This window comes from Streptomyces sp. SM10, from assembly GCF_002910915.1.
In the GTDB taxonomy this organism is placed as follows: domain Bacteria; phylum Actinomycetota; class Actinomycetes; order Streptomycetales; family Streptomycetaceae; genus Streptomyces.
Genome location: NZ_NEUF01000047.1, coordinates 1 through 57080 on the forward strand (window position 1 = coordinate 1; position 57080 = coordinate 57080).

Genomic DNA, 57080 nt, shown 5'->3' on the forward strand with positions numbered 1-57080 from the left:
CCCGCCGGTGAAGGCGTCCCCCGCGCCCGTCGAATCGACCGGGGCACGGGCCGCCGCGGCGGGCACGCGCCCGGTCACCGTGCCGCCCGAGGCCATCAGGGCGCCCCGGTCCCCGAGGGTGACGACGACCCGCCGGGCGTGACGGCTCAGCTTGGCCGCGGCGTCGGCGGGGTCGGGCAGCCCGGTCAGCTCGCGGGCCTCGTCCGCGTTGGGCAGCAGGAGATCGACCCCGTCGACCAGGTCCAGGAACGCATCGGCGCCGAGGACGGCCAGGAACCCCGCCGAAGCAGGGTCCACGCTCACCGGGACGCCCCGTCGCCGTGCCTCCCTCAGCGCGAGTGCTGCGGTCGCCCGGCTCGTCGACGCGAAGAGGAGATAGCCGGAGAGGTGGAGCCGGTCCGCGCCGTCGAGCAGCGAGGGCGACCAGTCACCGGGGGAGAGGCGCAGGACCGCCCCGCTGTCGGTGAGGAAGGTGCGCTCGGCCGAGGGGTCGACCAGGGCCACCACCGTCCCGGTCGGCGCGTCCTCGTCCACGGACAGGAGCGGACGCACCTTTGCCCGCCGCAGCGCATCCCGGTGCCAGGCCGCGGAGTCGGCTCCCGCCCTGGCCAGCAGCCGCACGTCCGGGCATCCCGAACGCGCCGCCCAGCACGCCGCGTTGGCCCCGGCGCCGCCCGGCAGCGTGGTGATGCTCGCGGGCGTGTCCGTGCCGTGGAGCGGACCGGCCCCGTGCCGTACGACCACGTCGGTGACCACCTCCCCGACGACGAGCAGGCCGCCCCCGCTCACCGTGCCGCCTCCACGGCGATCCGCGCGGCGAGCCGCACATTCCCGCGTACGGCCGCCAGGTTGGCCTCCAGGGAAGCGCCGCCGGTCTCCCGCATCAGGTGCTCCAGCAGGAACGGGGTGACGGCCTGGCCGGTGATCCCCCGGGTCCGGCACGCTTCCAGAGCCGTGGCGAGCACCCGGTCGTGCACCACCGGGTCCAACTGCTCGTCCTGCGGTACGGGGTTGGCGATGATCAGTGCCGCGTCGGGCCCGCCCAGCTCCTTTCGGGCCCGCATCACCGCCGCCACCTCCCGCGGCGTACGGACCGTCCAGTCCACCGGCTCGCCCGAGCCGCTCAGATAGAAACCGGGGAACTCCTCCGTGCCGTAGCCGAGCACACCCACACCGAGGGTTTCGAGCCGCTGCAGCGTCGCGGGCACGTCCAGGATCGACTTCACGCCCGCGCACACCACCGTGATCCCGGTCCGGGCGAGCAGCCCGAGGTCCGCGGACTCGTCCTGTGTCCGGGTCCACTCGCGGTGCACGCCGCCGAGCCCGCCGGTGGCGAAGACGCTCAGACCGGCCCGTGCCGCGAGAAACGCCGTGGCGGACACGGTGGTGGCCCCGTCGGCGCCCAGGGCCAGGGCGGGCGCGAGGTCGCGGTGGCCGAGCTTGCGCACACCGGGGTCCCCGGCGATCCGCTCCAACTGGGCGTCCGACAGGCCCACATGGGGGTGACCGTCCAGCACGGCGACCGTGGCGGGGACCGCACCCGCCTTCCGCACGAGCTCCTCCAGCTCCTGGGCGACATGGAGGTTGCGGGGGCGTGGCAGTCCGTGCGCGATGATCGTCGACTCGAGCGCGACCACGGGCCGTTGTTCCTCGACGGCCTCCAGCACCTCCTCGGAGAGCACGGACGCGTGGTTGCCGGATTCCTGCGACAGGGGTGCCGATGGATTGAGAGGCATGCCCCATCTCTGTCGCGGGTGCCGCGGCCCCAAACCCGGACGGGACGGTACGCCACCGCGCGGTGGGGCGCCTGAGTCCCGTGGGGCGTGTGCGGCGCCGGTCAGGCCCCACGGCCCCCTGCGCCTTCGGTCAGGCGCGCTCGGTCAGGCGCCTTCGGTCAGGCGCCTTCGGGCTTCGGGGCCGGACGGGCGAGCGCACGGCGCAGGGCGAGCCCGGCCATGGGGAGGAGCAGGCAGGCGGCTGTCGCGTTGAGCCACCCGTACCCGAGGCGGGAGACGACGACTCCGGCGACCGCCCCGCCGATTCCGGCCGCGGCGTTCATCGTGAGGTCGGAGAGGCCCTGTGCTGCGGCCCGGGTGGCCTGCGGGACCGATTCGGTCAGCAGCGCCGAACCGCCGACCAGCCCGGCCGACCAGCCGAGGCCCAGCACGAACAGCCCCGCGGCCGTCCTGGCGTGCCCGCCGCCCGACGTGCCCGCGAGCGCCGCGGCACAGCACAGCAGCCCGGCGGCCAGCCCGATGACGGCGAGCCGGCCCACCTTGTCGGCGAGACGGCCCATCACGGGGGAGAAGGCGTACATGCCCGCGATGTGGCCGCTGATGACCAGGCCGATCAGCTGGATGTCCGCGCCGTGGTGCCCCAGGTGGACGGGGGTCATGACCATGATGGAGACCATCGTGGTGTGGGACACCGCGACGGTCACCAGCGCGAGGCGGGCCATCGGGGAGGCACCGACGGCCGCGATTCCCGCCCGCAGCGAGCGGTTGGCGGCGGAACCCGAGCCCTCCGGGGAGAGCGCCCGGGCGGTGAGCAGGGGGTCGGGGCGCAGCAGCACGGCGACGAGGACGCCCGTGAGCAGGAAGATGCCGGCTGCCCAGGCGAACGGGCCCGCGGTCTCCGGCACGGAGGTGCCCCGGAAGGCCCGGCCGGCCGGGGCCGCGATGTTCGGGCCGAGCACCGAACCGATGGTGGTGGCCCAGATGACCGTGGAGATCGCCCGGGCGCGCCGGTCCGGCGCCGCGAGGTCGGCCGCCGCGAACCTCGCCTGGAGGTTGGCCGACGAACCGGCGCCGAACCCGGCCATCCCGAGGAGGAGCAGCGGGAAGCTGCCCACGACCGTGGCGGTCACCACCAAGGAGGCCCCGAGCGCCCCGATCAGATAGGCCAGGACCAGCCCGGGGCGCCTGCCCCGGGACGTCATCAGTGCGGCCAGCGGCAGCGAGAGCAGCGCCGTACCCGTCACGGAGGCCGTCGGTGCCAGCCCGGACAGGGCTTCGGAGCCGCTCACCCCCGCCGCCAGGACCGGCGCGAGCGCGATGCCGATGGCCACACCGAGGCCGCCGAGTATCTGGCTGCCGATGAGGACGGCGGAGGTTCTGCGCTGGAGCTTCGGCAGGTCCGCGGTCGTGATCGGGGAGGCGGGGAAGGCAGTCGTCACCGCCGCAGTGTGCCAGCTCGCACGCATGTACGGAACGGAGCGGGGTGCTGCCCGGCCACGCGCATTCCACGCCTGAGCCGCGGGCGCGCGGGGCGGCCAAGGGGCGGCACGCGGCGGGAGAGGCGGGTGACCGACGCGGGGCGCCGCGGGCGGTGTGCGGCCGGGGCGGGGAGCGCCTCAGAACAGCGGCTGCGGAAGTATCCCCTCCAGCGCCAGCAACCGCCGCTTCGTCTCCGCTCCGCCGCCGAAGCCGCCCAGCCCTCCGTCGCTCTCCACGACCCGGTGGCACGGCACCACCACCGGCAGCGGGTTGGAGCCCATGGCCGCCCCCACGGCCTGGGCGCCGCCCGGCCGGCCGGCACGGCTCGCCAGATCCCCGTACCCGACGACCGTCCCGTAGGGCACCCCGGAGGCCAGCTCGCGGAGGACCTCGCGGTGGAAGCCGGAGCTCAGCGACCAGTCCAGATCGAGGGAGAACTCCCGCAGCTCTCCGGCGAAGTACGCCGAGAGCTGGCGCACCGGACCGGCCAGCAGCGCGGAGTCCGGTGCTTCCACGAGCTCCGCGCCCAGCCGTGTCCGCAGCTGTCCGAGCGCCTTGTCCCGGACCGCCGGGCGCGCGTGGAAGCCGACGGTCACCAGGCCCGCCCGGGTGGCGGCGAGCAGGAGCGGGCCGATGTCGCTCGGCACGACGGACCACTCCACGACCTGTTCGCTGCTCTCCATACGACCACGGTACGGCCGGCCACCGACAACGCCGTCCCGTCCGGCTACCGGCCGGTGGCGTCCCGGACGATGTCGGGGTTGTTGGTGATGATGCCGTCCACGCCGAACCCGGCCACCTCCGTCGCCTTCGCCGCGTCGTTCACCGTCCAGGTGTTGACCCGGAGCGGCTTCCCGTGGGCGCCCTTCAGCTTCTGCACCGCGGCGACGTACTCGGCGCCGATGGTCGTGTACGACGGGTTGATCTGGTCGGTGAACACCGCGTACGCCGGCAGTTCGGCCACCGTCGGGGTGCCGAGGAAGCCCGTGACGACGTCCGGACGCTGCGCGTGGACAGATTTCACACTCTCTGCACCGAAACTCTGGATGATCAGGCTGTGCCTGACGTGACGGCGGTCGAGCCAGCCCTCCTCGCGCAGGACCCGCAGGGTCTCCTTCTCGATCCCGGGGTAGATCTCCGGGCTCTTGATCTCCAGGAGCAGCTTCTGGCGGTTGCGCTCGAGGCGGTGCACGTACTGCGTGAGCGTCGGCACCCGGGCCCCCGCGAAGCGGGCGTCGAACCAGCGGCCCGCGTCCAGCTTCGCGATCTCCGCCGCGGTGAAGTCCTTGACGGCCCAGGGCGCGCGCCCGGGGAAGACCTCCTCGGCGTCGGTGGTCCGGCTCAGAGTGGTGTCGTGCACGACGACCAGCACACCGTCCTTGGTGAGCTGCACGTCGTTCTCGACCCAGTCGATGCCCAGGTCGTCGGCGGCGTCCACGGCGGCCAGGGTGTTCTCCGGGGCGTAGGCCGAGGCGCCCCGGTGGGCGTAGACGACCGGGCTGTCCTGGGCGGCCGAGGCCTGCGCCTGGCCGGCGGGCAGCAGGACGCAGGCGCCGAGCAGGGCGGCGACGGCGCCGGAAGCGGTGGCTGTGCGTGCGGACACGTGTACTCCTCGCGTCGGAATGCGGACATGCAGAGATTCGCATCCGATCCCCAACGGACGGGAGGACGACGATGGCCATGTTGTGAACGGAATGTCGGGCACCGGATCCACGGAGGACCCAGAGGTGCATAAAATGCCGCTCTTATGTTTGCTTGCCGGGCCTTGCCCCTTAGGGTCACCCCGAACCCGGGCACACCGCGAAGGGCGTACCAGCATGCAGGGCACAGTTGACGGATTCACCTACGGCCTCGTGACCCCCGTCACGGCCTTCCTCATGGCGTGTCTCGGCGCCGCGCTCGGTCTTCGCTGCACCACGCGGTCCCTGCGCACACGAGGGGTGTCCAGAGCCGGCTGGCTGGCCCTCGGCGCGACCTCCATAGGATCGGGCATCTGGACGATGCACTTCATCGCGATGCTGGGCTTCACCGTCCGGGAGGCGCCGGTCAGCTACGACAGGCCCCTGACCTATGCCAGCCTCGCCGTGGCGGTCGTCATGGTCGGCGTCGGCATCTTCCTCGTCGGCTACCGGGGCGCCACCCGCATGGCGCTGGTCACCGGCGGGACGATCACCGGCCTCGGGGTCGCGTCCATGCACTACCTCGGCATGGCCGGGATGAACTTCGAGGGACGGTTCGAGTACGACACGCTCACCGTCGCCTTCTCCGTCGTCATCGCCGTGGTGGCCGCGACCGCCGCGCTGTGGGCGGCCGTCTCCGTCCACGGCTTCCTCCCGAGCCTCTGCGCCAGCGTGGTCATGGGCGTGGCCGTGAGCGGGATGCACTACACGGGCATGGCCGCGCTCCAGGTGCACCTCCACCCCGACGCCGCACCGTCACCCCCCGGCGAGGACCCCACCTCGCTGCTCCTGCCGATGATGATCGGTCCCGGCTGCTTCCTGCTGCTCGCCGCGGTGGTCGTGATGATCGACCCCCTGATGGTGACCGGAACCCCGCAGGGTGCGGGCCGGCCGCTCGGCCACCACCCCGGGAACGGCGCGCCCATGACCTCGATCCCCGTCCAGCGCCGCCACACTCCGCCCTACGAGACCGCCTCGCGCAGGGCGTACAGGCAGCCGCCGGACCACTGACAGCCCGCCGTTGTCAGTGGAGGGCCGTACCGTGGTTGCATGCGGCCAGTCTCGAAGATCGAACGTTCGGTGGCGCCTTTCGAGGTCGTCAGTCCCTACCAGCCCAGCGGTGACCAGCCCGCGGCCATCGCCGAGCTGGACCGGCGCGTGCGCGCAGGTGAGAAGGATGTCGTCCTGCTCGGCGCGACCGGCACGGGCAAGTCGGCGACGACCGCCTGGATGATCGAGAAGCTGCAGCGCCCCACCCTCGTGATGGCGCCGAACAAGACGCTGGCCGCCCAGCTGGCCAACGAGTTCCGCGAGCTCCTCCCGAACAACGCCGTGGAGTACTTCGTCTCGTACTACGACTACTACCAGCCCGAGGCGTACGTCCCGCAGTCGGACACCTACATCGAGAAGGACTCCTCGATCAACGAGGAGGTCGAGCGGCTGCGGCACTCCGCCACGAATTCGCTGCTCACCCGGCGCGACGTCGTCGTGGTCGCCTCCGTCTCCTGCATCTACGGTCTGGGCACCCCGCAGGAGTACGTGGACCGCATGGTCCAGCTCAAGGTCGGCGACGAGATCGACCGCGACCAGCTGCTCCGCCGCTTCGTCGAGATGCAGTACACCCGCAACGACCTGGCCTTCACCCGCGGTACCTTCCGGGTGCGCGGCGACACCATCGAGATCTTCCCGGTGTACGAGGAGCTGGCCGTCCGGATCGAGATGTTCGGCGACGAGATCGAGGCCCTCTCCACGCTCCACCCGCTCACCGGCGAGATCATCAGCGAGGACCGGTCGCTCCACGTCTTCCCCGCCAGCCACTACGTCGCGGGCCCCGAGCGTATGGAGAAGGCGGTCGGCCGCATCGAGAAGGAGCTGGAACAGCGCCTCGCCGAGCTGGAGAAGCAGGGCAAGATGCTGGAGGCCCAGCGGCTGCGCATGCGCACGACGTACGACATCGAGATGCTCCGCCAGATCGGCACCTGCTCCGGCGTCGAGAACTACTCGATGCACTTCGACGACCGGGACCCCGGAACGGCCCCCCACACCCTCCTCGACTACTTCCCCGAGGACTTCCTCCTCGTCCTGGACGAGTCGCACGTCACCGTGCCGCAGATCGGCGCGATGTACGAGGGCGACGCCTCCCGGAAGCGGACCCTCGTCGACCACGGCTTCCGCCTGCCCTCGGCCCTGGACAACCGACCGCTGAAGTGGGAGGAGTTCCTGGGCCGGATCAACCAGACGGTCTACCTCTCCGCCACGCCCGGGAAGTACGAGCTGTCCCGGGGCGACGGATTCGTCGAGCAGATCATCCGGCCCACCGGCCTCGTCGACCCGGAGGTCGTCGTCAAGCCCACCGAGGGCCAGATCGACGACCTGGTCCACGAGATCCGCGAGCGGACGGAGAAGGACGAGCGCGTCCTGGTCACCACCCTCACCAAGAAGATGTCCGAGGACCTCACGGACTACTTCCTCGAGCTGGGCATCCAGGTCCGCTACCTGCACAGCGACGTCGACACGCTGCGCCGCATCGAGCTGCTGCGCGAGCTGCGATCCGGCGAGTACGACGTCCTGGTCGGCATCAACCTCCTGCGTGAGGGCCTCGACCTGCCCGAGGTGTCGCTCGTGGCCATCCTCGACGCGGACAAGCAGGGTTTCCTGCGCTCCGGCACCTCGCTGATCCAGACCATCGGACGTGCCGCCCGTAACGTCTCGGGGCAGGTCCACATGTACGCCGACAAGGTGACCCCCGCGATGGCGCAGGCCATCGACGAGACCAACCGCCGCCGCGAGAAGCAGATCGCCTACAACACCGAGCGCGGGGTCGACCCGCAGCCGCTCCGCAAGAAGATCAACGACATCGTCGCGTCCATCGCCCGCGAGGAGGTCGACACCGAGCAGCTGCTCGGGACCGGCTACCGGCAGGCCAAGGACACCAAGGCGCCCGTCCCCTCGCTGGGAGGCAAGGCCGCCGGTGGCGGCAAGACGAAGAAGGACGGCGCGGTGGTCACGGACCGGCCCGCCACGGAGCTCGCGGGGATCATCGAGGAGATGACCGACCGCATGCGGGCGGCCGCCGCCGACCTGCAGTTCGAGGTCGCCGCCCGGCTGCGTGACGAGGTGGGGGAGCTGAAGAAGGAGCTGCGCCAGATGAGGGAAGCGGGGCTGGCCTGACCCATGGGGCCCGCAGTGTTGCAGGACCGACACGAAAACGGCCCTTCACTCCTTCCCGCCCGGAGGGACTGCGTAGGGTGCGGGGAAACCGCACACCGACGGTTGCGGGGCAAGCGGAGAGGGGACAGCGCGTGACGGTCAACATGACCAAGGGCCAGGCCATCAGCCTGCAGAAGAGCGACGGGGGGACCCTGACCGCGGTACGGATGGGGCTCGGCTGGCAGGCGGCCCCGCGCCGTGGGCTGTTCGGCTCGCGTACCAGGGAGATCGACCTGGACGCCTCGGCGGTGCTCTTCGCCGACAAGCAGCCCGTGGACGTCGTGTTCTTCCGCCACCTGGTCAGCGACGACGGTTCGGTCAAGCACACCGGCGACAACCTGGTCGGCGGCGCCGGCTCCGGCGGCGACGACGAGGCGATCCTCGTCGACCTGCAGCGGGTCCCGGTCCACATCGACCAGATCGTCTTCACGGTGAACTCGTTCACCGGCCAGACGTTCCAGGAGGTGCGACACGCCTTCTGCCGCATCGTCGACGAGACCAACGGCCAGGAGCTCGCCCGCTACACGCTGGACGGCGGCGGCCAGTACACGGCGCAGATCATGGCGAAGGTCCACCGCGCGGGCAACGCATGGCAGATGACCGCCCTCGGCAACCCGGCCAACGGGCGGACCTTCCAGGACCTGATGCCGGCGATCCTGCCGCACCTGTAGACGCGACGGGACACGGGCGACACCCGGTCCCCGGACCCGTACGAGCAGCTCCCGGAGGCACGGCCGCCGGGGGCTGCGCCCATGGGCAGCACCACACCGAACGTCGAGGGGACAGGGCTATGACGGCCGAGCTGGTCCGGGGGCAGAACCACACCTTGCCCCAGACCCGTCTGGAGATCAGGGTGTCGGCGGGCTCACCCGTCGTGGCCGGGGCAACGCTCGGGGACGAGCGGGGCACGGTCCACGGCGCCGAGTGGATCGCCCATCCCGGATCGCACCGGCTGCCCGGCCTGGAAGTCTCCCGGCAGGCGGCCGCCGACCACCGGCTGGCCGTGGACCTGGACGCGCTCCCCGACGCGGTCCACCGCGTGACCGTGCTCCTGGCCCTGCCCACGGGGGCCGGCCGGCCGGCCAGATTCGGAGCGGTGGCCGCCCCCTTCGTCGCCGTCACCGGACTCGACGGGGCCGAGATCGCCACCTTCACGCTCACCGGGCTGGACTCCGAGTCCGCCGTGGCGGCCCTGGAGCTCTACCGCCGCCAGGGCGCCTGGAAGGTCCGTGCCGTCGGCCAGGGCTACGCCGCCGGGCTCGCCGGGATGCTCGCCGACCAGGGCGTGGCCGAGGCGGCGGAGCTGGCCGCCTCGATACAGGAGGCCGTCGCCGCCGGGCTCGCCCGCTCCGTGACGCCCCCGCCCCGCGCCCCGGACAGCGAGCGGGTGCACCAGGCCGCGGGCCCCGCGGCGTCCGGTGACGGCAGCGGCCCGCCCGCCGGCCCCCAGGTCCCCGAGCCCGTGAGCGGTCCCACTCCACCGCACACGGAGACCCCGGGCGGACCCGTCGACTACGCGCACCCGCGGCGTCAGACCTCGGCTCCGCCCCCGCCCCCGCCGGCGGCCCCGGCCGCCGAGCCCGGCCGGCCGGCACAGCCCGTCGCCGGTGACGCCACCGGCTGGTCCATGGACGAGCGGCTCTACAACCAGATCTGGGGCATGTTCGAGGACCTCGCCCGCGCCGTCGCCGCGTACCGCAGCGCCGTCGACTTCGCCGAGTCCCGGATGGACCAGGAGCTCGAACGGACGCTCTCCGACCCGCGCAGCCGCATCGGCGGTACGGGCGACCGTGCCCGGGAGGAGGCCAGGGCCAAGCGCGACGAGCTCACCGGCCGGGCACGCGAGGCCCTCGAACGCGATCTCGCCCAGCTCGCCGCCGAGTCCGCCGTGGTGGAGCCCGCCCTGCCCGCCTCGTACGCGGGCTGGGGCAACCCCGTCTGGCACGGTTACCGCGTGCCGATGGAGATCCCGATGGCCCTGCGCATCGGCGACCTCGGTCTGCCCGAGAGCGCGGACCTGCGTATCCCGCTGCTGGTGCGGCTGCCCCTGGAGCGCGGGATCTGGGTGGACAGCGGCCGGACGGCCTCCGAAGAGGCTGCGACGGTGTCCGGGGACCAGCTGCGAGGGCAGGCCATGGAGACCGCGGTCGCCCTGGCGGCGCGGCTGCTCGCCGTCTATCCGGCGGACGAGTTCTCCGTGCACGTCATCGACCCGGCCGGTGCCGCCGTCCGCGCCCTCGCCCCCCTCGTGCGCTCCGGGGTCCTCGCCGGGCCGCCCGCCGCGGGGGCGGAAGGCGTGTCCTCGGTCCTCGCCCGCCTCACCCGGCGCGTCGACCTGGTGCAGATGGCGATCAGGGCCGGTGCCGCGGATGCCCTGCCTCCGGATCTCGACACCGGCGAGCAGCTGCTGATCGTCAACGACTTCCCGCACGGCTTCGACGACAGGGCCGTGACCCAGCTGCGCTATCTGGCCGACGAGGGGCCCTCGGTCGGCGTGCACCTGCTGATGGTGGCCGACCGCGAGGACGCCCGGGCCTACGGTCCCGTGCTCGACCCGCTGTGGCGCTCGCTGCTGCGGATCACCCCCGTGGCGGACGACCACCTCGCCGACCCGTGGGTGGGCCACGCGTGGACGTACGAGCCGCTGAGGCCTCCTCGGGGCAGCAACGTCCTGGAGCAGGTCCTCGCCCTGGTGGCGGCGGCTCGGCGCGGGGGCCTCCGCTGAATCTGCTGAATCCGCTGAACGGATGACGGCGGATCAGGTACTGCTCCCATAGTTCCTGAACAGGTATTTTGATCGCACCTTGGGACGGACTTTACCATTTCTTGGTGCTTCATGTACTGTTCCTGGTGCGGAGGGGAGTACTCCCGATCGCGGCGTTCCCGTCAGTACGGACTGTGACCGGTCCCGGGGCGTCGGCCCGGCGCGCATCCCGCGCTCCCGGGTGGAAGAGACCTCCGGCAGCGACGACGCTGATCTATAGCCGTAGCGAACTGCCGGAGGCGCAGTGGACGTTTCATGGACTCTCTGGACGCTGACCATTCTCGGTCTTGTCGCCCTCATCTCCGTCGACTTCTTCATCGGGCGCAAGCCTCATGACGTGTCGACCAAGGAAGCCGGCATCTGGACCGTCGTCTGGATCGCCCTCGCCGTGCTCTTCGGGCTCGGCCTGCTGGTCTTCGGCGAGAGCCAGGCCTCGGGCGAGTTCTTCGCCGGTTACATCACCGAGAAATCGCTGAGCGTCGACAATCTCTTCGTCTTCGTCCTGATCATGGCGAAGTTCTCGGTGCCCTCACACCTCCAGCAGCGGGTGCTGCTCGTCGGTGTGGTGATCGCCCTGGTGCTCCGAACGATCTTCATCGCCGCCGGTGCCGCGGTCATCGCCAACTTCTCGTGGGTCTTCTACATCTTCGGCGCGTTCCTGATCTACACCGCCTGGAAGCTGATCCAGGAGGCGCGGGCAGACGAGGACGAGGAGGAGTTCGAGGAGAACCGTCTCCTGAAGTCGATCGAGCACCGCTTCGGTGTCGCCGACCGCTACCACGGGACCAAGCTCTTCATCCGGAACAACGGCAAGCGCGTCATGACCCCCCTCATGGTGGTCATGCTCGCCATCGGTACCACCGATGTGCTGTTCGCCCTGGACTCCATCCCGGCGATCTTCGGCCTGACCCAGGACCCGTACATCGTCTTCACCGCCAACGCCTTCGCCCTGATGGGCCTGCGTCAGCTGTACTTCCTCATCGGCGGTCTGCTGAAGAAGCTGGTCCACCTCAGCTATGGGCTCTCGGTGATCCTCGGGTTCATCGGCGTCAAGCTGGTGCTGCACGCCCTGCACGAGTCCGGGGTGCACGTCCCGGAGATCTCCATCCCGTTCTCCCTCACCGTCATCTGCGGTGTCCTGGTGATCACCACGATCACCAGCCTGATGGCCACCAGGAAGCAGACGGCACAGGAGAAGGGCGTGGAGAGCGGCGAGCAGAAGGACGACAGCGAGAACGTCGGCGCGGAGAAGTAGCGCAGGACCGACACACCGACGGCCGGGACCCCTCAGGGGCACCCGGCCGTCGGCCGTTCACGGGCTCACCAGCCGCGCTCGCGCCACTCCGGAAGGTGAGGGCGCTCGGCTCCCAGCGTGGTGTCGTGGCCGTGCCCCGGGTAGACCCACGTCTCGTCCGGGAGCCGGTCGAAGAGCTTCGTCTCCACGTCGTGGAGCAGGCTCGCGAAGGCCTTCGGGTCCTTGCGCGTATTGCCTACGCCGCCGGGGAAGAGGCAGTCCCCGGTGAACAGGTGCGGCGCCCCGTGCGGGTCGTCGTAGACCAGGGCGACGGACCCCGGCGTGTGGCCGGTCAGGTGCCTGGCGGTCAGCGTGACGCGGCCCACCCGGACCGTGCCGCCGTCCTCGACGAGCTCGTCGGTGGGGACCGGGATGCCCTCGGCGTCGTACCTCCCGGCGTACGTCCGCGCCCCCGTGGCCGCCACGACCTCGCCGAGCGCCTGCCAGTGGTCACCGTGCCGGTGCGTCGTGACGACGGACGCGATGCCGTCGTCACCGATCAGCCGCAGCAGGGTCCCTGCCTCGTCGGCCGCGTCGATCAGGAGCTGCTCACCGGTGGCCCGGCAGCGCAACAGGTAGGCGTTGTTGTTCATCGGCCCGACGGCGACCTTGGAGATCATCAGATCCGTCAGCTCGTGCACGTCCGCAGGGCCGCCGACCCTGACCGTTCCGCTGTACGTCATGTGACGCAGCCTATAGCGGGGGCAGCGAGGGAAGGCTGCCGCCTTCGACGGTGAGAGCGGTGCCGTCGCGGCGTCCGCAGAGCCAGCCGAGGATCTCGGGTGCCGTGCCCCGGACGGTCACCGGAGTGCCGTCGGCGCCGCCGCCCGTGGTCCACAGGCGGCCGTCCTGCGTCACCGCGGTCGTGGGGACGACATCAGGATGCCCGGCGAACCGCTCGGCGAGGAAGTCGTTCTCCCTGGTCACGAACTCCTCGGGCAGGTCCTCGAGCTCGTACCCCACCCCCAGGTCGACATGGTGCAGCTCGACCTCGGCCAGGCGGCGGAAGGGGATCCGGGAGGCGGGGTCCGTCACGCCGTTGCGCAGCGTGACCGTGCGCGACCAGTCGGCCGGCTCGTCGGCCGCGGACAGGAAGGCGGCTCCGCTCGCGCGCACGTCGGCGAGTTGCTCGGCCAGGGGGCGCGGTGCGTCGCGGTCGATGTCGGCGTCCCGGGTTTCGCTGTTCGCGTACATCGGCTGTCCCCGGAGAACATTTACGAGGGCGTCGGCGTTACGTGACAGGTGGGCAAGAACATGGCCGCGGCTCCAGCCCGGCAGACGCGACGGCTCGGCAAGGGCGCCGTCGTCCAGCTTGCCCGTGGCACCGAGCAGTCGATCGGTCGCTTCGCGTACAGCTTCCAGGTCGTGCGCATGATCAGTCATGGGCCGAGCCTAGACCTCGCCACTCATTCGGGTGATGGAGTCTTCGGTCGACCGTAAATCGAATGCGCGTGCTATAAGCTCGGAGTCGAAAGCTTCGTACATCGCTGTGGCGCCCCCCATACCCTTGGGACAAGGGCTCATTTCCCCCACTTCTCTCCAGAAAGGTGCGGACCGGCGTGGCCGACCGTCTCATCGTCCGTGGCGCGCGCGAGCACAACCTGAAGAACGTCTCGCTCGATCTCCCCCGTGACTCCCTCATCGTCTTCACCGGGCTCTCCGGATCGGGCAAGTCCTCGCTCGCGTTCGACACGATCTTCGCCGAGGGGCAGCGGCGCTACGTGGAGTCGCTCTCCTCGTACGCCCGGCAGTTCCTCGGCCAGATGGACAAGCCGGACGTGGACTTCATCGAAGGCCTCTCGCCCGCCGTCTCCATCGACCAGAAGTCGACCTCGCGCAACCCGCGCTCGACGGTCGGCACCATCACCGAGGTCTACGACTACCTCCGGCTGCTCTTCGCCAGGATCGGCAAGCCGCACTGCCCCGAGTGCTCCAGGCCCATCGCGCGCCAGTCGCCGCAGGCCATCGTCGACAAGGTGCTCGGCCTGCCCGAAGGCAGCCGCTTCCAGGTCCTCTCCCCGCTGGTGCGCGAGCGCAAGGGAGAGTTCGTCGACCTCTTCGCCGATCTCCAGACCAAGGGCTACAGCAGGGCACGGGTCGACGGCGAGACGATCCAGCTGTCCGAGCCCCCCAAGCTGAAGAAGCAGGAGAAGCACACCATCGAGGTGGTCATCGACCGCCTCACCGTGAAGGACAGTGCCAAGCGCCGTCTGACCGACTCCGTCGAGACGGCGCTCGGCCTCTCCGGCGGGATGGTCGTGCTCGACTTCGTCGACCTCGACGCGGACGACCCCGAGCGTGAGCGGATGTACTCCGAGCACCTCTACTGCCCGTACGACGACCTCTCCTTCGAGGAGCTGGAGCCCCGCTCCTTCTCCTTCAACTCCCCGTTCGGTGCCTGCCCCGACTGCACGGGCATCGGCACGCGGATGGAGGTCGACCCGGAGCTGATCGTCCCGGACGAGGACAAGTCCCTGGACGAAGGGGCGATCCACCCCTGGTCGCACGGTCACACCAAGGAGTACTTCGGCCGCCAGATCACCGCGCTGGCCGAGGCCCTCGGATTCCGTACGGACATCCCCTGGGCCGGACTGCCGCAGCGCGCCAAGAAGGCGCTGCTCCACGGCCACAAGATCCAGACCGAGGTCCGCTACCGCAACCGGTACGGGCGCGAGCGCGCCTACACCACCCCCCGCTTCGAGGGTGCCGTCCAGTACGTCAAGCGGCGGCACTCCGAGGCCGAGAGCGACTCCAGCAGGGAGCGCTTCGAGGGCTACATGCGCGAGGTCGCCTGCCCGACCTGTGAGGGCACCCGGCTCAAGCCGCTGGTCCTCGCGGTGACGGTGATGGAGAAGTCCATCGCCGAGGTCGCCGCGATGTCGATCAGCGAGTGCGCCGAATTCCTCGGCCGCCTCAAGCTGAACGCCCGCGACAAGAAGATCGCCGAGCGGGTCCTCAAGGAGGTCAACGAACGGCTGAAGTTCCTGGTGGACGTCGGTCTCGACTACCTCTCACTGAACCGAGCCGCGGGCACCCTCTCCGGCGGCGAGGCCCAGCGCATCCGGCTCGCCACCCAGATCGGCTCCGGACTCGTCGGTGTGCTGTACGTGCTGGACGAGCCGTCCATCGGCCTGCACCAGCGCGACAACCACCGGCTGATCGAGACGCTGGTCCGGCTCCGGGACATGGGCAACACGCTCATCGTCGTCGAGCACGACGAGGACACCATCAAGGTCGCCGACTGGGTCGTCGACATCGGCCCCGGCGCGGGTGAGCACGGTGGCAAGGTCGTCCACTCCGGCTCGCTCAAGGAACTGCTGGCCAACGAGGAGTCCGTCACCGGGCAGTACCTCGCGGGCAAGCGGGCGATCGCGATGCCGGACGTCCGGCGTCCCGTGGACCCGAAGCGCCGGCTCACGGTGCACGGTGCCCGGGAGAACAACCTCCAGGACATCGACGTCTCCTTCCCGCTCGGCGTGCTCACGGCTGTGACCGGTGTCTCCGGCTCCGGGAAGTCGACCCTGGTCAACGACATCCTCTACACCCACCTCGCGCGCGAGCTCAACGGCGCCAAGTCGGTTCCCGGGCGGCACACCCGGGTCGACGGCGACGACCTCGTCGACAAGGTCGTCCACGTCGACCAGTCGCCGATCGGCCGTACGCCCCGGTCCAACCCGGCGACCTACACCGGGGTCTTCGACCACGTCCGCAGGCTGTTCGCCGAGACGATGGAGGCGAAGGTGCGCGGCTACCTGCCGGGCCGCTTCTCCTTCAACGTCAAGGGCGGCCGCTGCGAGAACTGCTCCGGCGACGGCACGATCAAGATCGAGATGAACTTCCTGCCCGACGTGTACGTCCCGTGCGAGGTCTGTCACGGTGCTCGCTACAACCGGGAGACGCTGGAGGTCCACTACAAGGGCAAGTCCATCGCCGAGGTGCTGGACATGCCGATCGAGGAGGGGCTCGAGTTCTTCGAGGCCGTCCCGACGATCGCCCGCCACCTCCGCACGCTCAACGAGGTGGGCCTCGGATACGTCAGGCTCGGCCAGTCCGCGCCGACCCTCTCCGGCGGTGAGGCACAGCGCGTGAAGCTGGCGAGCGAACTGCAGAAGCGCTCCACGGGCCGCACGGTCTACGTCCTGGACGAGCCGACGACCGGTCTGCACTTCGAGGACATCAGCAAGCTCATCTCGGTGCTGTCCGGCCTCGTCGACAAGGGCAACACCGTGATCGTCATCGAGCACAACCTCGATGTCGTCAAGACCGCGGACTGGGTCGTCGACATGGGTCCCGAGGGCGGTAGCGGCGGCGGTCTGGTCGTCGCCGAGGGCACCCCGGAACACATCGCCTCGGTGCCCGCCAGCCACACCGGGAAGTTCCTGCAGGAGATCCTGGGGGCCGACCGGATCGGTGAGGCGGCGGTGCCCGCCGCCCGCAAGGCCCGTAAGGCGCCGGCGAAGAAGGCCGTCGCCGCCAAGGCCGCCACGGCCCGCAGGACGGCCACGGCCAGGACCGCCGGAAAGGCCGCGGCCGAGCCCGCGCCGAAGAAGGCCGCCCGCGCTCGGAAGGTCTGACACCGGGCGGACGGGCAGGCCTTCCCGCCCGCCCGGCGTTCACGGCACGGGCCCGCCGGGCCTCTGCCTGCCGCCGGGTTCTCTCCGGGGCCGGTCGACGGCACGGCGTTCTTCGTCGGTATCGTCGGTTCTGTCGCCCCTGCCTTCGGGTGCGTTCCGTGCCCCACGGTCCGTGCCCCACGTCCGTGGCACCCGGTGCCCCGGGCGGCGACGGCGGCCCTCTGTCCCCCAGATCAGTGGAGTCCGTATGTCCGCCCTGCCCGCCGCCCGTCGTACCGTCCTGAAGGGCGCCGCTCTTGCCGGTGCCGCAGGGCTGGGAGCCGCCGCCTGCTCCACCGAGTCGAAGCTCGGTCACGCGCAGACACCGACGCCCACCGCGCCCGTGGAGCTCGGCGCCGCGGACGAGGTCCCGGTCGGCGGGGCGAAGCTCTACCGGGAGCAGCGGGTCGTCGTGAGCTGCCCGGCCGCGGGTCGGTACAAGGCGTTCAGCGCCCAGTGCACCCACGCCGGCTGCCTCCTCGACAAGGTCGAGGGGACCGAGGGCAACTGCCCCTGCCACGGCAGCCGCTTCGACGTGACCACGGGCAAGGCCGTGCGGGGACCGGCCACGGTGCCGCTGCCCCCGGTCCCGCTGAAGCTCGAGAACGGGAAGCTCGTCGCAGGTCCCGGGGCCTGACCTCCGGCGGCGCCCTCCGGGGCCTGCTCCCGCCACCTCCGGGGGCTCCGGCACGGGTCCCCGTCGCAGGTCTCCCGAGCCCGGGCGATCCCGCTCTGTCACAGCCCGCCAGTAGGGTGTGAGACATGGCAGACCCCTCCAGCTACCGCCCCAAGCCGGGACAGATCCCCGACTCCCCGGGGGTCTACAAATTCCGCGACGAGCACCGCCGGGTGATCTACGTCGGGAAGGCCAAGAATCTCCGCCAGCGCCTGGCGAACTACTTCCAGGACCTCGCCGGGCTGCACCCGCGCACCCGCACGATGGTCACCACGGCCGCCTCCGTGGAATGGACCGTGGTCTCCACCGAGGTCGAGGCGCTTCAGCTGGAGTACTCCTGGATCAAGGAGTTCGACCCCCGGTTCAACGTCAAGTACCGCGACGACAAGAGCTATCCCTACCTCGCGGTCACGCTCAACGAGGAGTTCCCGCGCGTCCAGGTCATGCGTGGGGCCAAGAAGAAGGGCGTGCGCTACTTCGGTCCGTACGGGCACGCCTGGGCGATCCGCGAGACGGTCGACCTGATGCTCCGGGTCTTCCCCGTGCGGACCTGCTCCGCGGGGGTCTTCAAGAACGCCGAGCGGAGCGGCCGGCCCTGCCTCCTCGGCTACATCGGCAAGTGCTCCGCGCCGTGCGTCGGCCGGGTCACCCCCGAGGAGCACCGTGATCTCGCCGAGGACTTCTGCGACTTCATGGCGGGCCGTACCGGGACGTACATCCGCCGCCTGGAGAAGGACATGATGCAGGCGGCCGAGGAGATGGAGTACGAGCGGGCGGCGCGGCTGCGCGACGACGCCGAGGCTCTCAAGCGGGCCATGGAGAAGAGCGCGGTCGTCCTCGCCGACGCCACCGACGCCGACCTGATCGCCGTGGCCGAGGACGAGCTGGAGGCGGCGGTCCAGATCTTCCACGTCCGCGGCGGGCGGGTGAGGGGCCAGCGCGGCTGGGTGACCGACAAGGTCGAGGCCGTCGACACGGCGGGTCTCGTCGAACACGCCCTCCAGCAGCTGTACGGGGAGGAGTCGGGCGACTCCGTCCCCAAGGAGGTGCTGGTCCCGGCACTCCCCGAGGACCCCGACGCCGTGTCCCAGTGGCTCGCGGACCGCAGAGGGTCCCAGGTCAGCCTCCGCATCCCGCAGCGGGGCGACAAGAAGGACCTGATGGTCACGGTCCAGCGCAACGCCCAGCAGGCGCTGGGTCTCCACAAGACCAAGCGCGCCTCCGACCTCACGACGCGCTCCCGCGCCCTGGAGGAGATCGCCGAGGCGCTCGGTCTCGACACCGCGCCGCTGCGCGTCGAGTGCTTCGACATCTCGCACCTCCAGGGTGACGACGTCGTCGCGTCCATGGTGGTCTTCGAGGACGGCCTCGCGCGCAAGAGCGAGTACCGCCGCTTCCAGATCAAGGGCTTCGAGGGCCAGGACGACGTCCGGTCGATGCACGAGGTCATCGGACGGCGCTTCAAGCGCTATCTGCAGGAGAAGGAACGGACGGGGGAGTGGGAGGAGACCCCGGCGCCCACGGGCCCCGTCCCGGCCCCCACCGCACCCGCGGCCGGGGTCCCTGCCTCCACCGTGGAGCCCGTGGCCGCCGCGGTCGCATCCGGGGCGCAGCACCCCGCACCCGCGCGGGAGGAGCCCCGCGAGGACGACGGCCGTCCCAAGCGCTTCGCCTATCCGCCGCAGCTCGTCGTCGTCGACGGAGGGCAGCCGCAGGTCGCCGCCGCCAAGCGGGCCCTGGACGAGCTGGGGATCGACGACATCGCCGTCTGCGGCCTCGCCAAGCGCCTCGAAGAGGTCTGGCTGCCCGACGACGACGACCCGGTGGTCCTGCCCCGCTCCAGCGAAGGCCTCTATCTCCTGCAGCGCATCCGGGACGAGGCCCACCGCTTCGCCATCACCTACCAGCGGGCCAAGCGGGCCAAGCGGATCCGGAGCAGCCCGCTGGACGACGTCGCGGGGCTCGGAGAGACCCGGAAGCAGGCACTGATCAAGCATTTCGGCTCCGTCAGGAAGCTCCGGCAGGCGACAATCGACGAGATCTGCGAGGTGCCGGGGATAGGGCGCAGGACCGCGGAGTCGGTCGCCGCCGCGTTCGCCGCGGCCGCCCCGGCCGGCCCCGCCGTGAACACGGCCACAGGAGAGATCATCGAAGAGGACGACGGGGGCAGCAGGACATGACCGAACACGCGCACGAACACCAGGAACACCACGACGAGCGCGGCCGAGCAGACGGAGCAGCACACGTGAGTACGGGAAGCACCACGGAGGAGGCCGAGGCCACCACGCCCGCCATCCCCGAGCTGGTGATCATCTCCGGAATGTCCGGCGCCGGGCGGAGCACGGCAGCCAAGTGCCTGGAGGACCTCGGCTGGTTCGTCGTGGACAACCTGCCGCCCGCGCTGATCCCCACCATGGTGGAGCTCGGCGCCCGGTCCCAGGGCAACGTCGCCCGTATCGCCGTCGTCGTCGACGTGCGGGGCCGCCGTTTCTTCGACAACCTCCGGGAGTCGCTCGCCGACCTCGAGGCCAAGCACGTCACCCGGCGGATCGTCTTCCTGGAGTCCTCCGACGACGCCCTCGTACGCCGTTTCGAGTCGGTCCGCCGCCCGCACCCGCTCCAGGGCGACGGCCGCATCGTGGACGGCATCGCGGCCGAGCGTGATCTGCTGCGCGAGCTGCGGGGCGACGCCGACCTGGTCATCGACACCTCCAGCCTCAACGTGCACGAGCTCCGGGCCAAGATGGACGCCCAGTTCGCCGGGGACGAGGAGCCGGAGCTGCGGGCGACGGTGATGTCCTTCGGCTTCAAGTACGGGCTGCCGGTCGACGCCGACCTCGTCGTCGACTGCCGCTTCCTGCCCAACCCGCACTGGGTCCCGGAGCTCCGCCCCTTCACCGGGCTCAACGAGGAGGTGTCCGACTACGTCTTCGACCAGCCGGGCGCCAAGGAGTTCCTCAACCAGTACACGGAGCTGCTCCAGCTGATCGCCACCGGCTACCGGCGCGAGGGCAAGCGGTACGTGACCATCGCCGTCGGCTGCACGGGCGGCAAGCACCGCTCCGTCGCGATGTCGGAGAAACTCGCCGCCCGGCTGGCCACCGAAGGGATCGAGACCGTCCTCGTCCACCGGGACATGGGGCGCGAGTGACCAGTCGCCAACTGCGTCAGCGCCGGCTGAGCAGGGCCACGGCCGCGCTCTCCGGCCGCAAACGCGGGGCGCAGCCCAAGGTCGTCGCCCTCGGCGGCGGCATGGGGCTGTCCGCCTCGCTCACGGCGCTGCGCCGGATCACCGGCGACCTCACGGCGGTGGTCACCGTCGCCGACGACGGCGGTTCCAGCGGCCGCCTCCGTGAGGAGCTCGGTGTCCTCCCGCCGGGCGACCTGCGCAAGGCGCTCGCCGCGCTGTGCGGGGACGACGCATGGGGCCAGACCTGGGCCCAGGTGATCCAGCACCGCTTCGAGTCCAAGGGCGACCTGCACGATCACGCGGTGGGCAATCTGCTCATCGTCGCGCTCTGGGAACAGCTGGGGGACCACGTCCAGGCCCTGGACCTCGTCGGCAAGCTGCTCGGAGCACACGGCAGGGTGCTGCCGATGTCCGCGGTCCCCCTGGAGCTCCAGGCGCTCGTACGAGGACACGACCCCGGGCGCCCCGACGACCTCGTCACCGTGCGGGGGCAGGCGACGGTGGCCCTGACCCCCGGCGAGGTCCAGTCCGTCCACGTCGTCCCGGCCGACCCGCCGGCCGTTCCCGAAGCGGTGGCCGCGGTGCTCGACGCGGACTGGGTGGTGCTCGGCCCGGGGTCGTGGTTCTCCTCCGTGATTCCGCACCTGCTGGTGCCCGAACTGCTCGACGCGCTCGTGACCACGAAGGCCCGTAAGGTCCTCTCGCTGAACCTCGCACCGCAGCCCGGTGAAACAGAAGGCTTCTCACCGCAGCGTCATTTGGAGGTTTTGGGACGACACGCCCCTAAACTCGCCATGGACGTGGTGCTGGCCGACGAGGCCGCCGTGCCCGACCGCGAGTCCCTCGCCGACGCCGCACAGCGGCTCGGAGCCGCGGTCGAGCTGGCCCCCGTGGCCTCACCCGACGGCGTTCCGATTCATGATCCGGAGCTGTTGGCCGCCGCGTACGACCGTATTTTTCGGATGCATGGAAGGATCGGCCCATGGCGATGACGCCAGCGGTGAAGGACGAAGTCTCTCGGCTTCCCGTGACCCGGACCTGCTGCAGAAAGGCAGAGGTCTCGGCGATTCTTCGGTTCGCGGGCGGGCTGCACCTGGTGAGCGGCCGGATCGTGATCGAGGCCGAGCTGGACACGGCGATGGCCGCCCGCCGGCTCAAGCGGGACATCCTCGAGATCTTCGGGCACAGCTCCGAGCTGATCGTGATGGCGCCGGGCGGACTGCGCCGGGGCTCCCGCTACGTCGTGCGGGTGGTGGCGGGCGGCGACCAGCTGGCGCGCCAGACCGGCCTGGTGGACGGCCGCGGCCGTCCGATCCGCGGCCTTCCCCCGCAGGTGGTCTCGGGGGCCACCTGCGACGCGGAGGCGGCATGGCGCGGTGCCTTCCTGGCGCACGGCTCGCTCACCGAGCCCGGCCGCTCCTCCTCGCTCGAGGTGACGTGTCCGGGTCCGGAGGCCGCCCTCGCCCTGGTCGGCGCCGCCCGCAGGCTCTCCATCGCCGCCAAGGCCAGGGAGGTGCGCGGGGTCGACCGTGTCGTCGTCCGCGACGGCGACGCGATCGGCGCCCTGCTGACCCGCCTCGGCGCCCACGAGTCGGTGCTGGCGTGGGAGGAGCGCCGGATGCGGCGCGAGGTCCGGGCCACGGCCAACCGGCTCGCCAACTTCGACGACGCCAACCTCCGCCGTTCCGCCCGCGCCGCGGTGGCGGCGGGCGCCCGGGTGGGGCGCGCGCTGGAGATCCTGGGCGAGGAGGTCCCGGAGCACCTCGCGGCGGCCGGACGGCTGCGCATGGAGCACAAGCAGGCCTCCCTGGAGGAGCTGGGAGCGCTCGCCGACCCGCCGCTGACCAAGGACGCGGTCGCCGGCCGGATCAGGCGCCTGCTGGCCATGGCGGACAAGCGTGCCCAGGATCTCGGCATCCCCGGCACGGAGTCGACCCTCAGCGAGGAGCTGGCCGACGGCCTCGTCGGCTGAGGACGACGGCAGAGCCCCGGCCCGCCTCCCGGCGTGGCCGGGGCTCCGCCGTCTCCGCCGTGCGCCGTCCGGCGACGGGGCGCCGGACGGCCGTGGTCACCGGGCTCCGCGAGGGCTCCGGGCGGCGTCATTTTTGCGCCAGGGGGAGGGCGCCATTCCTCGAATTCCGCCGAGAGGTTTTTCTGCATATCCGAGTGCGGCCCCGCACGAATGAGCGGCCGGTGCTTCTGCAGTTCCGCCGTCCGCGCGCCCTTGGAATAAGCGGACGGCCAGGCACTTTTTATCGATTGAGTGCCGCTCCGCACAATTGAGCATGCTTGCTCACCGCGTACTTCGCGCGCGCCCGGCGGCGGCGTCCGCCCTGACGGTCCATGGCCGGAACCATGAGGGTCGGGCCTGCGTCGGTGACTCCCGGTGACATCGCACCGTCGGATGCCTCCCTCCGTCCGCCTCTCGCAAGGGGTGTGGTTCCGGAGGGTGTTGACGTTCGGTGACCGCTCCGTGCGCGGCGGACGCCCCCGCCGCACGCCTCGGTGCACCCCGAGGCCGGAATCCGGCACTCCTACTCGGCGGTAAGGGGATCCCCCTTCGCGCCGCCCCTCTCGATGTCACTCCGGGGCCTTCGGAGAGGTAGGGTCGTAGGCGGTCGGGGACATCCCTAATAAAACTCGCCGGCATCGAAACCGGCGTTCCTAACGAGGAGATCGGTTCGTGACGATCCGCGTAGGCATCAACGGCTTTGGCCGCATCGGTCGTAACTACTTCCGCGCGCTGCTGGAGCAGGGTGCGGACATCGAGATCGTGGCTGTCAACGACCTGGGTGACACTGCGACCACGGCTCACCTGCTGAAGTACGACACCATTCTGGGTCGTCTCAAGGCAGAGGTCAGCCACACCGCCGACACCATCACCGTCGACGGTCACACCATCAAGGTGCTCTCCGAGCGCAACCCGGCCGACATCCCCTGGGGTGAGCTGGGCGTCGACATCGTCATCGAGTCGACCGGCATCTTCACCAAGAAGGCCGACGCCGAGAAGCACATCGCCGGTGGCGCCAAGAAGGTCCTCATCTCGGCTCCGGCCAAGGACGAGGACATCACCATCGTGATGGGCGTCAACCAGGACAAGTACGACACGGCCCACCACCACGTCATCTCCAACGCCTCCTGCACCACCAACTGTGTGGCGCCGATGGCCAAGGTTCTCGACGAGAACTTCGGCATCGTCAAGGGCCTGATGACGACGGTCCACGCGTACACCAACGACCAGCGCATCCTGGACTTCCCGCACTCGGACCTGCGCCGCGCCCGCGCCGCCGCCGAGAACATCATCCCGACCACGACGGGCGCCGCCAAGGCGACCGCCCTGGTCCTCCCGCAGCTCGAGGGCAAGCTCGACGGCATCGCGATGCGCGTCCCGGTCCCGACCGGTTCCGCCACCGACCTCGTCGTGACGCTGCAGCGCGAGGTCACCAAGGACGAGGTCAACGCCGCGTTCAAGAAGGCGTCCGACGACGGCGACCTCAAGGGCTTCCTGACCTACACCGAGGACCCGATCGTCTCCTCGGACATCGTCGGTGACCCGTCGTCCTGCACCTTCGACTCCTCCCTGACCATGGTCCAGGAGGGCAACTCGGTGAAGATCCTCGGCTGGTACGACAACGAGTGGGGCTACTCCAACCGCCTCGTCGACCTGACCGTCTTCGTCGGCGACCAGCTCTGATCCTAGGATCGGCAGGCAACCAGGTGTGATGTGAGGGGCTCGGACGGCGCGATGTGGCGCCGTTCGAGCCCCCTCGCATGCTCATCAGTCCTTCCAAGGAGTAGAGGAACAGATGAAGACGATCGACGAACTTCTCGCCGAAGGGGTCGCGGGGAAGCGGGTATTCGTCCGCGCCGACCTCAACGTGCCGCTCGACGGCACCACGATCACCGACGACGGCCGCATCCGCGCCGTCCTGCCGACGGTCTCCCAGCTCGCCGCCGCCGGCGCCCGGGTCATCGTCGCCTCGCACCTCGGCCGCCCCAAGGGCGCCCCGGACCCGGCCTTCTCGCTGGCACCGGCCGCCGCCCGCCTGGGTGAGCTGCTCGGCTCCGGGACCGCCTTCGCGACGGACACCGTCGGCGAGTCCGCCCGCGCCACGGTCGCCGCCCTCACCGACGGCCAGGTGGCCGTCATCGAGAACCTCCGCTTCAACGCGGGCGAGACGTCCAAGGACGACGCCGAGCGCGGAGCCTTCGCCGACCGGCTCGCCGAGCTCGCCGACGTGTACGTGGGTGACGGCTTCGGCGCCGTCCACCGCAGGCACGCCTCGGTCTTCGACCTCCCCGCCCGGCTCCCGCACTACGCGGGCCACCTCATCGCCACCGAGGTCGGCGTCCTGAAGAAGCTCACCACCGACGTCAAGCGGCCCTACGCGGTCGTCCTCGGCGGGGCCAAGGTCTCCGACAAGCTCGGAGTGATCGACCACCTGCTGGAGCGCGCGGACCGCATCCTCATCGGCGGCGGCATGGCGTACACCTTCCTCAAGGCCCAGGGCCACGAGGTCGGCAGCTCGCTGCTCCAGGAGGACCAGATCCCGGCCGTGCAGGAGTACCTGCGGCGCGCCGAGGAGAAGGGCGTCGAATTCGTCCTGCCGGTCGACGTCGTGGTGGCCCCCGCCTTCCCCGACCTCAAGACCAAGGCCCCGACCCACCCCACCACCGTCGCCGCCGACGCCATGCCGGCCGGCCAGATGGGGCTGGACAACGGACCGGAGACCAACAAGCTCTACGCATCGAAGCTCGCCGACGCGGCCACCGTCTTCTGGAACGGCCCGATGGGCGTCTTCGAGCATCCCGACTTCGCCGACGGCACCCGCGCGGTCGCCCAGGCGCTCGTCGACTCGTCGGCCTTCAGCGTCGTGGGCGGCGGGGACTCCGCAGCCGCCGTCCGCATCCTCGGCTTCGACGAGAATGCTTTCGGCCACATCTCGACCGGTGGCGGCGCCAGCCTCGAATACCTCGAAGGCAAGACGCTTCCCGGACTCGCCGCACTGGAGGACTGACCCTCAATGACTGCTCCCGCACAAGGCCGTACCCCGCTCATGGCGGGCAACTGGAAGATGAACCTCAACCACCTCGAGGCCATCGCGCACGTCCAGAAGCTCGCTTTCGCCCTGGCCGACAAGGACTACGACGCGGTCGAGGTCGCCGTCCTGCCGCCCTTCACGGACCTGCGTTCCGTGCAGACGCTGGTCGACGGCGACAAGCTGAAGATCAAGTACGGGGCCCAGGACATCTCGGCGCACGACTCCGGCGCGTACACCGGTGAGATCTCCGGCCCGATGCTCGCCAAGCTGAAGTGCACCTTCGTCGCAGTCGGTCACAGCGAGCGCCGCCAGTACCACGGCGAGAACGACGAGATCTGCAACGCCAAGGTGAAGGCCGCGTACAAGCACGGTCTGACCCCGATCCTCTGCGTCGGTGAGGGCCTGGACATCCGCAAGGCCGGTGACCAGGTCTCCTACACGCTGGCGCAGCTCGACGGCGCGCTGAAGGACATCCCGGCGGAGCAGGCCGAGTCCATCGTGATCGCCTACGAGCCGGTGTGGGCCATCGGCACCGGTGAGGTCGCGACCCCCGAGGACGCCCAGGAGGTCTGCGGTGCGATCCGCCGCCGGCTCGCCGAGCTCTACTCGCAGGAGTTGGCCGACGCCGTCCGTATCCAGTACGGCGGCTCGGTGAAGTCCGGCAACGTCGCGGCCATCATGGCGCAGCCCGACGTGGACGGTGCCCTCATCGGCGGTGCCGCGCTCGACGCCGACGAGTTCGTCAAGATCGTCCGCTTCCGCGACCAGTAGGATCGTCCGCTTCCGCGACCAGTAGGATCGTCCGCTTCCGCGGCCGGTGAGTATGCGGTGGAGCGGATCCGTCGTACCCTTGCGGGGGCCAGGGGGGTGTATCCCCCGGGCCCCCGCTGTTCGTACATGCAGTCCTAGGAATTCCGGAAAGTAGGGACCAGCCGTGGTTTTGGCGTTCGAGATCGCCCTGATCGTCTTCAGCCTGCTGCTGATGCTGCTGGTGCTGATGCACAAGGGAAAGGGCGGCGGCCTCTCCGACATGTTCGGTGGCGGGATGCAGTCCTCCGTGGGTGGCTCGTCGGTCGCCGAGCGGAACCTCGACCGCATCACCGTCGTGGTCGGTCTGGGTTGGTTCGCATGCATCGTCGTCCTTGCTCTGCTGATCAAGCTGGACAGCTGACCCTTCGTCCGTGAATCCCGGTGAGGGTGTAACTCCTTTCACTGGACGCGCGTTGGGCCTTACGTAGACTGGGGCATCTTCGAGCACCATCACGCAGGGAGTTACGACCGTGGCAAGTGGCAACGCGATCCGGGGAAGCCGGGTCGGAGCGGGGCCGATGGGGGAGGCGGAGCGAGGCGAGTCCGCGCCGCGCCTCCGCATCTCCTTCTGGTGCTCGAACGGGCACGAGACGCAGCCGAGCTTCGCCCATGACGCGCAGGTACCGGAGACCTGGGACTGCCCGCGCTGCGGCTTCCCGGCCGGACAGGACCGGGACAGCCCGCCGGCCCCGCCGCGCACCGAGCCGTACAAGACGCACCTGGCGTACGTACGTGAGCGGCGCAGCGACGCGGACGGCGAGGCGATCCTCGCCGAAGCCCTCGCGAAGCTCCGCGGCGAGATCTGACGCCTCTCGTCCGGACCACGCGGTCCGTACACGAAGGACCCCTGACCCAGTTGTTCACCGGCCGGTCACCCCCTGGGTGCCCGGCCGGAAGCCTTGTTGCCCCAGGCAGCCCGCCGTTGCCCCGGGGCACCCTTCAGATCAATTAGGTTGGAGGGGCAGCGGGGAAGGTTGCAGTACGAGAAGAAGTGGGCGATTTCCGGGATGAACGCACAAGGCCGAACCAAGCTCAACCAGACGCCCGAGTGGGCGGCTCTCGGCAAGCACCGTGAGGAGTTCGGCGACACCCAACTGCGCCGGCTGTTCGCGGACGCGCCGGACCGCGGGACCGCGTACACCCTCCGGGTCGGCGACCTGCACATCGACTACTCGAAGAACCTGGTCACCGACGAGACGCTCCGTCTGCTCCGTGACCTCGCCGAGGCCACCGGGGTCGCCGGCCTGCGGGACGCGATGTTCCGCGGCGAGAAGATCAACACCACCGAGGACCGTGCCGTCCTGCACACCGCGCTGCGGGCCCCGCGCGGCGCCGTCGTCGAGGTCGACGGCGAGAACGTGGTCCCCGCCGTGCACGCCGTCCTGGACAGGATGGCGGCCTTCGCCGACCGGGTCAGGGCCGGAGAGTGGACCGGGCACACCGGCAAGCCGGTCAAGAACATCGTGAACATCGGCATCGGCGGTTCCGATCTCGGACCGGCCATGGCCTACGAGGTGCTGCGCTCCTTCACGGACCGCTCCCTCACTCTCCGCTTCGTGTCCAACGTCGACGGCGCCGACCTCCACGAGGCCGTCCGTGACCTGGACCCGGCCGAGACGCTGTTCATCGTGGCGTCCAAGACCTTCACCACGATCGAGACCATCACCAACGCCACGTCCGCCCGCGACTGGCTCCTCACCGGACTGAGGGCCGGTCAGGAGGCCGTCGCCAAGCACTTCGTGGCGCTCTCGACCAACGCCGGGAAGGTCGAGGACTTCGGCATCGACACGGCCAACATGTTCGAGTTCTGGGACTGGGTCGGCGGCCGCTACTCCTACGACTCGGCCATCGGCCTCTCGCTGATGATCGCCATCGGCCCCGAGCGCTTCCGCGAGATGCTGGACGGCTTCCACCTCGTCGACGAGCACTTCCGCACCGCCCCCGCCGAGGAGAACGCCCCGCTGCTCCTGGGCCTCCTGGGCGTCTGGTACGGCCAGTTCTTCGGCGCACAGTCCCACGCTGTGCTGCCCTACAGCCACTATCTCTCCAAGTTCACCGCGTACTTGCAGCAGCTGGACATGGAGTCCAACGGCAAGTCCGTGGACCGGGACGGCAATCCGGTCGAGTGGGAGACGGGACCGGTCGTCTGGGGCACCCCCGGCACCAACGGCCAGCACGCGTACTACCAGCTGATCCACCAGGGCACGAAGGTCATCCCGGCCGACTTCATCGGCTTCGCCACGCCGGTCCAGGACCTGCTGCCCGGTCTGATCGCCCAGCACGATCTGCTGATGGCCAACTTCTTCGCCCAGACCCAGGCCCTCGCCTTCGGCAAGACGCCCGACGAGGTCCGCGCGGAAGGCGTCGCGGAGGAGTTGGTGCCGCACAAGACGTTCCTCGGCAACCACCCGACGACCACGGTCCTCGCCGAGCGGCTCACCCCCTCGGTGCTCGGCCAGCTCGTCGCGCTGTACGAGCACAAGGTCTTCGTCCAAGGCGCAGTCTGGAACATCGACTCCTTCGACCAGTGGGGCGTCGAGCTGGGCAAGGTCCTCGCCAAGAAGATCGAGCCGGTCCTGACCGAGGGCACCGGGGGCGACCAGCTGGACAGCTCCACCGCCGCTCTCGTCTCGACGTACCGGTCCCTGCGGGGCCGCTGAGCGATGACCGCGGGGGAGGGGACGATACGGCTGCGGCCGCCGCGCCACGCGCCGGACCGCAGGGCGGCCGTCTGGTGGCGGGCCCGGTGCCTGCTGCTGACAGCGGCACCGGTGGCCGTCCTGGGCGTGCTGGGAGCGTTCATCGCTCCTGCGCGGTTCTGGCTGCTGACCGCGGCCGCCGCGCTCGGGGCCGTCGGCCTGCTCTGCAGCGTCCTCCTCCCCCTCTGGTGGTTCCGCACCCACCGCTGGGAGGTCACCGGGGACGCGGTCTACGTGAGCACCGGGGTCGTCCTCCGGGAGTGGCGGATCGCCCCGATGTCCCGCATCCAGACCGTCGACACCGTGCGCGGACCCCTCGAGCAGCTCTTCGGGCTGGCCACGGTCACCGTCACCACGGCGTCCGCCAAGGGGGCCCTGCGGATCGGGGGACTGGCCCACGGGACGGCCGCCGAACTCGCCGAGCGGCTGACCCGCATCACCCAGGACACCCCCGGGGACGCGACGTGAGCACCGCCGCCGGCGACGCCCCCGGCTGGCGGCGGCTGCACCCCCGCACGGTCCTGGTCACCGCGCTGGTCACGGCCGGAGTCGCGGCGGGCGGCGCCGTGCCGGTCGTGGTGGGCCTGTCCGGCCGCCTCGGATACGCGAGGGCGATCGGCTGGGTGCTGGCCGGAGCGGTCCTGCTGACCGGCTGCGCGGCGGTCGGCGACCACGTCCGGTGGCGGCGCACCCGCTACCGCGTCGGCGCGGAGCGCGTCGATCTCCACACCGGGCTCCTCCTGGTGAAGCGCCGCTCGCTTGCCCGCGACAGGATCCGCAGCGTCGACCTCACCGCGCACCTCCTGCTGCGCCTCCTCGGCCTGGTCACCGTCCGCATCGGCACCGGTGAGCAGACGGGCGGGGACTCCACCCTGGAGCTCGACCCCGTCTCCCGTGCGGAGGGGGAGCGGCTGCGCCGCGAGCTCCTCGACCGCGGAGCCGCGGCGACCCCCGGAAGGCACCGTGAGGGCGAACTGGCCACCCTCGACCCCCGCTGGATCCGCTACGCACCGGTCTCCTTCGTCACGCCCGCGCTGGGCGCGGCGGCGGCCGGCGGTGTGATGCAGATCAGCGAATGGGCGGGCGCGCAGGGAGAGGTGATCGACTGGGTCGCCGACCGCTTCCGGGAGACGCCTCTGGTGTGGGCGATCGCCGCCCTGGTCCTGGCCGCGCTGGTCTCCGGTGTCGTCGGAGCGCTCGGCCTCTGGATCGAGATGTGGTGGAACTACCGGCTGGAGCGCGAACCGGGCGGCACCCTGCGGGTCAGGCGCGGACTGCTGACCTCGCGCTCCCTCTCCGTCGAGGAACGGCGGCTGCGCGGCGTGGACCTGGTGGAGCCCCTGGGCGTACGGCTGCTGGGCGCCGCCCGGGTGGACGCGATCACGACGGGCCTCGCCACGGACGAGGAGTCCCAGGGCGCCGAGCACCACACGCTGCTGCCGGTCGCTCCCCGGCCGCTGGCCGACAGCATCGCCGCAGAGGTGCTCCGTGAGACCGTCACCCCGACCGGCGCGCCGCTGACGGCTCACCCTCCTGCCGCCCGGGGCCGGCGGCTGCGCCGCGCCCTCGTCGTGACCCTGGCGCCCGTCCTGGTCCAGGTCGTCCTGGGAATCCTGTTCACACCGGTGCTGCTGTGGACGGCGCTGGTCTGCGCGGCGCTCTCCGTGCCCGTCGCCGTCCTGCTGGCACTCGACGCGTACCGCTCGCTGGGGCACACGCTCAGCGGCCGCTACTTGGTGACCCGCTCCGGCAGCGTCCGGCGCTCCACGGCGGCCCTGCAGCGGGCGGGGGTCATCGGCTGGACGGTGCGGCAGTCCTTCTTCCAGCGGCGGGCCGGGCTGCTGAGCGTCACCGCCACGACGGCCGCCGGCGGAGGCGCGTACACGGCGCACGACACGGACGCCTCCGAGGGGCTCGCCTTCGCCGCGGAGGCGGTCCCGGGCCTGCTGGAGCCCTTTCTCGAGCGGGGCTGAGCCCGGTGCGTCAGCCGCGCGTCGTGTCGATGACGCAGAATCGGTTGCCCTCGGTGTCCGCCAGCACCACGAAGTCGGGATCCGGCGGATAAAGATGCCACTCCACCTGCCGCGCACCGAGCGCGGTCAGCCGTTCCACCTCGGCCTCCTGGTCGCCGGAGTACAGGTCCAGGTGGACCCGCGGCACCTCTTGGACGGGCGTGTCGCTCAGCCCCAAGGACAGCCCGACCCCGGGCCCGTCGGCCGGAACCAGGACCACCCAGTCCTCCTTGAGCGACTCGCGCTCGACGTAGTGCAGCGCGGCCTTCCAGAAAGCGGCCGCGCGCCGGACGTCCGACGCTCCCATCACCACGGTTCCGATACTCACCATGGCACCACCCTGGCACAGCGGAGACCCGGCCACGCCCAAGGAGGGCGGGCCGGGTCTCCGTGGTGATCCGGCTACGCCGACGCCGGCGGATACAGTGCACGCGGCAGTTTCGACGCCGCCGCGGCGTCCAGGAGCCAGAGCGTGCGGCTGCGGCCGTACGCCCCCGCCGCCGGGGCCTGGATCTCCCCGGCCCCGGACAGCGCGATCTCCGCGGCTACCGCCTTGTCCTCGCCCGCGGCCAGCAGCCACACCTCACGCGCCGCCCGGATGGCGGGCAGTGTGAGCGAGACGCGGGTGGGCGGCGGCTTGGGCGCACCGTGCACACCGACGACGGTGCGTTCGGTCTCCCGCACCGCGGCCAGCTCCGGGAAGAGCGACGCGACGTGGGTGTCAGGACCGACACCCAGCATCAGCACGTCGAACGTCGGTACGGACCCGTGGTCCTCCGGGCCCGCGGCAGCGGCGAGTTCCGCCGCGTACCCAGCGGCCGCGGAGTCCGCGTCGCCCCCGTACGGGCCGTCCGACGCGGGCATCGCGTGGACCCGGGAAGGGTCCAGCCGCACCGCGTCCAGCAGGGCCTCGCGGGCCTGCGTGACATTGCGTTCCGGGTCGCCCTCGGGCAGGAACCGCTCGTCGCCCCACCACAGGTCGAGCCGCGACCAGTCGATCGCGTCGCGTGCGGGTGAGGCGGCGAGCGCGGCCAGCAGGCCGTTGCCGTTGCGCCCGCCGGTGAGGACCACCGAGGCGGAACCGCGCGCGGCCTGGGCGTCCACGATCTTCGTGATCAGCCGGGCCGCCGCGGCCTGAGCCATCAGCTCCTTGTCACGGTGCACGACGAGCTGAGGTGCGCTCACTTCGACGCCGCCTTCTTGGCCGCCGCCTTCTTCGCGGCAGGGGCGGCGGACCCCGTGGGCCCCGGCCGCTTCTGCCCCGTACCGACCGACGACGCCTCGGCGGGGCCGCCGAGGCGTTCCACGCCGAACTTCACCGTGGCCTCGTAGATGTTGTCCGGGTCCAGACGGCGCAGCTCCTCCGCGAGGAGCTCGGCGGTCTCCCGCCGCTTCAGCGCGACCGCGCGGTCCGGCTGGCCGGCCATGGAGAGCGTCGCCAGCGAGCCGTCGGGGCGGTCCAGGACGATCACGCCGTTCTTGGTCTCCAGCCGTACGGCCGTCAGACCGGGACCACCGGACAGCGTGCGCTCCACGGGGACCCCGAGCCGGCCCGCGAGCCACATGGCCAGCAGTTCGCAGCTCGGGTTGTCGGACTCGCCCTCGACCGTCGCCGAGACGACCTGCGCGGGCTGCTGGTCGAGCGCCGCCGCCAGCATCGAGCGCCACGGTGTGATGCGCGTCCAGGCCAGGTCCGTGTCACCGGGCCGGTACGTCGCCGCGCGCACCGACAGCTCGTCGAGCGGGTGCTCGGCGGAGTAGGTGTCGGTGATGCGGCGCTGGGCGAGCGCGCCCAGAGGATCCCTGGCCGGGTCCGCCGGAGCGTCCTCGGGCCACCACACGACGACCGGGGCGTCCGGCAGCAGCAGCGGCAGGACGACCGACTGGGCGTGGTTGGCCAGCTCACCGTGGAGGCGCAGCACGACGGTCTCGCCGGAGCCCGCGTCGGAACCGACCCGGATCTCCGCGTCGAGCCGTGCGTCGCGCCGGGCGCGCGGCGACTTGCTGACCCGCTTGATCACCGCGATGATCCGCGACGGGTGCTCGCGGGACGAGTCGCTCGCCGCCCGGAGCGCGTCGTAGGCGTTCTCCTCGTCGGTGACGATGACGAGAGTGAGCACCATGCCGATGGCCGGCGTGCCGATGGAACGGCGCGCCGAGACCAGAGCCTGGTTGATCTTGCTGGACGTGGTTTCCGTGAGATCGATCTTCATGGCCGGCGCCAGCTCCGTCCGTCGCGTGCGAGCATCTCGTCGGCCTCGGCCGGGCCCCATGTACCGGCCTGGTACTGGGCGGGCTTGCCGTGCTTGTCCCAGTACTCCTCGATCGGGTCGAGGATGTTCCAGGAGAGCTCGACCTCCTGGTGGCGCGGGAAGAGGTTGGCGTCGCCGAGCAGGACGTCGAGGATGAGCCGCTCGTACGCCTCCGGGCTGGACTCCGTGAAGGACTCGCCGTAGGCGAAGTCCATCGTGACGTCCCGTACCTCCATGGAGGTGCCGGGCACCTTGGAGCCGAACCGGACCGTGACCCCCTCGTCCGGCTGCACCCGGATGACCAGGGCGTTGCCGCCGAGTTCCTCCGTCGCACCGGACTCGAAGGGCAGGTAGGGGGCGCGCTTGAAGACCACCGCGATCTCCGTGACCCGGCGGCCGAGACGCTTGCCGGTACGGAGGTAGAACGGCACGCCCGCCCAGCGGCGGTTGTTGATCGTCAGCTTGATCGCGGCGAAGGTGTCGGTCTTCGACTTGGGGTCGATACCGTCCTCCTCCAGATAGCCGAGCGCTTCCTCGCCGCCCTGCCAGGCGTGCGCGTACTGTCCGCGCACGGTGTGCCTGCCCAGGTCCTCGGGCAGCTCCACCGCGGTGAGCACCTTCAGCTTCTCGGCGACCAGGGCCTTGGGGTGGAAGGAGCCGGGCTCCTCCATCGCCGTCAGCGCCAGCAGCTGGAGCAGGTGGTTCTGGATGACGTCACGGGCGGCACCGATGCCGTCGTAGTAGCCGGCACGGCCGCCGATGCCGATGTCCTCGGCCATCGTGATCTGGACGTGGTCGACGTACGACCTGTTCCAGATCGGCTCCCACATCGTGTTGGCGAAGCGGAGGGCCAGGATGTTCTGGACCGTCTCCTTGCCGAGGTAGTGGTCGATGCGGAAGACCTCGTTCGGCGGGAAGACGTCGTGCACGAGCTGGTTCAGCGCCTGCGCGCTCTCCAGGTCGTGACCGAACGGCTTCTCGATGACGGCGCGTCGCCAGCTGCCTTCCTTCTGGTCGGCCAGCCCGTGCTTCTTGAGCTGCTCGACGACCTTGGGGAAGAACTTCGGCGGCACGGAGAGGTAGAAGGCGAAGTTGCCGCCCGTCCCCTGCGCCTTGTCGAGCTCCTCGATCGTGCCCTTGAGGGTCTCGAACGCGGCGTCGTCGTCGAAGGTGCCCTGGACGAACCGCATGCCCTGGCTGAGCTGCTGCCAGACCTCTTCGCGGAACGGGGTGCGGGAGTGCTCTTTGACGGCGTCGTGGACGACCTGGGCGAAGTCCTCGTCCTCCCAGTCGCGGCGCGCGAAGCCGATGAGCGAGAAGCCCGGCGGCAGCAGGCCGCGATTGGCCAGGTCGTAGACGGCGGGCATCAGCTTTTTACGGGACAAATCGCCCGTGACGCCAAAGATCACCAGGCCCGACGGCCCCGCGATGCGCGGGAGCCGTCGGTCCTGTGCGTCACGGAGCGGGTTGGCTCCGGGAACACCAGACAAGGTGGTCAGCCCTCCGAAGGAGCGAGGCGCTTGAGCTCCGCCTCGGTGGAGTTGAGCAGGTCGATCCAGGCGGCTTCGAACTTCTCGACGCCCTCGTCCTCCAGGAGCTGGACGACGTCGTCGTAGCTGACCCCGAGGTTCTTGATCGCTTCGAGGTCGGCACGAGCCTGGTCGTAACGTCCGGCGACGGTGTTGCCGGTGATCTCACCATGATCGGCCACGGCGTCCAGCGTCGCCTCCGGCATGGTGTTGACCGTGTTGGGGGCGACGAGGTCGTCGACGTACAGGGTGTCCTTGAGGGACGGGTCCTTCACGCCGGTCGAGGCCCACAGCGGGCGCTGCTTGTTGGCCTGCGCCTTGTCCAGGGCGGCCCAGCGGTCGCCGCCGAACACCTCCTCGTAGGCCTCGTAGGCCAGACGGGCGTTGGCGAGGGCGGACTTGCCCTTCGCGGCCTTCGCCTCGTCGCTGCCGACCGCGTCCAGGCGCTTGTCGATCTCGGTGTCCACACGGGACACGAAGAAGGACGCCACGGAGTGGATCTTGGAGAGGTCCAGGCCCGCGGCCTTCGCCTTCTCCAGGCCTGCCAGGTAGGCGTCCATGACCTCGCGGTAGCGCTCCAGCGAGAAGATCAGCGTGACGTTGACGCTGATGCCCTTGCCGATGACCTCGGTGATCGCCGGCAGACCGGCCTTGGTCGCCGGGATCTTGATGAGCGTGTTCGGCCGGTCCACCAGCCAGGCCAGCTGCTTGGCCTCGGCGACGGTGGCGTCGGTCCTGTGGGCCAGGCGCGGGTCGACCTCGATGGAGACCCGGCCGTCCTGGCCGCCCGTGGCGTCGAAGACCGGACGCAGGATGTCGGCGGCGTCGCGGACGTCGGCCGTCGTGATCATGCGGAGGGCCTCTTCGACCGTGACCTTGCGGGTGGCGAGGTCCGTGAGCTGCTGGTCGTAACCGTGGCCCTGGGAGATCGCCTTCTGGAAGATCGACGGGTTGGTCGTGACACCCACGACGTGGCTCTGGTCGATCAGCTCGGCGAGGTTGCCGGAGGTGATCCGCGTGCGGGACAGATCGTCGAGCCAGATCGCCACGCCCTCGTCGGAGAGGCGCTTGAGTGCGTCTGTCATGAGAATTGCATCTCCTACTAGTCGTGTAACCGCGTCAGCGCGCAGCGGAGGCGAGAGATTCCCGGGCGGCTTCCGCCACGTGCGCGGCGGTGAAGCCGAACTCGCGGAAGAGGACCTTGGCGTCGGCCGACGCACCGAAGTGCTCCAGCGAGACGATCCGGCCGGCGTCGCCCACGTACCGGTGCCACGTGAGTCCGATGCCCGCCTCGACGGCGACCCGGGCCTTCACGGACGGCGGCAGCACGCTGTCCTTGTACGCCTGGTCCTGCTCCTCGAACCACTCGACACACGGCATCGAGACCACCCGGGTCGGCACACCGGCCGCCTGGAGCTCGTCGCGGGCCTCGACGGCCAGCTGGACCTCGGAGCCCGTGGCGATCAGAACGGCCTGCGCCTCGCCGCCCTCGGCGTCGAAGAGGACGTAACCGCCCTTGGCCGCGCTCTCGTTCGCCGGGTAGGTGGGTACGCCCTGGCGGGTCAGCGCCAGACCGTGCGGGGCGCCCTTGCCGAACACCTTGGTGTAACGGCGCAGGATCTCGCGCCAGGCGATGACCGTCTCGTTGGCGTCGGCCGGGCGCACGACGTTCAGGCCCGGGATGGCGCGCAGCGAGGCGATGTGCTCGACCGGCTGGTGGGTCGGGCCGTCCTCGCCGAGACCGATCGAGTCGTGCGTCCACACGTAGGTGACCGGGAGGTGCATCAGCGCGGAGAGGCGCACGGCGTTGCGCATGTAGTCGGAGAACACCAGGAAGGTGCCGCCGTAGATGCGGGTGTTGCCGTGGAGCGCGATGCCGTTCATGGCCGCGGCCATGGAGTGCTCGCGGATGCCGAAGTGGATCGTCCGGCCGTACGGGTCGGCCTCGGGCAGCGGGTTGCCCGCCGGGAGGAACGACGACGTCTTGTCGATCGTGGTGTTGTTCGAGCCGGCGAGGTCGGCGGAGCCGCCCCACAGCTCGGGGATGACACCGCCGAGCGCCTGCAGGACCTTGCCGGAGGCGGCACGCGTGGCGACGCCGTGGCCCGCCTCGAAGACGGGGAGTTCGTCCTCCCAGCCGGCCGGCAGCTCACCCGCGGCGATCCGGTCGAACTCCGCGGCGCGCTCCGGGTTGGCGGTGCGCCAGGCGGCGAACGTCTTCTCCCACTCGGCCTTGGCCTCACGGCCCCGGTCCAGCGCCTCACGGGTGTGCCCGATGACCTCGTCGGAGACCTCGAAGGTCTTCTCCGGGTCGAAGCCGAGCACGCGCTTGGTGGCCGCGATCTCGTCGTCGCCGAGCGCCGAGCCGTGCGCGGCCTCGGTGTTCTGGGCGTTCGGGGCGGGCCAGGCGATGATCGAGCGGGCCGCGATGAAGGACGGACGCTCCGTCTCGGCCTTGGCGGCCAGGAGCGCGAGGTGCAGGCCCTCGGGGTCCAGGTCGCCGCTGGGCAGCTGGTCCACGCGCTGGACGTGCCATCCGTAGGACTCGTAGCGCTTCAGGGTGTCCTCGGAGACCGCGGTCTCCGTGTCGCCCTCGATCGAGATGTGGTTGTCGTCCCACAGCAGCACCAGGTTGCCGAGCTTCTGGTGGCCGGCCAGCGAGGACGCCTCGGCCGAGATGCCCTCCTGGAGGCAGCCGTCACCGGCGACGACCCAGACCATGTGGTCGAACGGGGAGGTGCCGGGGGCCGCCTGCGGGTCGAAGAGACCGCGCTCGTAGCGGGCGGCCATCGCCATGCCCACGGCGTTGGCGACGCCCTGGCCCAGCGGGCCGGTCGTCGTCTCGACACCCGTGGTGTGGCCGTACTCCGGGTGGCCCGGCGTCTTGGAGCCCCAGGTGCGGAATGCCTTGAGGTCGTCCAGCTCCAGGCCGTATCCGGCGAGGTAGAGCTGGATGTACAGCGTCAGGCTGGAGTGGCCCGCGGACAGTACGAACCGGTCGCGTCCGGTCCACTCCGCGTCCGCCGGGTCGTGACGCATCACCTTCTGGAAGAGGGTGTACGCGGCAGGAGCGAGGCTCATCGCCGTGCCCGGGTGGCCGTTTCCGACTTTCTGTACGGCATCCGCAGCGAGGACGCGGACGGTGTCCACGGCCCGCTGGTCCAATTCGGTCCACTGGAAGTCTGTGGTGGTCGGCTTGGTGCTCACCCTGAGTCAGGGCTCCTCTCCACTGTTCGTAAACCGGTGGCTGTTACCGCACCGGGCATTGTCGAGCCTACCCCCGTCACAAGGCCGTACTTCTGCCCTTTCCACAGTGCGGGCGACCTGCGGAGTTCGCCTCCCGTATGAGCGCTCCCGTTCACTTCTGCGCCACCCCAACACGACCCCACCCCCGCGAAGAGCGGCGTATGCCCAACGTCTACAGTGGTCTGGTTCGCGCAAGTCTTTACCGGGCCTTCATGCCCGGAGCTTGCTGGGATTTCTCTGTCAGGGGTGTGCGTGACGGCCGTCGAGTCCCGACCCGCAGGGGTCGCCTTGACTCCGAGCCCAGTGGGCCATCGCCCGTTCGGGGCCCGCATCAAGGCATTCGTGGCTCTTACCAAGCCGCGCATCATCGAGCTGCTGCTGATCACCACCGTTCCGGTGATGTTCCTCGCCGCTCAGGGCGTGCCCGATCTTTGGCTCGTAGTGACCACCACCATCGGCGGATATCTCTCCGCGGGCGGTGCCAATGCGCTCAACATGTATATCGACCGCGACATCGACGCGCTGATGGACCGTACGTCCCAGCGTCCGCTGGTCACGGGCATGGTGAGCCCCCGTGAGTGCCTGGCCTTCGGAATCGCCCTCGGGGTGATTTCCACGGTCTGGTTCGGACTGCTCGTCAACTGGCTCTCCGCGGCCCTCGCGCTGGGCGCACTCCTGTTCTATGTCGTCGTCTACACGATGCTGCTCAAGCGCCGTACCTCGCAGAACATCGTCTGGGGCGGAATCGCCGGGTGCATGCCCGTACTCATCGGCTGGTCCGCAGTGACCAATTCGATGAGCTGGGCCGCGGTCATTCTTTTCGCCGTGATCTTCTTCTGGACGCCGCCGCACTACTGGCCGCTGTCGATGAAGGTCAAGGAGGACTACGCCCGGGTCGGTGTCCCGATGCTCCCGGTGGTCGCCTCCAACCGGGTGGTGGCCCGCCAGATCGTCGTCTACAGCTGGGTGATGGTCGGTGTCTCGCTGCTGCTGACCCCGCTGGGCTACACCGGCTGGTTCTACACGGCCGTGGCCCTGCTGACCGGAGGCTTCTGGCTCTGGGAGGCCCACGGCCTGCAGAACAGGGCGAAGTCGGGCGTGACGGGCGCCAAGCTCAAGGAGATGCGGCTGTTCCACTGGTCCATCACCTATGTCTCCCTCCTCTTCGTCGCCGTCGCGGTGGACCCCTTCCTGAGGTAGTCCCGCACGCACCGATGCTCCGCCGACGGGCGGGGGACGTGGCCGATGCCACGCCCCCCGCCCGTCGCCAGTCGATCTACCCGTCGGTAGCATCCTGTCCATGGCAGAGACGGCAGAGACCCAGCAGGTGGACGGCAAGCAGGCGGCGCGCGCGGAGCGCAGGGCGGCCCGGCTCGCCAAGCAGATCGGTGCCTTCTCCAAGGCGCACGGCGGTGCCGAGGGGCAGCTCGCCCACATCGGCCAGGCCGGCACCCGCATCGTCCTCGTCGGCGAGGACGGAGGCTGGGGCGACCTGGTGGCCCCGTCGTACGCGATCGCCGAGAGCGCAGCGGCGAAGTCCGGGATCACGATGCACGAGGACTTCGACGGCGAGTTCGCCGCGAAGGTCCGCACCGGCCCCTACGAGTGGTCCCGGATGGCGGGCATCCAGCTGGGCGGCCCGTCCAACGGCAAGGGCTGAGCCCTCCCGTACCGGCGGACGAGGCGCCCCGTGGCCCGGGGCGCCTCTTCGGCGTGCCCCGGGGCCGTGCGCACCGGGGACGCACGGGCGTCGCCCACCCCGCGGGTCCTCGTCCACGGCGGGCATGCCACGCTGCCGAGGGCGGGCCGGCCGTGGCTCCGCGGCGTGGCCGCCGGGGGACCGGACGCCACGCGCGTCCCGGACGGCGGCCAGGTCAGCCGACCGCGCCTCACCGCCGTCCCGGAGGGTACGGCGCTGACCGCCGTACGGAAAGCAGGAGAAGGGAGACCCACGTGGAGTTGCTGACCGGGCTGCGCGCCCACCGGATCGTCGCCATCGTGCGCGGCGACGACGCGGACGCCACGCTCAGGACCGTCGTCACCCTGGCCGAGGAGGGCATCGCGCTCATCGAGGTCTCCCTCAGCGGAAAGGACGCGCTCGGCGTCATCCGCCGGGCCCGTGCCGCCCTGGGCCCCGCCGCGGTGCTCGGCGCCGGTACCGTGCTGACGGCCGAGGACGCGAGGGCCGTGCGCGACGCGGGGGCGGACTTCGTCGTCACCCCGGCCGTCTGCGAGGGCGTCACCGAATCCGTGCGCCTGGGGCTGCCCGTGCTGGCCGGAGTCATGACCCCGACCGACATCGTCGCCGCCCAGCGGCTCGGCGCGGACGGCTGCAAGATCTTCCCCGCGGCGCAGGCCGGTGGACCCGGCTACCTCAAGGCCCTGCGCGGTCCCTTCCCCGACGCACCGTTCGTGCCGGTGGGGGGAGTGGACGCCGGGCTCGCCCGTGAGTATCTCGCCCAGGGCGCCACCGCGGTCGGCGTGGGCTCTCCGCTGACCGGCGACGCCACCGACGGCGGAGACCTCGACGCCCTGCGTCGGCGCGCCCGGGCGTTCCTCGACGCCGTACGCACGTCCCCGGACGCCGGGCGATGAGCGCTGCCGCACCGCTCGTGCGGGCCCCGGTCGCCTGCATCGGCGAGACCATGGCCGCGCTCGTCCCGGATCCGGCGGCTCCCCTGGAGGGCGCCGGACAGCTCGGCGTGCGCATCGCCGGCGCCGAGTCCAACGTGGCGGTGTACCTCGCCGACCACGGGGTGTCCGCCCGCTGGGTCTCGGCCCTCGGCGACGACCCGTTCGGACGCAGGATCCGCGGCGAGGTCGCCGCGGCCGGTGTCGACGTCAGCGGGGTGCTCACCGACCCGCACCGCCCCACCGGACTCCTCGTCAAGGACCCCGGGCCCCAGGGGACCCGGGTCCACTACTACCGTCGCGGCTCCGCCGCCTCGGCCCTGGCCGCGGACGTGCTGGAGCAGGAGGCGGTGCGCACCGCCGGGCTCGTCCACCTCACCGGCGTCACCCCGGCGCTCTCAGCGAGCTGCCGCGACCTCCTCGGCACCCTGATGGAGCCGCCGCCGGTCGAACGGCCCCGGCCGGTCAGTTTCGACGTCAACCACCGTGCCGCGCTCTGGTCGGCCGGGACGGCGCCGCGCGTCCTGCTCGCTCTCGCCGGCCGGGCGGACATCGTCTTCGTCGGCCTGGACGAGGCACAGGACCTGTGGGGCGAGGAGCTGAAGGACGCCGCGGACGTACGGGAACTGCTGCCCGGGCCCCGTGTCCTGGTCGTCAAGGACGGCGGAACGGATGCCACCGCCTTCGACCCGACCGGGGTGCACAGGGTGGCCGCGCGCAGGGTCGACGTGGTCGAGCCGGTGGGCGCGGGCGACGCCTTCGCCGCGGGGTTCCTCGCCGGGCTGCTGCGCGGCGAGGACTCCGTACGCGCGCTGCGGCTGGGACACCTCACCGCGGGGGCCGCGCTCCGGGTCACCGGGGACCACGGCCCGCTGCCGTCGCCCGGACGGATCGCCGAGCTGTTGGACGCGGCGCCGGAGGTCTGGTCGCAGGACGGCTGACCAGGGCCCCGGCGCCCGCGTTCAGGAAGCGGTCGCGGGCTCAGCCACGGCGGCCGCGGGACCGGGCACCGGGGCCACGGCGGCCGGGCGCTCGCGCATCGACAGCAGCAGGCGCAGCACGGCGATCCACATCAGGGACGAGCCGAGCATGTGGAGTCCGACCAGGATCTCGGGCACGTCGTTGAAGTACTGCACGTAGCCGACGAAGCCCTGCGCCAGCAGCACCACCAGCAGGTCACGAGAGCGTGCCCGGGTGTCGGCGGGTGCGTCGACGACGCGCAGGGCGAACCACATCGCGACGGCCAGGGCGCAGACGACCCAGGCGGCGATCGCGTGGACGTGGGCGGCCGCGCTCCAGTCCCAGGGCATCCGCGGTACGTCGCTGCTGTCCCCGGCGTGCTTGCCCGAGCCGGTCACCGTGGTGCCGAGCGCGATCAGGGCGACCGTGGTGGCGACGATCGCCCAGGAGAGCTGCCGTACCGGCTTCGGGGCGCGCGGGCGCCGGGCGCCGTCACCCTCGCCGATCCGTACCCAGGTGACGACGGTCACCGTGAGCAGGCAGTTGGCCAGCAGGAAGTGCCCGGCCACCGACCACGGGTTGAGGCCCGCCCAGACCGTGATCCCGCCGATGACGGCGTTCCCCATCACGAGCCAGAACTGCGACCAGGCCAGGCGGGTGAGGCCGCGCCGCCGGGGCTTCAGGGAACGCGCCGCGATGATCGCCCAGCCGACCGCCGCGCACAGGACGTACGTGAGCATCCGGTTGCCGAACTCGATGGCGCCGTGCAGGCCCTGCTCCGGCGTGGCGAAGAGGCTGTCGTCGGTGCACTTGGGCCAGGTGTCGCAGCCCAGGCCCGAACCGGTCAGCCGGACCGCGCCGCCGGTGATGATGATGAAGACGCTCATCACGACCGCGGCGAGCGCGGCACGCCTGGCCGTCTTCACCGACGGGGTCCAGCGCCTGGCGATGTAGGAGAGGGGGGTTTCCACGCGAACCATCGTAGGCAACGGCTTGTGCATGTTTTCACGAGGGGGTGGGTCATTCCCGGATGAGCCGGGACATCAGCTGTGTGCCACCGGGCGCTCACTCCCAGCGGAAGAAGCGCGCCGCCGCACCCAGCCCCAGGACCGCCCAGACGGCGAGGACGGCCGCGTCGCCCCAGGGCATCGCGGCGCCGTGCTGCAGGACGTCCCTCAGGCCGTCCGAGAGCGCCGAGATCGGGAGCAGGCCCAGGACCGACTGCGCGGCGTCCGGGAACCTGTCGAGCGGCACGATGACCCCGCCGCCGACCAGCAGCAGCAGGAAGACCAGATTGGCCGCCGCCAGCGTCGCCTCGGCCTTGAGCGTCCCCGCCATCAGCAGCCCGAGCCCGGAGAAGGCCACGGTGCCCAGCAGCAGGAGCAGCAGCACGGAGAGGGGGTTGCCGAGGGGCGACCAGCCCAGGGCGAAGGCGATCACGGTGAGCAGGACGACCTGCAGCACCTCCGTGACCAGCACCGAGAGCGTCTTCGCCGTCATCAGGCCCCAGCGTGGCAGGGGCGAGGCGCCCAGCCGCTTCAGCACCCCGTAGCGCCGCTCGAAACCGGTCGCGATGGCCTGCCCCGTGAACGCCGTGGACATCACCGCGAGCGCCAGGACGCCGGGCGCCAGGAAGTCGACCGGCTCACCCGCGCCCGTGTCGACGATGTCGACCGCGCCGAACAGCACGAGCAGCAGCGTCGGGATGACCACCGTCAGCAGCAACTGCTCACCGTTGCGCAGGAGCATCCGCGTCTCCAGCGCGGCCTGCGCGGCGATCATGCGCGGCAGCGGGGCGGCGCCGGGGCGGGGGGTGTACGTACCGGCGCTCATGCGCGCAGCTCCTTGCCGGTCAGTTCCAGGAAGACGTCCTCGAGGGTGTGCCGCTCCACCGCGATGCCGTCCGGCATCACGCCGTGCTGGGCGCACCAGGAGGTGACGGTCGCCAGCAGCTCCGGGTCGATCTGCCCGGTGATGCGGTACGCACCGGTGGTGAGCTCCGCCGCCTCGCTTCCGTCGGGCAGGGCCTTCAGCAGCGAGCCGAGGTCCAGGCCGGGGCGGCCGGTGAAGCGCAGGGTGTTCTCGGCGCCGCCGCGGCACAGCTGCTCGGGGCTGCCCTGGGCGATGACCCGGCCCGCGTCGATGACGGCGACGTCGTCGGCGAGCTCCTCGGCCTCGTCCATGAAGTGGGTGGTGAGGACGACCGACACCCCGTCGCCGCGCAGCTCCCTGACCAGGTCCCAGGTCGAGCGGCGCGCCTGCGGGTCGAGGCCCGCCGTCGGCTCGTCCAGGAAGACCAGCTCGGGGCGGCCGACGACGGCCATCGCCAGCGCGAGGCGCTGCTGCTGGCCGCCGGAGAGCCGGCGGTAGGCGGTGCGGCCGCAGCTGCCGAGGCCGAGGCGCTCGACGAGGGCGTCGACGTCCAGCGGGTGGGCGTGGAGCTTCGCCGTGTGGCGCAGCATCTCGTCGGCGCGGGCACCCGGGTAGACGCCCCCGGACTGCAGCATCACGCCGACGCGGGGGCGCAGCGCCACGGAGTCCGCGACCGGGTCCAGGCCCAGGACGCGTACGGTCCCCCCGTCCGGCCGGCGGTAGCCCTCACAGGTCTCGATCGTGGTGGTCTTGCCGGCGCCGTTGGGGCCGAGGACCGCGGTCACCGTGCCCGCCCGGACGTCGAGGCCGAGGCCGTCCACCGCGGTCTTCGCCCCGTACCGCTTCACCAGGCCGCGGACCTCGACGACCAGCTCGCTCTTCATGCCGGAGAGTCTAGGCAGCCGCCGAGCGGCCCGGTGGCGCGGGTCCGGCGGCGGCGAGCTCTCGCCGATGTCATCACGGCGGCGTGACCGAACCGCTGTGAAGTCCGTCGGCGCTTCCCCGTTTCGGGGCACGGCACACCGTCGGATTCCGGCGACCTGCCGTCCTGGCGCCCGTGGGCGGCCCTACCCCGTCGGCCCCGGTGCGCTCCATGATCATCCCCGAGCTCGAGCGGCTGCTGCGCCCCCCACTTCTCCGCGGTCATCGGTGAGGACGGCACCGTCTCCTACCCCTCACGCACGCCTCCGGCGAACTGGCCAAGGGCGCCGAGCAGGAGATGAAACTGACGTTCGACACCTCGGGCGCCACTCCGGGCACCGTGCTCACCGCGACCCTCCTCGTCGCGTCGGACAGCGGCCGGGCGCCCGTCGTCGAGATTCCGGTGAAGATCGTCGTCCCGGCCTACCAGGCGCCGCTCGACACCGGCGCCACCGGTTCGGTGAAGGACCTGCTCGGCGATGCCCGGGCCCCGACCGGGCGTACGCGGCCGGTTCGTACCGGCTGCCGGCGATCCACGGCGCGTCGCTGGTGAACTCGATCAGGGTCTCCCAGCGGCCGGACCTGACCGCCTGACCCACCCCGGGGGCTCGACGCACCGGACGGATCGGCCCGCCCGGCATCCGCCGGGCGGGCCGATCCGCTGAGCCGAAATGATCGTTTCCGCAGGCCAGCTTAGGTATGCCTAAGTGATGAACCCCATCGGCCCATGATCGAGGGGCGGGTTGTCAGGCCCCGAGGAATTAAGCAACAATGGCGTTGTGAAATACGTGGGCGAGGCACCCCAGGAGGAACTCGCGACCGGTGAGCGCTCGACGCGCAACCGGGTCGCGCGCTCCATCCTGGACCACGGCCCGTCCACCGCCGCCGACCTCGCGAAGCGCGTCGGCCTCACCCAGGCGGCCGTGCGCAGGCACCTGGACGCACTCGTCTCCGACGGCGTCGTCGAACCCCGTGAGCAGCGGGTCTACGGCGCCCGGACCCGGGGTCGCCCGGCGAAGGTCTTCGCCCTCACCGACTGCGGCAGGGACGCGTTCGACCAGTCCTACGACAAGCTCGCCGCCGACGCACTGCGCTGGATCGCCGACACGGCGGGGGACGAGGCGCTCGTCGCCTTCGCCCGCGCACGGATGGCCGCCCAGTCCGAGACGTACCGCGCCGTCATCGAGGCCGCGGACCCCGAAGCGCGCACCGAGGCGCTGGCCAAGGCCTTGTCCGCCGACGGGTACGCTGCTACGGCGCGTAGCGCACCGGGCTCCCAGCAGGGCGAACAGCTCTGCCAGCACCACTGCCCGGTCGCCCACGTCGCCGAAAAGTTCCCGCAGCTGTGCGAGGCGGAGACGGAATTCTTCTCCAGCCTGCTCGGGACCCATGTGCAGCGTCTCGCCACCCTCGCCCACGGCGACGGGGTGTGCACGACGTTCGTTCCGCGCAGCAGCCCCACAGCACCACAGACTTCACAGACCACCCACTCAGTATCTGCAAGTACGGCCGGGAGGAACCCCGCATGACGCTCCCTACGGAGACTGCCCACCCTGAGCTCGATGGCCTGGGCACGTACGAATTCGGCTGGGCCGACTCCGACGCGGCAGGCGCGGCGGCGAAGCGCGGCCTGTCCGAAGCTGTCGTCCGCGACATCTCGGAGAAGAAGAACGAGCCGGAGTGGATGCTCAAGCTCCGTCTCAAGGGCCTGAAGCTGTTCGGCAAGAAGCCCATGCCGAACTGGGGCTCCGACCTGTCGGGCATCGACTTCGACAACATCAAGTACTTCGTGCGGTCCACGGAGAAGCAGGCGGAGTCCTGGGAGGACCTGCCCGAGGACATCAAGAACACGTACGACAAGCTCGGCATCCCCGAGGCGGAGAAGCAGCGCCTGGTCGCCGGTGTCGCCGCGCAGTACGAGTCCGAGGTGGTCTACCACCAGATCAACGAGGAGCTCGAGTCGCAGGGTGTCATCTTCATGGACACCGACACCGCGCTCAAGGAGCACCCGGAGCTCTTCAAGGAGTACTTCGGGACCGTCATCCCCGTCGGTGACAACAAGTTCGCCTCGCTGAACTCCGCCGTGTGGTCCGGCGGCTCCTTCATCTACGTGCCGAAGGGCGTGCACGTCGAGATCCCGCTCCAGGCCTACTTCCGTATCAACACGGAGAACATGGGCCAGTTCGAGCGGACGCTGATCATCGTCGACGAGGACGCCTACGTCCACTACGTCGAGGGCTGCACCGCGCCGATCTACTCCTCGGACTCGCTGCACTCCGCGGTCGTCGAGATCATCGTGAAGAAGGGCGGCCGCTGCCGCTACACGACCATCCAGAACTGGTCGAACAACGTCTACAACCTGGTCACCAAGCGCGCCGTGGCGTACGAGGGCGCGACCATGGAGTGGGTCGACGGCAACATCGGCTCCAAGGTCACCATGAAGTACCCGGCCGTCTACCTGATGGGCGAGCACGCCAAGGGCGAGACCCTGTCCATCGCCTTCGCGGGCGAGGGCCAGCACCAGGACGCCGGCGCCAAGATGGTCCACATGGCACCGAACACCTCCTCCAACATCGTCTCCAAGTCGGTGGCGCGAGGCGGCGGCCGTACCTCCTACCGCGGTCTCATCGAGATCGGTGAGGGTGCCCCGGGCGCCAAGTCCAACGTGCTGTGCGACGCACTGCTCGTGGACACCATCTCCCGCTCCGACACCTACCCCTACGTCGACGTCCGTGAGGACGACGTGTCGATGGGTCACGAGGCGACCGTCTCCAAGGTCTCCGAGGACCAGCTCTTCTACCTCATGAGCCGCGGCATGACCGAGTTCGAGGCCATGGCGATGATCGTGCGCGGCTTCGTCGAGCCGATCGCCAAGGAGCTGCCCATGGAGTACGCCCTGGAGCTCAACCGGCTGATCGAGCTGCAGATGGAGGGTTCGGTCGGCTAGCAGCCCCACCGACCGAGTCCCCCTGACATTTGACTGAGAAAGCGAGCACTACGACAGCCATGGCTGAGGCTCAGAACTCCCCGGTGGGCTCCACCACCGCCGGATCCATCGCGGTGGCGGCCGAGTCCACCGTCGCCACGCGCATGAGCGCGCCCCCGTCCTTCGACGTCGCGGACTTCCCGGTCCCGCACGGCCGTGAGGAGGAGTGGCGGTTCACGCCGCTGGAGCGCCTGCGCGGCCTGCACGACGGCACCGCCGTCGCCACCGGTGACGGTGTCAAGGTCGTCGTCGACGCGCCCGAGGGCGTCACGGTCGAGAGTGTCGGCCGCGACGACGCACGGCTCGGCAAGGCGGGCACCCCGGTGGACCGTGTCGCCGCCCAGGCGTACTCGGCCTTCCGGCAGGCCTCGGTCGTCACGGTCGCCAAGGAGGCCGTGCTCACCGAGCCGGTCCGGATCACCGTGCACGGCGAGGGCGGCGTGGCCTACGGCCACCAGGTCATCGAGCTGGAAGCCTTCGCCGAGGCCGTCGTCGTCATCGACCACACCGGCGACGCCGTGCTCGCGGCCAACGTCGAGTACGTCCTGGGCGACGGCGCGAAGCTGACCGTCGTCTCCGTCCAGGACTGGGACGACACGGCCGTCCACGTCGGCCAGCACAACGCGCTGGTCGGCCGGGACGCCACCTTCAAGTCGATCATCGTGACGTTCGGCGGGGACCTCGTCCGTCTCCACCCGCGGGTCGCCTACGCCGCCCCCGGCGGCGAGGCCGAGCTCTTCGGTCTGTACTTCACCGACAAGGGCCAGCACCAGGAGCACCGACTCCTGGTCGACCACAACACCCCGCACTGCAAGTCCAACGCGGTGTACAAGGGTGCGCTCCAGGGCGACGACGCCCACGCCGTGTGGATCGGCGACGTGCTCATCCAGGCCGCCGCCGAGGGCACCGACACCTACGAGATGAACCGCAACCTGGTTCTCACCGACGGTGCCCGTGTCGACTCGGTGCCGAACCTGGAGATCGAGACCGGCGAGATCGTCGGCGCCGGCCACGCCTCGGCGACCGGCCGCTTCGACGACGAGCAGCTGTTCTACCTGCAGTCCCGCGGAATCCCCGCCGAGGAGGCCCGCAGGCTCGTCGTGCGCGGCTTCTTCGCCGAGCTGGTCCAGCAGATCGGCCTGCCCGACGTCGAGGAGAGGCTCCTCGACAAGATCGAGGCCGAGCTGAAGGCGTCGGTCTGAGATGGCCTTCGTCAAAGCCTGTGCGCTGAGCGAGCTGGAGGACGACACCCCCAAGAGGGTGGAGCTCGACGGCACGCCGGTATCCGTCGTCCGCACCGAGGGCGAGGTGTTCGCGATCAACGACATCTGCTCGCACGCGAACGTCTCGCTGTCGGAGGGCGAGGTGGATGACTGCGCGATCGAGTGCTGGCTGCACGGATCGAGCTTCGACCTCCGCACCGGCAAGCCGTCCGGTCTTCCCGCGACGCGCCCCGTCCCCGTATACCCCGTAAAGATCGAAGGGGACGATGTGCTCGTCTCCGTCACCCAGGAGTCCTGAGTCACCCATGGCAACGCTTGAAATCCGCGACCTGCACGTCTCCGTCGAGGCCGACAACGCCACGAAGGAGATCCTCAAGGGCGTCGACCTGACCGTGAAGCAGGGCGAGACCCACGCCATCATGGGCCCGAACGGGTCCGGCAAGTCCACTCTCGCCTACTCGCTCGCGGGTCACCCCAAGTACACGATCACGAGTGGCACGGTGACCCTGGACGGCGAGGACGTCCTGGAGATGTCCGTCGACGAGCGGGCCCGCGCCGGCCTGTTCCTCGCCATGCAGTACCCGGTCGAGATCCCCGGCGTCTCGGTCTCCAACTTCCTGCGCACCTCCGCCACCGCCGTCCGCGGCGAGGCCCCCAAGCTGCGAACGTGGGTGAAGGAGGTCAAGGAGACGATGGCACAGCTCCAGATGGACCCGTCCTTCGCCGAGCGCAACGTCAACGAGGGCTTCTCCGGCGGTGAGAAGAAGCGCCACGAGATCCTCCAGCTGGAGCTCCTCAAGCCGAAGATCGCCGTCCTCGACGAGACCGACTCCGGCCTGGACGTCGACGCCCTGCGCGTCGTCTCCGAGGGCGTCAACCGGGTCCGCGAGGGCGGCGAGGTCGGTACCCTGCTGATCACGCACTACACGCGGATCCTCCGCTACATCAAGCCCGACTTCGTCCACGTGTTCGCCAACGGCCGCATCGCCGAGTCCGGCGGCGCCGAACTCGCCGACAAGCTGGAGAACGAAGGCTACGAGGCATATGCGAAGGGTGGCGCTTCCGCGTGACTGACGCCCGACAGGGGCTCTCCGGCCTCCTCGACACCGAGGCGATCCGCAAGGACTTCCCGATCCTGGACCGCACGGTCCACGACGGCAAGAAGATCGTGTACCTGGACAGCGCCGCGACCTCGCAGAAGCCGCGCCAGGTGCTCGACGCTCTCAGTGAGTACTACGAGCGGCACAACGCCAACGTCCACCGCGGTGTGTACACCATCGCGGAGGAGGCCACCGCGCTGTACGAAGGCGCTCGCGACAAGGTCGCCGCCTTCATCAACGCACCCAGCCGCAACGAGGTGATCTTCACCAAGAACGCCTCGGAGTCGCTCAACCTCGTCGCGAACATGCTCGGCTGGGCGGATGAGCCCTATCGGGTGGACAGTGACACCGAGATCGTCACCACGGAGATGGAGCACCACTCCAACATCGTGCCGTGGCAGCTGCTCTCGCAGCGCACCGGCGCGAAGCTGAAGTGGTTCGGCATCACGGACGACGGCCGTCTCGACCTGTCCGACATCGACGAGATCATCACGGAGAAGACGAAGATCGTCTCCTTCACCCTGGTCTCCAACATCATGGGCACCCAGAACCCGGTCGAGGCGATCGTCCGGCGCGCCCAGCAGGTCGGCGCGCTGGTCTGCATCGACGCCTCGCAGGCCGCCCCGCACATGGTGCTCGACGTGCAGGCGCTGCAGGCCGACTTCGTGGCCTTCACCGGCCACAAGATGGTCGGCCCGACGGGCATCGGCGTGCTCTGGGGACGGCAGGAGCTCCTGGAGGACCTCCCGCCCTTCCTCGGCGGTGGCGAGATGATCGAGACGGTGTCGATGCACTCCTCGACCTACGCCCCCGCCCCGCACAAGTTCGAGGCGGGTACACCCCCGATCGCGCAGGCCGTCGGCCTCGGCGCGGCCGTGGACTACCTCTCCTCGATCGGCATGGAGAACATCCACCGCCATGAGCAGGCCATCACCGAGTACGCGGTGAGGCGGCTCCTGGAGGTCCCTGATCTGAGGATCATCGGCCCGGCGACGGCCGTGGACCGCGGTGCGACGATCTCCTTCACGCTCGGCGACATCCACCCCCACGACGTGGGGCAGGTGCTCGACGAGCAGGGCATCGCCGTCCGGGTCGGACACCACTGCGCACGACCGGTCTGCCTGCGGTACGGAATTCCTGCGACGACGCGAGCGTCGTTCTACCTGTACTCCACGCCCGCCGAGGTCGACGCCCTGGTGGACGGCCTTGAGCACGTGCGGAACTTTTTCGGTTAGACGGCAGAGGGTTGACTGGTGAAGCTTGATTCCATGTACCAGGAAGTGATCCTGGACCACTACAAGCACCCCCACGGGCGTGGCCTGCGGGACGGCGACGCCGAGGTGCACCACGTCAACCCGACGTGCGGCGACGAGATCACGCTCCGCGTGAAGTACGACGGCGACACCATCGCCGACGTCAGTTACGAGGGCCAGGGCTGCTCCATCAGCCAGGCCAGCGCCTCCGTGCTCAACGAGCTGCTGGTCGGCAAGCGGCTCGGTGAGGCGCAGAAGATCCAGGAGTCCTTCCTGGAACTGATGCAGTCCAAGGGTCAGCTGGAGCCGGACGACGCGATGGAGGAGGTGCTGGAGGACGCGGTCGCGTTCGCCGGCGTCTCCAAGTACCCGGCCCGGGTCAAGTGCGCGCTGCTGAGCTGGATGGCGTGGAAGGACGCGACGGCGCAGGCGCTGTCCGAAGGGAAGACCGCATGAGCGAGAACGAGACTCTCACGACCAAGCCGGCCTCCGAGGAGGAGGTCCGCGAGGCGCTGTACGACGTGGTCGACCCCGAGCTGGGGATCGACGTCGTCAACCTGGGCCTGATCTACGGCATCCACATCGACGACGCGAACATCGCGACGCTCGACATGACGCTGACGTCCGCGGCCTGTCCGCTGACCGACGTCATCGAGGACCAGGCGAAGTCCGCCACCGACGGCATCGTCAACGAGCTGCGGATCAACTGGGTCTGGATGCCGCCGTGGGGTCCGGACAAGATCACCGACGACGGCCGCGAGCAGCTTCGCGCGCTCGGCTTCAACGTCTGATCCACGACGTCACGGACGGCCCCCGGCACATGCCGGGGGCCGTCGTGCGCGCCCGTGCGGACCTGGGACGTCGCCTCGAAGCTCGGGGTGAGCAAGGAGATCGACATCGAGCGCGCCGCCCGGGTCGGTGACACCATTGCGCCCGGCTCGACGAGCACCGCGTACGTCGGCTTCCGCGCACCCCTCGTTCCGCCGAAGTCGGGTGGCAAGGCGCTGATCGTGCCCAACTTCGACAGGATCGTGAGCAGCGGGACGAAGGCCGCCTTCGGCACGCCGATCGAGCTCGACCTCGGCGGGCTGACCATCCGGGACATCCGCGGGAACGCCGCGAACCAGTATCTGAGCTGACCGCGAACGGCCCCCGGAGCCCGTGAGGGGCCGGGGGCCGGGCCGGTCAGCGGTGCATGCCGCCGTACGGGGGGACACCCTGAGGCGGCATGTGCTGCTGCGGTACACCCGCGGCCTCGGCGAGGGCCGGGCCCAGGTCCTCCGTGCGCATCCGGCGGTCGACGTAGAGCAGGCCGGTCACCAGCTGCGGGAACGTCGTGGAGATGATCTGGCTCACCAGCTGGCCCAGCATGGTCGCGACCAGGTAGCCGCTCATCGCGACCATCACCGCGGCCGCGCTGGGGTCCTCGTCCATCGACGCGGTACCGATCATGCCGGGAAAGATGCCGAGCACCGAGAACGGTATCTGGATGACGTAGCCGGCCACACCCGCCATCAGCGCGGCCAGCAGGGTGATGCCGAAGATCCGCCACCAGTCGCCCCGCACCAGCTGGGACGAGCGGCGCAGGGCGGCGATCGGGCCGCGGCCCTCGAAGACCACGGCCGCCGGCGCCAGACAGACCTTGATCCAGAGCCAGACGGCCAGCGGGCCCGTGATCAGCGCGCCGACGATGCCCAGCGTCAGGGCGATGCCGCCCCCGCCGTCCGTGGTGAGGATGCTGATGATCACCCCGACGAAGGCGGCCAGAACGCCCCGCTCAGCACGTCCCCCAGCCTCAGCGGGGCGAGCGGTATCACCCCCGGCTTCGGCGGCGGCACCCAGCCGCCCCACCCCGGAGGCCCCCCGTAAGGACTTCCGCCGTACGACGCGCCCCCGTAGGCGCCCCCGCCCCACCCTGCGTCCTGCGTCACCACTGCTCCGTCGTTCGTATCGTCCGGTTGTCATCCGGTCCTACCTGTGCGGACACCGTAGCGCCCCGCGCCACCCCGGGACTCCGGCCCGGCCGGTCAGGGTGACGCCCCGGTCCCGACAGGGGCGTCGGCCGGTTGTGTACGCCCGTACACAACGTTGTGTACGCTTGTACGCATGGGATACGGAATGCTGGCCGCAGCCATCGCGGCGGAGGTGGCCGGGACGACGGCCATGAAGTACAGCGAAGGTTTCACCCGGCTGTGGCCCTCGCTCGTCACCGTCGTGGGTTACGTCCTGGCCTTCGCGCTCCTCGCCCAGACCCTCAAGACCCTGTCGATCGGCACCGCCTACGCGATCTGGGCAGGGGCGGGCACCGCGGCCGTCGCCGCCATCGGGATCCTCTGGATGGGTGAATCCGCGAACCTCGTCAAGCTGGCGGGCATCGCGCTGGTCATCGCGGGGGTCGTGGTCCTCAATCTCGGGGGGTCCCACTGATGGTCCGCAGGTACGACCCCGAGCGGCGCGAGCGCATCATCGAGGCGGCCATCCGGGTCGTCGCGGCCCAGGGCATGGCAGGGCTCAGCCACCGCAGGGTGGCGGCCGAGGCCGATGTGCCGCTGGGGTCGACGACGTATCACTTCGCGTCGCTCGACGAGCTGATGGTCGCGGCCCTGCGCCGGTGCAACGACAACTTCGCCCGGACGGTGCGGGAGAGCGCGTACCTCGCGGATCCGGATGTCCCGCTCGCCGACGAGCTGACGCGACTGCTGGAGGAGTGGTTCTCCGGGGAGCGCGGACCGATGGAGCTCGAGTACGAGCTCTACCTGGCGGCGCTGCGCCGGCCCGCCCTGCGGCCGGTGGCCGCGGAGTGGGCCGACGGCCTCGTCGGCCTCCTCGTCCGGCGCACCGACCCGGCCACCGCCCGCGCGCTCGTCGCGCTGTTGGACGGCATCAGCCTCCAGGTCCTGCTCACCGGGGGGGACTTCGACCCGGAGTACACCAGGGAGATGCTCGCCAGGGTCGCCGAGGGTGCCCGCCGCTGAGCCGGGTGGTCAGGGCCGGTCCCGGCGTACGGCGTCCAGCGCCGCCCCCACGCTCGCCTCGATGTCCGTGACCGGGTACAGCGCCTCGACGACGGTCCGGTCCCGGTCGACCACCAGCGTCAGCCGCTTCAGCCGGCTGACGCCCGCCGCGCGGAACGTCGGCAGCCGCAGCGCCGCCGTGAGCGCCAGCCCCGCGTCGGAGAGCAGCGGGAAGCGCAGCCCCTCCTTCTCGGCGAACGCCCGCTGCTCGTCGGGTCGCTGGGTGGACACGCCGTGCACGGTCGCACCCGCCTCGGTGAAGTCGGCCAGCCGGTCGCGGTAGGTGCACGATTCGAGGGTGCAGCCGCGGGCGCCCGGGATCGCGGCCCACCCCGGCGGGTAGGCGTCGCCCCGCGCGTACGCACCGGGGAAGCAGTACAGGACGGTGTACGGGGTGCCGGCGACGGGATCGCGTGAGGCGCCCCCGTCGTCCAGCAGCTCCAGCGCGGGGAGTCGGGTGCCCACCAGGGCCCGCACCCGTGCCGCCTCCCTGGAGTCCTGCGCGGTGGTCGCCATGGTCTCTCCCTCTCCCAGTACCCAGGCGTCGCCCCAGTCCTGAAGTGCGATCAGCACCGGCAGCAGGGCGCGGCCGCGCGGGGTGAGGCGGTACTCATGGCGGACCGGGCGGTCCTGGTAGGGCTGCCGGACCAGCACCCCCGACTCCGTCAGCAACCGCAGGCGCTCGGTGAGCACCTTCCGGGACACGCCCAGCTCCTGCTGGAGGGCGTCGAAGCGGTGCACGCCGCGCGCGGTGTCACGCACGATCAGCAGCGTCCACCAGTCGCCCACCACGTCGAGGGCCTGGGCGATCGCGCAGTCGGCGTCGGACAGGCTGGTGCGTTGCGCCATGGCGTGCGCCTCCTTGCTCGGTTGGCCCGAGGATGCCAGGCTGCCCTAGTCGGTTCCCAAAGGGAACTCACTCTCCGGGGGGCGAGATGAACATGGTGCGCGGGGTGCCGAGAACGGTCCGTCTCCTGGCGTTCGGCGCCTTCCTCAACGCCGTCGTCAGCTTCACCTTCGTCTACCTCTTCGTCTACCTCACCGGACCGCGCGGCCTCTCCGTCTCCCAGGCGGGGGTGATCAGCGGCATCGGCGGTATCGGCCTGGTCGCGGGCAACTTCACCGGCGGCTGGTTCGGGGACCGGTACGGCCACCGGCGGACGCTCCTGACCGGTGCCTGCGTGAGCGGCGCCGCGCTCCTCACCCTCCCCGTCCTGCCCCTGTCCGCCCTCTACGCGGTGCTGCCGCTGGCCCAGTACGCCTCGGGAGCCGTCCGCGCGGCCAACGCCGCCCTCGTCGCTGTCTCCGTCCCCGAGGGCGGGCGCCGGCAGAGCTTCGCCCTCACCCGCTTCGCGTCCAACGGCGGCTTCACCGTCGGGCCGCCGCTCGGCGCGCTGATCGCCGCCGCATGGTCCTACGACTGGCTCTTCCTCGCCGACGGGCTGGGCACCCTGCTCTTCGCCGGCTACGGGGCCGCGATCCTGCCGGCCCGAGGCGCCGGCCGCACCGTGCGTGCACGCGACCCGCGGGCACCGGGTCTGTGGCACGAACTCCGGGCCAGGCCCGCGGTGCCGGTCCTTCTCGCCGCGATCGTCTGCGTCGACCTGGTCTACCGCCAGCAGTACTCCACGCTGCCCGTCTTCCTCGCGGACCACGGCCACGGCACCCAGTTCTACGGCTGGCTGATCGCCGTCAACGGGGGTGTCATCCTCTGCCTCGAACTCCCCGTCGCGCACGCGCTGCGCGAGAGGGCAGCCCTGCCCGTCGTCGGAACCGGGCTCCTCCTTGTGGGACTCGGCTACGCGGTCCTGATCCCGGGGGCGGGGGCGCTGTTCGCCGTGACGATGATGGTGTCGCTGACCATGGGCGAGATCCTCTACAAGACCACGGCCACCGCCTACGTCGCCGACGAGGCCCCCACCCACGCGCAGGGGCGGTTCCAGAGCCTGTACGCGGGTGCGTCGATCAGTGGCCAGGTCCTCGCCCCGCCCCTGGGCGGCGCGCTGTACGCCGCCTCACCCGCCCTGCTCTGGCCGCTCTGCGCGGCCCTCGCGTGCGGCGCGGGCGTGGCGGTGCTGGCGTCACGGAGGCTGGGCGGGTCCTCGTCGCGGCCTCTGCGGGGCGGACGGCCCGCAGAGGCCCCGGAGCCCGCCGGGCCCGGACACGCTCCGGCAGCTGAGACCGGTTCGCCCGCGCGGGGCTCGGCCGGTTAGGTTCTGTTCATGACCGACACGACTTCCCAGGGCTCCGCCCGCACCACCGGCGCCGTCGCCGCCGGCCTCGCCACCATCGCCGGTGACGGTACCGTCCTCGACACCTGGTTTCCCGCCCCCGAGCTCACCGCCGAGCCCGGCCCGGCCGGTACGCAGCGCCTGAGCGCCGACGAGGCGGTGAACCGGCTCGGTGAGGGCGCGGCCAGGGCCGTCGGCGTGGACGCACGCCGCGGTGTGGAGGTGGTCGCCGTGTCCACGGTCATCTCCTCGCTGGACGACAAGCCGCTCGACGCGCACGACGCCTACCTGCGTCTGCACCTGCTCTCCCACCGCCTGGTCCAGCCCCACGGGCAGAACCTCGACGGCGTCTTCGGCCTCCTCGCCAACGTCGCCTGGACCTCGCTGGGCCCGGTGGCCGTCGACGACCTGGAGAAGGTCCGGCTCAAGGCTCGCGCCGAGGGCCTGCACCTCCAGGTCACCTCGGTGGACAAGTTCCCCCGGATGACGGACTACGTCGCCCCCAAGGGCGTGCGCATCGCCGACGCCGACCGGGTCCGGCTCGGTGCCCACCTGGCCTCCGGCACGACCGTGATGCACGAGGGCTTCGTCAACTTCAACGCCGGCACCCTCGGCACGTCCATGGTCGAGGGCCGCATCTCCGCGGGTGTCGTCGTCG

General features: G+C 70.7%; 54 protein-coding genes and 1 pseudogene (1 of these 55 running past the window's edge). 37 read left to right on the plus strand and 18 right to left on the minus strand.

Features of this window, described 5'->3' with window-relative positions:
• The 5 genes from B9S57_RS04680 to B9S57_RS04700 all read right to left on the minus strand — a co-directional run.
• On the minus strand, nt 1–789 hold a 789-nt coding region (locus B9S57_RS04680), incomplete at its 3' end, for a carbohydrate kinase family protein (protein WP_103514241.1).
• The gene (locus B9S57_RS04685; RefSeq protein WP_103514242.1) at nt 786–1736 is read right to left on the minus strand and encodes a pseudouridine-5'-phosphate glycosidase; all 951 of its coding nucleotides are present in this window, start codon (nt 1734–1736) and stop codon (nt 786–788) included. The genes B9S57_RS04680 and B9S57_RS04685, both read right to left, overlap by 4 nt.
• A 158-nt stretch (nt 1737–1894) precedes the next feature.
• Nucleotides 1895–3202, minus strand: coding sequence for an MFS transporter (locus B9S57_RS04690; protein ID WP_103514243.1), 1308 nt, complete (start codon nt 3200–3202; stop codon nt 1895–1897).
• A gap of 150 nt (nt 3203–3352) precedes the next feature.
• Nucleotides 3353–3898: a methylated-DNA--[protein]-cysteine S-methyltransferase gene (locus B9S57_RS04695; RefSeq protein ID WP_103514244.1), complete on the minus strand. Its 546-nt coding sequence runs from the start codon at nt 3896–3898 to the stop codon at nt 3353–3355.
• Between the two features lie 44 nt (nt 3899–3942).
• Nucleotides 3943–4818, minus strand: a complete 876-nt coding sequence (locus B9S57_RS04700; protein ID WP_103514245.1) for a glycerophosphodiester phosphodiesterase family protein — start codon at nt 4816–4818, stop codon at nt 3943–3945.
• A 214-nt stretch (nt 4819–5032) separates the two neighbouring features.
• Between B9S57_RS04700 and B9S57_RS04705 the strand changes: the two genes are divergently transcribed.
• The 5 genes from B9S57_RS04705 (at nt 5033) to B9S57_RS04725 (ending at nt 12123) form a co-directional block, all read left to right on the plus strand.
• Nucleotides 5033–5905 (plus strand): MHYT domain-containing protein, encoded by an 873-nt coding sequence (locus tag B9S57_RS04705; protein ID WP_103514246.1) that lies wholly within the window; start codon nt 5033–5035, stop codon nt 5903–5905.
• Nucleotides 5906–5944: 39 nt separating this feature from the next.
• Nucleotides 5945–8065, plus strand: a complete 2121-nt coding sequence (gene uvrB / locus B9S57_RS04710; protein ID WP_103514247.1) for an excinuclease ABC subunit UvrB — start codon at nt 5945–5947, stop codon at nt 8063–8065.
• A 131-nt stretch (nt 8066–8196) separates the two neighbouring features.
• The gene (locus B9S57_RS04715; RefSeq protein ID WP_103514248.1) at nt 8197–8775 is read left to right on the plus strand and encodes a TerD family protein; all 579 of its coding nucleotides are present in this window, start codon (nt 8197–8199) and stop codon (nt 8773–8775) included.
• A 119-nt stretch (nt 8776–8894) separates the two neighbouring features.
• Nucleotides 8895–10829 carry a TerD family protein gene (locus B9S57_RS04720; protein WP_103514249.1) on the plus strand — a complete coding sequence of 645 codons (1935 nt, stop codon included), beginning with the start codon at nt 8895–8897 and terminating at the stop codon, nt 10827–10829.
• 283 nt (nt 10830–11112) lie between these two features.
• Nucleotides 11113–12123, plus strand: coding sequence for a TerC family protein (locus B9S57_RS04725; RefSeq protein WP_103514250.1), 1011 nt, complete (start codon nt 11113–11115; stop codon nt 12121–12123).
• A 65-nt stretch (nt 12124–12188) separates the two neighbouring features.
• On the opposite strand, the gene B9S57_RS04730 is transcribed toward B9S57_RS04725, so the two are convergent.
• Both B9S57_RS04730 and B9S57_RS04735 read right to left on the minus strand, forming a co-directional pair.
• Complete coding sequence (locus tag B9S57_RS04730) at nt 12189–12845, minus strand: MBL fold metallo-hydrolase (RefSeq protein WP_103514251.1); 657 nt, start codon at nt 12843–12845, stop codon at nt 12189–12191.
• Nucleotides 12846–12855: 10 nt separating this feature from the next.
• Nucleotides 12856–13545, minus strand: a complete 690-nt coding sequence (locus B9S57_RS04735; protein WP_103514252.1) for a maleylpyruvate isomerase family mycothiol-dependent enzyme — start codon at nt 13543–13545, stop codon at nt 12856–12858.
• Nucleotides 13546–13721: 176 nt separating this feature from the next.
• On the opposite strand from B9S57_RS04735, the gene uvrA reads away from it, so the two are divergent.
• From uvrA to B9S57_RS04805, 14 genes are all read left to right on the plus strand, one after another.
• Nucleotides 13722–16736 (plus strand): excinuclease ABC subunit UvrA, encoded by a 3015-nt coding sequence (gene uvrA / locus B9S57_RS04740; RefSeq protein ID WP_103514253.1) that lies wholly within the window; start codon nt 13722–13724, stop codon nt 16734–16736.
• 247 nt (nt 16737–16983) lie between these two features.
• On the plus strand, nt 16984–17412 hold the full coding sequence (locus B9S57_RS04745) for a Rieske (2Fe-2S) protein (protein WP_103514254.1): 429 nt from the start codon (nt 16984–16986) through the stop codon (nt 17410–17412).
• A 125-nt stretch (nt 17413–17537) separates the two neighbouring features.
• Nucleotides 17538–19631, plus strand: coding sequence for an excinuclease ABC subunit UvrC (gene uvrC, locus B9S57_RS04750; protein ID WP_103514255.1), 2094 nt, complete (start codon nt 17538–17540; stop codon nt 19629–19631).
• Complete coding sequence (rapZ, locus tag B9S57_RS04755) at nt 19628–20602, plus strand: RNase adapter RapZ (RefSeq protein WP_103514256.1); 975 nt, start codon at nt 19628–19630, stop codon at nt 20600–20602. The genes uvrC and rapZ overlap by 4 nt, the downstream gene beginning before the upstream one ends.
• Nucleotides 20599–21633, plus strand: coding sequence for a uridine diphosphate-N-acetylglucosamine-binding protein YvcK (gene yvcK / locus B9S57_RS04760; protein ID WP_103514257.1), 1035 nt, complete (start codon nt 20599–20601; stop codon nt 21631–21633). The genes rapZ and yvcK overlap by 4 nt, the downstream gene beginning before the upstream one ends.
• Nucleotides 21624–22613 (plus strand): DNA-binding protein WhiA, encoded by a 990-nt coding sequence (gene whiA, locus B9S57_RS04765; protein ID WP_018104603.1) that lies wholly within the window; start codon nt 21624–21626, stop codon nt 22611–22613. The genes yvcK and whiA overlap by 10 nt, the downstream gene beginning before the upstream one ends.
• Nucleotides 22614–23324: 711 nt before the next feature.
• Nucleotides 23325–24335 carry a type I glyceraldehyde-3-phosphate dehydrogenase gene (gap, locus tag B9S57_RS04770; RefSeq protein WP_103514258.1) on the plus strand — a complete coding sequence of 337 codons (1011 nt, stop codon included), beginning with the start codon at nt 23325–23327 and terminating at the stop codon, nt 24333–24335.
• Between the two features lie 112 nt (nt 24336–24447).
• Nucleotides 24448–25659 carry a phosphoglycerate kinase gene (locus tag B9S57_RS04775; protein ID WP_103514259.1) on the plus strand — a complete coding sequence of 404 codons (1212 nt, stop codon included), beginning with the start codon at nt 24448–24450 and terminating at the stop codon, nt 25657–25659.
• 6 nt (nt 25660–25665) lie between these two features.
• Nucleotides 25666–26454, plus strand: coding sequence for a triose-phosphate isomerase (tpiA, locus tag B9S57_RS04780; protein WP_103514260.1), 789 nt, complete (start codon nt 25666–25668; stop codon nt 26452–26454).
• 163 nt (nt 26455–26617) lie between these two features.
• Nucleotides 26618–26854, plus strand: a complete 237-nt coding sequence (secG, locus tag B9S57_RS04785; protein ID WP_031094498.1) for a preprotein translocase subunit SecG — start codon at nt 26618–26620, stop codon at nt 26852–26854.
• Nucleotides 26855–26963: 109 nt separating this feature from the next.
• Entirely contained in the window at nt 26964–27299 is a 336-nt protein-coding gene (locus B9S57_RS04790) for an RNA polymerase-binding protein RbpA (RefSeq protein WP_078598194.1), read from the plus strand.
• Nucleotides 27300–27500: 201 nt separating this feature from the next.
• On the plus strand, nt 27501–29153 hold the full coding sequence (gene pgi, locus B9S57_RS04795) for a glucose-6-phosphate isomerase (protein ID WP_103514261.1): 1653 nt from the start codon (nt 27501–27503) through the stop codon (nt 29151–29153).
• A gap of 3 nt (nt 29154–29156) precedes the next feature.
• A complete protein-coding gene (locus B9S57_RS04800) occupies nt 29157–29660 on the plus strand; it encodes a PH domain-containing protein (protein ID WP_103514262.1) in 504 nt (167 codons plus the stop codon).
• Nucleotides 29657–31165, plus strand: a complete 1509-nt coding sequence (locus B9S57_RS04805; RefSeq protein ID WP_103514263.1) for a PH domain-containing protein — start codon at nt 29657–29659, stop codon at nt 31163–31165. The genes B9S57_RS04800 and B9S57_RS04805 overlap by 4 nt, the downstream gene beginning before the upstream one ends.
• Nucleotides 31166–31175: 10 nt before the next feature.
• Here B9S57_RS04805 and B9S57_RS04810 read toward each other — a convergent pair whose 3' ends face one another.
• The 6 genes from B9S57_RS04810 to tkt all read right to left on the minus strand — a co-directional run bounded on the left by B9S57_RS04810 (nt 31176) and on the right by tkt (nt 38192).
• Entirely contained in the window at nt 31176–31535 is a 360-nt protein-coding gene (locus B9S57_RS04810) for a VOC family protein (protein WP_103514264.1), read from the minus strand.
• A 71-nt stretch (nt 31536–31606) separates the two neighbouring features.
• Complete coding sequence (pgl, locus tag B9S57_RS04815) at nt 31607–32389, minus strand: 6-phosphogluconolactonase (protein ID WP_103514265.1); 783 nt, start codon at nt 32387–32389, stop codon at nt 31607–31609.
• Nucleotides 32386–33417: a glucose-6-phosphate dehydrogenase assembly protein OpcA gene (opcA, locus tag B9S57_RS04820; protein WP_103514266.1), complete on the minus strand. Its 1032-nt coding sequence runs from the start codon at nt 33415–33417 to the stop codon at nt 32386–32388. Before opcA ends, pgl begins: the two co-directional genes overlap by 4 nt.
• Nucleotides 33414–34946 (minus strand): glucose-6-phosphate dehydrogenase, encoded by a 1533-nt coding sequence (zwf, locus tag B9S57_RS04825; protein WP_103514267.1) that lies wholly within the window; start codon nt 34944–34946, stop codon nt 33414–33416. The genes opcA and zwf overlap by 4 nt, the downstream gene beginning before the upstream one ends.
• 5 nt (nt 34947–34951) lie before the next feature.
• Complete coding sequence (gene tal / locus B9S57_RS04830) at nt 34952–36070, minus strand: transaldolase (RefSeq protein ID WP_103514268.1); 1119 nt, start codon at nt 36068–36070, stop codon at nt 34952–34954.
• 34 nt (nt 36071–36104) lie between these two features.
• Nucleotides 36105–38192 carry a transketolase gene (gene tkt, locus B9S57_RS04835; protein ID WP_103514269.1) on the minus strand — a complete coding sequence of 696 codons (2088 nt, stop codon included), beginning with the start codon at nt 38190–38192 and terminating at the stop codon, nt 36105–36107.
• A gap of 285 nt (nt 38193–38477) precedes the next feature.
• Here tkt and B9S57_RS04840 point away from each other — a divergent pair, with 285 nt between their 5' ends.
• The 4 genes from B9S57_RS04840 to B9S57_RS04855 all read left to right on the plus strand — a co-directional run bounded on the left by B9S57_RS04840 (nt 38478) and on the right by B9S57_RS04855 (nt 41803).
• Nucleotides 38478–39431: a heme o synthase gene (locus tag B9S57_RS04840; RefSeq protein WP_181011233.1), complete on the plus strand. Its 954-nt coding sequence runs from the start codon at nt 38478–38480 to the stop codon at nt 39429–39431.
• A gap of 100 nt (nt 39432–39531) precedes the next feature.
• Complete coding sequence (locus B9S57_RS04845) at nt 39532–39891, plus strand: hypothetical protein (protein ID WP_103514270.1); 360 nt, start codon at nt 39532–39534, stop codon at nt 39889–39891.
• Between the two features lie 293 nt (nt 39892–40184).
• Nucleotides 40185–40826, plus strand: a complete 642-nt coding sequence (locus tag B9S57_RS04850) for a bifunctional 4-hydroxy-2-oxoglutarate aldolase/2-dehydro-3-deoxy-phosphogluconate aldolase (protein WP_103514271.1) — start codon at nt 40185–40187, stop codon at nt 40824–40826.
• Nucleotides 40823–41803 carry a sugar kinase gene (locus tag B9S57_RS04855; RefSeq protein ID WP_103514272.1) on the plus strand — a complete coding sequence of 327 codons (981 nt, stop codon included), beginning with the start codon at nt 40823–40825 and terminating at the stop codon, nt 41801–41803. The genes B9S57_RS04850 and B9S57_RS04855 overlap by 4 nt, the downstream gene beginning before the upstream one ends.
• 21 nt (nt 41804–41824) lie before the next feature.
• On the opposite strand, the gene B9S57_RS04860 is transcribed toward B9S57_RS04855, so the two are convergent.
• The 3 genes from B9S57_RS04860 to B9S57_RS04870 all read right to left on the minus strand — a co-directional run bounded on the left by B9S57_RS04860 (nt 41825) and on the right by B9S57_RS04870 (nt 44578).
• Complete coding sequence (locus B9S57_RS04860; RefSeq protein WP_103514273.1) at nt 41825–42802, minus strand: heme A synthase; 978 nt, start codon at nt 42800–42802, stop codon at nt 41825–41827.
• Nucleotides 42803–42887: 85 nt separating this feature from the next.
• Complete coding sequence (locus tag B9S57_RS04865; protein ID WP_103514274.1) at nt 42888–43655, minus strand: ABC transporter permease; 768 nt, start codon at nt 43653–43655, stop codon at nt 42888–42890.
• Entirely contained in the window at nt 43652–44578 is a 927-nt protein-coding gene (locus tag B9S57_RS04870; protein WP_103514275.1) for an ABC transporter ATP-binding protein, read from the minus strand. Before B9S57_RS04870 ends, B9S57_RS04865 begins: the two co-directional genes overlap by 4 nt.
• Nucleotides 44579–44913: 335 nt before the next feature.
• Between B9S57_RS04870 and B9S57_RS04875 the strand changes: the two genes are divergently transcribed.
• From B9S57_RS04875 to B9S57_RS04920, 10 genes and pseudogenes are all read left to right on the plus strand, one after another.
• On the plus strand, nt 44914–45168 hold the full coding sequence (locus B9S57_RS04875; protein ID WP_103514276.1) for a hypothetical protein: 255 nt from the start codon (nt 44914–44916) through the stop codon (nt 45166–45168).
• 226 nt (nt 45169–45394) lie between these two features.
• A complete protein-coding gene (locus B9S57_RS04880; RefSeq protein WP_103514277.1) occupies nt 45395–46144 on the plus strand; it encodes a metalloregulator ArsR/SmtB family transcription factor in 750 nt (249 codons plus the stop codon).
• Nucleotides 46141–47562, plus strand: a complete 1422-nt coding sequence (sufB, locus tag B9S57_RS04885) for a Fe-S cluster assembly protein SufB (RefSeq protein ID WP_103514278.1) — start codon at nt 46141–46143, stop codon at nt 47560–47562. The genes B9S57_RS04880 and sufB overlap by 4 nt, the downstream gene beginning before the upstream one ends.
• 59 nt (nt 47563–47621) lie before the next feature.
• Nucleotides 47622–48803 (plus strand): Fe-S cluster assembly protein SufD, encoded by a 1182-nt coding sequence (gene sufD / locus B9S57_RS04890; protein WP_103514279.1) that lies wholly within the window; start codon nt 47622–47624, stop codon nt 48801–48803.
• Between the two features lies 1 nt (nt 48804).
• Nucleotides 48805–49122: a non-heme iron oxygenase ferredoxin subunit gene (locus B9S57_RS04895; RefSeq protein WP_103514280.1), complete on the plus strand. Its 318-nt coding sequence runs from the start codon at nt 48805–48807 to the stop codon at nt 49120–49122.
• 7 nt (nt 49123–49129) lie between these two features.
• Nucleotides 49130–49894 carry a Fe-S cluster assembly ATPase SufC gene (gene sufC / locus B9S57_RS04900; protein ID WP_103514281.1) on the plus strand — a complete coding sequence of 255 codons (765 nt, stop codon included), beginning with the start codon at nt 49130–49132 and terminating at the stop codon, nt 49892–49894.
• Nucleotides 49891–51159, plus strand: coding sequence for a cysteine desulfurase (locus B9S57_RS04905; RefSeq protein ID WP_103514282.1), 1269 nt, complete (start codon nt 49891–49893; stop codon nt 51157–51159). The genes sufC and B9S57_RS04905 overlap by 4 nt, the downstream gene beginning before the upstream one ends.
• Before the next feature lie 18 nt (nt 51160–51177).
• Nucleotides 51178–51633 (plus strand): Fe-S cluster assembly sulfur transfer protein SufU, encoded by a 456-nt coding sequence (gene sufU / locus B9S57_RS04910; RefSeq protein WP_103514283.1) that lies wholly within the window; start codon nt 51178–51180, stop codon nt 51631–51633.
• Nucleotides 51630–51968 carry a metal-sulfur cluster assembly factor gene (locus B9S57_RS04915; protein WP_014156915.1) on the plus strand — a complete coding sequence of 113 codons (339 nt, stop codon included), beginning with the start codon at nt 51630–51632 and terminating at the stop codon, nt 51966–51968. Before sufU ends, B9S57_RS04915 begins: the two co-directional genes overlap by 4 nt.
• A 33-nt stretch (nt 51969–52001) precedes the next feature.
• Nucleotides 52002–52310 (plus strand): annotated as a pseudogene (locus B9S57_RS04920) (hypothetical protein); the annotation flags it as partial.
• A 52-nt stretch (nt 52311–52362) separates the two neighbouring features.
• Here B9S57_RS04920 and B9S57_RS04925 read toward each other — a convergent pair.
• Nucleotides 52363–52926 (minus strand): hypothetical protein, encoded by a 564-nt coding sequence (locus tag B9S57_RS04925; RefSeq protein ID WP_258036223.1) that lies wholly within the window; start codon nt 52924–52926, stop codon nt 52363–52365.
• Between the two features lie 357 nt (nt 52927–53283).
• On the opposite strand from B9S57_RS04925, the gene B9S57_RS04930 reads away from it, so the two are divergent.
• Together B9S57_RS04930 and B9S57_RS04935 are read left to right on the plus strand one after the other, a co-directional pair.
• Complete coding sequence (locus B9S57_RS04930; RefSeq protein ID WP_103514284.1) at nt 53284–53604, plus strand: multidrug efflux SMR transporter; 321 nt, start codon at nt 53284–53286, stop codon at nt 53602–53604.
• Nucleotides 53604–54152, plus strand: a complete 549-nt coding sequence (locus B9S57_RS04935; RefSeq protein ID WP_103514285.1) for a TetR/AcrR family transcriptional regulator — start codon at nt 53604–53606, stop codon at nt 54150–54152. The genes B9S57_RS04930 and B9S57_RS04935 overlap by 1 nt, the downstream gene beginning before the upstream one ends.
• A 9-nt stretch (nt 54153–54161) precedes the next feature.
• On the opposite strand, the gene B9S57_RS04940 is transcribed toward B9S57_RS04935, so the two are convergent.
• Nucleotides 54162–55040: a winged helix-turn-helix transcriptional regulator gene (locus B9S57_RS04940; protein WP_103514286.1), complete on the minus strand. Its 879-nt coding sequence runs from the start codon at nt 55038–55040 to the stop codon at nt 54162–54164.
• A gap of 86 nt (nt 55041–55126) precedes the next feature.
• Here B9S57_RS04940 and B9S57_RS04945 point away from each other — a divergent pair, with 86 nt between their 5' ends.
• Together B9S57_RS04945 and dapD are read left to right on the plus strand one after the other, a co-directional pair.
• Nucleotides 55127–56404: an MFS transporter gene (locus B9S57_RS04945; RefSeq protein ID WP_103514287.1), complete on the plus strand. Its 1278-nt coding sequence runs from the start codon at nt 55127–55129 to the stop codon at nt 56402–56404.
• 9 nt (nt 56405–56413) lie between these two features.
• Nucleotides 56414–57080, plus strand: the 5' portion of a protein-coding gene (gene dapD / locus B9S57_RS04950) for a 2,3,4,5-tetrahydropyridine-2,6-dicarboxylate N-succinyltransferase (RefSeq protein ID WP_103514288.1). Its footprint extends 332 nt past the window's final position; only the first 667 of its 999 coding nucleotides appear in the window; its start codon is at nt 56414–56416; its stop codon lies off the right edge, out of view.

Bases quoted from the DNA above. Each gene is read 5' to 3' on its own strand.
- B9S57_RS04800 (WP_103514262.1), top strand. From the start codon at position 29,157: ATGACCGCGGGGGAGGGGACGATACGGCTGCGGCCGCCGCGCCACGCG.
- B9S57_RS04865 (WP_103514274.1), bottom strand. From the start codon at position 43,655: ATGAGCGCCGGTACGTACACCCCCCGCCCCGGCGCCGCCCCGCTGCCG.
- sufD (WP_103514279.1), top strand. From the start codon at position 47,622: ATGGCTGAGGCTCAGAACTCCCCGGTGGGCTCCACCACCGCCGGATCC.
- B9S57_RS04810 (WP_103514264.1), bottom strand. From the start codon at position 31,535: ATGGTGAGTATCGGAACCGTGGTGATGGGAGCGTCGGACGTCCGGCGC.
- B9S57_RS04940 (WP_103514286.1), bottom strand. From the start codon at position 55,040: ATGGCGCAACGCACCAGCCTGTCCGACGCCGACTGCGCGATCGCCCAG.
- whiA (WP_018104603.1), top strand. From the start codon at position 21,624: ATGGCGATGACGCCAGCGGTGAAGGACGAAGTCTCTCGGCTTCCCGTG.
- B9S57_RS04915 (WP_014156915.1), top strand. From the start codon at position 51,630: ATGAGCGAGAACGAGACTCTCACGACCAAGCCGGCCTCCGAGGAGGAG.
- B9S57_RS04735 (WP_103514252.1), bottom strand. From the start codon at position 13,545: ATGACTGATCATGCGCACGACCTGGAAGCTGTACGCGAAGCGACCGAT.
- rapZ (WP_103514256.1), top strand. From the start codon at position 19,628: ATGACCGAACACGCGCACGAACACCAGGAACACCACGACGAGCGCGGC.
- B9S57_RS04870 (WP_103514275.1), bottom strand. From the start codon at position 44,578: ATGAAGAGCGAGCTGGTCGTCGAGGTCCGCGGCCTGGTGAAGCGGTAC.
- sufB (WP_103514278.1), top strand. From the start codon at position 46,141: ATGACGCTCCCTACGGAGACTGCCCACCCTGAGCTCGATGGCCTGGGC.
- B9S57_RS04895 (WP_103514280.1), top strand. From the start codon at position 48,805: ATGGCCTTCGTCAAAGCCTGTGCGCTGAGCGAGCTGGAGGACGACACC.
- B9S57_RS04875 (WP_103514276.1), top strand. From the start codon at position 44,914: ATGAAACTGACGTTCGACACCTCGGGCGCCACTCCGGGCACCGTGCTC.
- B9S57_RS04730 (WP_103514251.1), bottom strand. From the start codon at position 12,845: ATGACGTACAGCGGAACGGTCAGGGTCGGCGGCCCTGCGGACGTGCAC.
- B9S57_RS04745 (WP_103514254.1), top strand. From the start codon at position 16,984: ATGTCCGCCCTGCCCGCCGCCCGTCGTACCGTCCTGAAGGGCGCCGCT.
- uvrB (WP_103514247.1), top strand. From the start codon at position 5,945: ATGCGGCCAGTCTCGAAGATCGAACGTTCGGTGGCGCCTTTCGAGGTC.
- pgi (WP_103514261.1), top strand. From the start codon at position 27,501: ATGAACGCACAAGGCCGAACCAAGCTCAACCAGACGCCCGAGTGGGCG.
- B9S57_RS04685 (WP_103514242.1), bottom strand. From the start codon at position 1,736: ATGCCTCTCAATCCATCGGCACCCCTGTCGCAGGAATCCGGCAACCAC.
- tpiA (WP_103514260.1), top strand. From the start codon at position 25,666: ATGACTGCTCCCGCACAAGGCCGTACCCCGCTCATGGCGGGCAACTGG.
- uvrC (WP_103514255.1), top strand. From the start codon at position 17,538: ATGGCAGACCCCTCCAGCTACCGCCCCAAGCCGGGACAGATCCCCGAC.
- B9S57_RS04935 (WP_103514285.1), top strand. From the start codon at position 53,604: ATGGTCCGCAGGTACGACCCCGAGCGGCGCGAGCGCATCATCGAGGCG.
- B9S57_RS04705 (WP_103514246.1), top strand. From the start codon at position 5,033: ATGCAGGGCACAGTTGACGGATTCACCTACGGCCTCGTGACCCCCGTC.
- B9S57_RS04860 (WP_103514273.1), bottom strand. From the start codon at position 42,802: ATGGTTCGCGTGGAAACCCCCCTCTCCTACATCGCCAGGCGCTGGACC.
- B9S57_RS04690 (WP_103514243.1), bottom strand. From the start codon at position 3,202: ATGCGTGCGAGCTGGCACACTGCGGCGGTGACGACTGCCTTCCCCGCC.
- B9S57_RS04945 (WP_103514287.1), top strand. From the start codon at position 55,127: ATGAACATGGTGCGCGGGGTGCCGAGAACGGTCCGTCTCCTGGCGTTC.
- tal (WP_103514268.1), bottom strand. From the start codon at position 36,070: ATGACAGACGCACTCAAGCGCCTCTCCGACGAGGGCGTGGCGATCTGG.
- opcA (WP_103514266.1), bottom strand. From the start codon at position 33,417: ATGAAGATCGATCTCACGGAAACCACGTCCAGCAAGATCAACCAGGCT.
- B9S57_RS04845 (WP_103514270.1), top strand. From the start codon at position 39,532: ATGGCAGAGACGGCAGAGACCCAGCAGGTGGACGGCAAGCAGGCGGCG.
- sufC (WP_103514281.1), top strand. From the start codon at position 49,130: ATGGCAACGCTTGAAATCCGCGACCTGCACGTCTCCGTCGAGGCCGAC.
- B9S57_RS04855 (WP_103514272.1), top strand. From the start codon at position 40,823: ATGAGCGCTGCCGCACCGCTCGTGCGGGCCCCGGTCGCCTGCATCGGC.
- B9S57_RS04930 (WP_103514284.1), top strand. From the start codon at position 53,284: ATGGGATACGGAATGCTGGCCGCAGCCATCGCGGCGGAGGTGGCCGGG.
- B9S57_RS04720 (WP_103514249.1), top strand. From the start codon at position 8,895: ATGACGGCCGAGCTGGTCCGGGGGCAGAACCACACCTTGCCCCAGACC.
- B9S57_RS04695 (WP_103514244.1), bottom strand. From the start codon at position 3,898: ATGGAGAGCAGCGAACAGGTCGTGGAGTGGTCCGTCGTGCCGAGCGAC.
- B9S57_RS04775 (WP_103514259.1), top strand. From the start codon at position 24,448: ATGAAGACGATCGACGAACTTCTCGCCGAAGGGGTCGCGGGGAAGCGG.